This is a genomic window from Stenotrophomonas sp. SMYL41 (assembly GCF_036319965.1).
GTDB lineage: Bacteria > Pseudomonadota > Gammaproteobacteria > Xanthomonadales > Xanthomonadaceae > Stenotrophomonas > Stenotrophomonas maltophilia_R.
This window is the reverse complement of sequence record NZ_JAWIRX010000017.1, coordinates 55,964-111,721: the sequence shown is the minus strand read 5'-3', so window position 1 is coordinate 111,721 and position 55,758 is coordinate 55,964. Positions and strand designations below refer to the sequence as shown.

Sequence of the window (55,758 nt, the reverse complement as noted above, 5' to 3'; positions counted from 1 at the left end):
TCGGCGTGCACTGGCCCGGCAATGACGAGCTCGGCGACCTGGTGCAGGCACACCGCGAACTGGGCGATGTGCTGCGTGCACAGCGGCAGGGCCTGGTGCAACGCGAACTGCTTCTGGACACGATGGTGCAGAACACGCCGGTGGCGATGCTGCTGATCGCCTCGGGTGGTGATGGCATCGCCCGCGTAGTGTTCTCCAATCTGGCTGCGCGCAAGCTGCTGCACGGGGGCTGGAAGCTGGAGGGCCAGCGCTTGGAGGATGTCCTCGAACAGGTGCCGGTGGAGCTGCGCGACGCGATCGCCCGCGGCGGTGACAGCCTGTTCGCGGTGCATGCCGAAGGCGAAGACGGCGATGAGGATGACGAACAGGTCTACCACCTCTCGCGCCGCGCCTTCCAGCTCAATGGTCGTCCGCACGATCTGCTGCTGGTGCGCCTGCTGACCGCCGAGCTGCGCCGCCAGGAAGTACAGACCTGGAAGAAGGTGATCCGGGTGATCAGCCACGAACTGAACAATTCGCTGGCGCCGATTGCCTCGCTGGCCCACTCCGGCGGTGTACTGGTGCAGCGTGAACGCTTTGACCGGCTGCCGGAGATCTTCACCACCATCGAGGATCGCGCACGCCACCTGGAAGGCTTCATCCGTGGCTATGCACGCTTCGCCAAGCTGCCGCAGCCGCAACTGCAGACCGTGCACTGGGCGCCGTTCCTGTCCAGCCTCCGCCAGCAGATCCCGTTCACCATGGAGCGCGAGCCGGACGAGGAACTGAGCAGCCGCATCGACATCGCGCAGTTCGGGCAGGCACTGTTGAACCTGTTGAAGAACGCCCATGAAGCCTGCGCCGAAGCCGATCCACCCAACGATGACGTGCAGGTACAGCTGACGCGGTTGCCGCAGTGGCTGCGCCTGGATGTACTGGACCGCGGCAAGGGCATGAACGAACAGGTGCTGCAGAACGCGCTGATGCCGTTCTATTCGACCAAGCGCAACGGCACCGGGCTGGGGCTGGCGCTGACCCGCGAGATCGTGGAGGCACATGGCGGGCGCGTGTCGCTGCAGAACCGCGGTGATGGCGGGCTGTGCGTGTCGATCCTGTTGCCGGTGGGTTGAGTAGGTCGATCAGGTAGATCCACGCCATGCGTGGATGTGCCGATCAAGGTTGGCACCTGCCAAAGCTGCGGCATCGGCATCCTGCGCTCCAGGGGAACGGGAGCATCAAGAGCAAATGCAACGAGATCCACGCGTAGTTTGAATCGACTGGGTGCAGCTGTGGCTCTGGATGTTGGTTCCGCCTTGAGCGAGCCGAGCATCGCAGGGGAATCCGGGGCGCAGAGGCGCCGATGTTTGAGCACAGCGAGTTCGGCGCCGTCCCCTGATTCACCGAGAAGCGCAGGGCACCGATGCGCAGCATCGGCTCGCGACCGGCGGAGCGTTTCTTTTGGTTACTTTTCTTTGCGCACAAAGAAAAGTAACGCCCATGACCGGTGGCCGACCTTCAGCCACCCAGCGAAGAGATGGATCGCCGCATCGCGACCCGCAGGTGCATCGGAAACCCGAGCGCAGCCTCTTCGGCCATGACTGCGTGCAGGCCCTCGCCCCACTCTGCCTCCGGCACTTCAACGAAGCCCTCGCTGGCATAGAAGGCCGCATTCCACGGCACATCGCTCAACGTGGTCAGCACCGCTGCAGCGAAGCCGGCGGCCCTGGCCTGTGCCAAGGCATGGCGCAGCAATGCACGGCCATGGCCGCGACGCGCATGCGCCGGGTCCACATCCATCTGCAGGACATGGAACTCGCCGCACAACTCGCCACCCAGCAGGTAGCCCGCAATACCGCCTTCGGCGGCATCGACCACCCACAACTGGCCACGCCGAAGGCCGTCCTGCAGCGTCTGCAGGTCCCGGCCGTGCCCGGCAAACACCGGGTAGGCCTGGTGACCCTTCAGCAGTTCACCGGCGCGTTGTTCGATCGCCGGCAGCACGCCGAGCTCGTCGGCGTGCGGAAGGCGTGGCTCAGGATTTCTTGACCGGGCGCTTCCAGCCATCGATGGTTTCCTGTCGTGCACGTGCCAGTGTCAGCTTGCCGTCCGGGGCGGTGCGGGTGATGACCGAGCCTGCGGCGATGGTCGCGCCCTCGCCGATCGTCAGCGGCGCCACCAGTGAGCTGTTGGAGCCGATGAACGCGTTGTCGCCGATGGTGGTGGTCGACTTGTTCACGCCGTCGTAGTTGCAGGTGATGGTGCCGGCACCGATGTTCACCCTGCTGCCGATCACTGCATCCCCCAGATAGGTGAGGTGATTGGCCTTGCTGCCGACGCCAAGGGTGACCTTCTTGGTTTCGACGAAATTACCGACGTGCACGCCATCGGCCAGCACGGTACCCGGGCGCAGGCGCGCGAACGGACCGACCTGTGCCGCGCCTTCGGTGACGACGCCTTCCAGGTCGCAATGCGCGCGCACTTCGGTACCCGGACCGAGCGTGACGTCCTTCAGCCGATTGAACGGGCCAACGGTGACGCCGTCGCCGAGCACGATGCTGCCTTCGAGAACGACATCCACATCGATCAGCACGTCCCGGCCCACGGTGACGCTGCCACGAATGTCGAGCCGTGCCGGATCGCGCACGCGTGCGCCCTGCGCACAAAGCGCCCGCACCGCGCGGCGCTGCCAGGCGCGCTCCAGCTGCGAAAGCTGCCAGGGATCGTTCGCCCCCTCGGCCTCCTGCGCATCGGCCACCAGCGCCATCTCGGCCGGCGTGTATTCATGCGCGGCGAACGCGAACACGTCGGTCAGGTAGTACTCACCCTGCGCATTGCTGTTGGACAGCTGCGACAGCCAGCGACGCAGCGCGGTCGACTCGGCAGCGATGATGCCGGTGTTGATCGTGCGCACGCGCAGCTGGTCGTCCGTGGCGTCCTTCTGCTCGACGATCGAACCCACTTTGCCTTCTGCATCGCGAAGTACGCGGCCGTAGCCGGTCGGGTCATCGACCTCGGCGACCAGCACCGCCAACCGCCCCGGCTGCGCGAGCAGGTCGCGCAGGGTCTGCGCGCGGATCAGTGGTACATCGCCGTACAGCACCAGCACCTGCACGGCATCCGGCACCTGCGGCATCGCCTGCGCCACTGCGTGGCCAGTACCCAGCTGCTGTGCCTGTTCAGCCCACTGCAGGTCGGGCTGGCCGGCGAAATGCTGCCGCACCGCCTCACCGCCATGGCCGTAGACCACATGGATGGCCGCCGGCTGCAGTTCGCGGGCCGCATCGATCACGTGCGCCAGCATTGGTTGGCCGGCGATCGGCTGCAGCACCTTCGGCAGCACCGACTTCATGCGCTTGCCAGCGCCGGCGGCGAGGATGATGACGTGCAGGGCTTGGGTCATGGGAACGGCAGTCCGAGGTTCGTTGCCGGTGATTCTAGAGCGTGAGCCGTTAACATGGGCATCCTTCCTCCTTCACCATGCCGATGAGCCTCGTCCGCCAGGGAAGCGCCTACCTCCTCATCGGGCTCGTGCAGCTGCTCGTCGATTGGCTGGTCTTCGTGGTCGCCACCGCGCTGGGCATGGCGGTGGCACCGGCCAACGTCGCCGGACGCCTGGCGGGCATGCTCCTGGGCTTCTGGCTCAATGGCCGCTACACCTTTGCCGAGGCCGGCGCCCACAAGCTGGGCTGGAGGCGTTTCGCACGCTTTTTCGCGCTATGGCTGCTGCTGACCGCGGCAAGCACGTTGCTGGTGAGCGTGGTCGACCACGCGCTTGGCCTGCAGTACGCCTGGCTGGCCAAGCCGCTGGTGGAAGGCGGGCTGGCGTGCGTGTCGTTCCTGTTGATGCGCTACCTTGTGTACCGCTGATCGGGGTCAGCGATCACCGTCGCCGCGCAGGCGCGCGCCCACTCCCTCACGCCACAGCTGCAGCGCGCTGTAGCGCAACCGCACCTGATGCTGCCCGGCCGGCACGCACAACGCATGGAAGAGGCCATTACCGCGCAGCAGCGGCAGCACCTGGCCATCCTCGAGCTGCGCCTGCCAGCCACGGCCGGTGGTTTCGTTGATCACCACCCACGCCGCACGGTCGGCCACCACCGTCAGCTCGATGCGTCCGGGCAGGTACTGCAGCACCTGCACCGTGGCCTCACCAGCATCCTGTTCGGCGCAGAGGCTGCTGGCGGCGGCGGGCAGCCACAGCTGCCGTTTGAAATCGGTCTGGTTGAACAGCGGTGCAGGCGGTAGACGCTCGTCATGGCGGCGCACCTGCCGCGGATTCAGTACGCGTGGCAGCACACTGCCGCGCCGCGCAAGTTCCACCTGGTCGCCCTGCGCACTGGAGCCCGGGAATGGCTCCTGGGCCAGCAGCCAACGCACGCCCAGCAGGTCGTACAGGGGAGCAGCGGTGTCTGGCATCCAGGCAGTGGGAGCTTTCTGCTGGAAGGTATCGACCGGTTCGCCCGGCATCCCGGTCATCTGCAGATAGTCGCTTGCCAGCAGCGGGTTGTAGCCATTTGCCAGCGCAATGGCATGCACCGCCGCACCATTGGTGAGTCCACCGATGCCGAAGACCACCGCGCGCTCGGGTATGCCGATATGCCGCTCTGCCGCCAGCAACGCATAGGCGCGCTGCGCAGGACCCGCACGATCGGCGGTGAGCACCGATTTGGTGCCGCTGCCCGCGTTGAAGCTGGTGCCGACGTTGAACAACAGCAGGTCCAGCAGCACCAGTGCCAGCACCCAGCGCGCAGGCGCCGGGTGGCGGCGCAGCACCTGCACTGCGGCCACGCCCAGCGCGGCGCTGACGGCAAGCCAGGCGAAGGCGAGCGGATGGCCATGATCGATCGCCAGCCATGCGGCACACGCAGCCAGCATCGCGACGGCCGCCACAGACACCCAGTGCAATCGCAACGGTTGCCGCTGCAGGGCAACCTGCAGCGCATTGGCACCCAACCACGCCGCCGCGGGCACGGTAAGGAACAGCGCATCGGATGGGCGCCGGAACAGGTCCAGCCCCGGAAGCCAGCCAAACAGCCAGGGGAACAGCGGCGTCGCGCCACCCACCGCGACCAGGATCGCCAGCGTCAGCGCACACAGCGCGATGCGGGCCGCCGCCGGCCTGCGCCGCAGCACCTCACCGCCCCAGAGCAGCCACAGCGCCAGCGGCACTGCCCCCAGATAGAGGTAGTCGGCGCTGATGTCACCGAAGGCCCAGCTATCGCCGCGCCCCTGCGAGAACACGTTGCCCGACAGCAGTGTCACCAGTGTCTGCCAGTGAATGGCACCGGGCAGCGCGGCTTCCAGCGACAAGCCATTGCGATTGGTCTGGTCCAGCCAGGCCAGCGTGGACAGCCACTGCGGCGCACTCACAGCGCCGGCGAGAATGGCCACCACGCCCAGCTGCCACAGCAGGCGCACGCGCTGCCCCTGTGCCAGCAGGACAGCACCCACGGCGTAGATCGCGCACGCGAGGATGATGAAATAGGTGACCTGGGTCAGTTGCAGCGCACACAGGCCGCCGGCCACACCGGCCAGCAGGATGTCGCGCATCCGTCCCCGCCGGCGGACCTGCTCCAGGCCCAGCCACAGCCAGGGCAGCAGGCAGTAACTGATGATCATCGGCGTGTGCTGCAGGCGCGAAGCGGCCACGCCCCCGAACATCAACGTGAGTGCGAACAGCAGCTGCGCGGGCGGCGCCATGCCCTGCAGGCGACCCAGCCGCAGCGCACCCAGGCCGCCTGCCAGCACATGCAGCAGCACCACCACCGTAAACAGGTGCAGGGAGCTGGGTGCCAGCAGCATCGGCAGCAGCATCGTCGGCTGCAGCGTCATCATCTGCGGGTCGGCCACCTGCGGGTAGCCACCGTAGAGATAGGGATTCCACCAGGGGGCCTGCAGATGACGCAGCTGCTCGGCACTGAAGCTGACAGCCGGGAAGAACTGCTGCACGGCGTCGAAGGGAATGGTCTTGATGCCACTGAGCCATGGCAGGCACAGGACGATCCAGGCAACCAGGAATGCGCCCGCCGGTGTGCGCCACTGCCGCTGCCAGCTGCCGCCCTCTATCGTTGTCGAATACTGCTGCATTCCCTGCTCCTGTGGAGAACAAACAAAAACGCCGGCATGCAAGCCGGCGTTTCTGCTTGATGACGCGCGAACCTCAGTGCTTGAGGGTCTTGCGCAGGCGCTCCAGCGCCTGCAGCTGGACGACGGCTTCGGCCAGCTTCTGCTGGGCTTCAGCCACTTCCATCGCTTCGCCGCGGTTGGCCAGGATGCGCTCCGCTTCTTCCTTGGCCTTGCGGACCGAGGCTTCGTCGATGTCCTGTGCGCGGATCGCGGTGTCGGCCAGCACGGTCACCACCTGCGGCTGCACTTCCAGGATGCCGCCGGAAATGGCGAAATCCAGCTGCTCGCCGTTCGGCGTGGTCACCACCACCTTGCCCGGCTTCAGGCGGGTGATCAGCGGCGCGTGCTTGGGCGCGATGCCCAGTTCGCCCAGCTCACCGGTGGCCACGACCAGGGTCGCTTCGCCACGGAAGATTTCCTGCTCGGCGCTGACGATGTCGCAACGGATCGTGCTCATGCAAATCTCTTCGCTGTTCGCGGCGGCGCAATGCCACCGTGGGGGTCCACCGGCGCGGGCGGTTGCCCGGCGCCGGCGTCAGGTCGGGCAGGATCGCTCCCGCCCGTCCCGGATCAGGCCTTCTCGGCCATCTTCTTGGCCTTCTCGACCGCTTCTTCGATGCCGCCGACCATGTAGAACGCCTGCTCCGGCAGGTGGTCGTACTCGCCATCGACGATGGCCTTGAAGCCACGGATGGTGTCCTTCAGCGGCACGTACTTGCCCGGCGAACCGGTGAACACTTCGGCCACGTGGAACGGCTGGCTGAAGAAGCGCTCGATCTTACGGGCGCGCGACACGGCCTGCTTGTCCTCTTCGGACAGCTCGTCCATGCCCAGGATCGCGATGATGTCCTTCAGTTCCTTGTACTTCTGCAGGGTCTGCTGGACGCGCTGGGCGGTGTCGTAGTGCTCGTGGCCGATGACCAGCGGGTCCATCTGGCGGCTGGTGGAGTCCAGCGGATCGACGGCCGGGTAGATACCCAGCGAGGCGATCGAACGCGACAGGGTCACGGTCGAGTCCAGGTGGGCGAAGGTGGTCGCCGGCGACGGGTCGGTCAGGTCGTCCGCGGGAACGTAGACGGCCTGGATCGAGGTGATCGAACCGTTCTTGGTCGAGGTGATGCGCTCCTGCAGGACGCCCATTTCCTCGGCCAGGGTCGGCTGGTAACCCACGGCGGACGGCATGCGGCCCAGCAGTGCCGACACTTCGGTACCGGCCAGGGTGTAGCGGTAGATGTTGTCGACGAACAGCAGGACGTCCTTGCCCTTGCCGTTTTCGTCCTTCTCGTCGCGGAAGTACTCGGCCATGGTCAGGCCGGTCAGGGCGACGCGCAGACGGTTGCCCGGCGGCTCGTTCATCTGGCCGTACACCATCGCCACCTTGTCCAGGACGTTGGAGTCCTTCATTTCGTGGTAGAAGTCGTTGCCCTCACGGGTACGCTCACCCACGCCGGCGAACACGGACAGGCCGCTGTGCGCCTTGGCGATGTTGTTGATCAGTTCCATCATGTTGACGGTCTTGCCGACGCCGGCGCCGCCGAACAGGCCGACCTTGCCGCCCTTGGCGAACGGGCACATCAGGTCGATGACCTTGATGCCGGTTTCCAGCAGCTCGGTGGCCGGGGACTGGTCTTCGTACGACGGAGCCGCACGGTGGATTTCCCAGCTGTCGCTGGCGGCCACCGGGCCGGCTTCGTCGATCGGGCGGCCCAGCACGTCCATGATGCGGCCCAGGGTGCCAGCACCGACCGGCACGGAGATGCCGCGGTTGGTGTTGGTGGCAACCAGGTTGCGCTTCAGGCCGTCGGTGGAACCGAGGGCGATGGTACGCACCACGCCGTCGCCCAGCTGCTGCTGGACTTCAAGGGTGATTTCGGTGTTGTCGACCTTCAGTGCGTCGTACACCTTCGGCACCGACTCACGCGGGAATTCGACGTCGACGACCGCGCCGATGATCTGAACGATCTTGCCCTGACTCATTGCTGCATCCTCTAAATGTGTGCTTTGAACGAACGCGGTCAGACTGCTGCCGCGCCGCCGACGATTTCGGAGATTTCCTGGGTGATCGCTGCCTGGCGCGCCTTGTTGTAGACGAGCTGCAGGGTGCCGATCAGCTTGTTGGCGTTGTCGCTCGCCGCCTTCATCGCAACCATGCGTGCCGCATGCTCGGAGGCGACGTTTTCCAGCAGTGCCTGGTACACCAGCGACTCGATGTAACGCGTCATCACGTGCTCGAGCACGGTCGCGGCATCGGGTTCGTACAGGTAGTCCCAGTCGTGGTGAGCGACCTGCTTCTCAGCCGGCGGCAGCGGCAGCAGCTGATCGAAGCTGGCCTTCTGCACCATGGTGTTCACGAAGCGGTTGTAGACCAGGTACACGCGGTCGATCTTGCCCTCGGTGAAGGCGTCGAGCATCACCTTGATCACACCGATCAGCGACTCCAGCTTCGGCACGTCGCCGATGTGGGTCACGCTGCCGACCATGTTGACCTTCACGCGGCGGAAGAAGGTCGACGCCTTCTGGCCGATGGTCACCAGGTCCACTTCCGCACCCTTGTCCTGCCATGCCTTGGCTTCGCCCAGCATCTTGCGGAACAGGTTGTTGTTCAGGCCACCGGCCAGGCCGCGATCGGAGGAGATCACGATGAAGCCGACCCGCTTGACCTGCTCGCGCTCGACCAGGAACGGATGCTGGTAATCGGTACTGGCCTGGGCCAGGTGCCCAATCACCTGCTTCATCGCCTGCGCGTACGGACGCGAGGTCTTCATCCGATCCTGCGCCTTGCGGATCTTGGAGGCCGAGACCATTTCCAGGGCGCGCGTCACCTTGCGGGTGTTCTGCACACTCTTGATCTTGGTTTTGATTTCGCGTCCGCTTGCCATCTCTTGTTTCCCGTGGCGCGGGGCAGATGCCCCGCGTTGTTCAACCGTTTGTCATCTGGTCCAGCGGAGCCAGCGGCTCCGCTCTACAGGACCGCGATTACCAGCTGCCGGTGGTCTTGAACTCGGCGATGCCCTTCTTGAAGGCACCTTCGATGTCGTTGTCCCAACCGCCGGTGGCGTTGACCTTGCTGACCAGCTCGCCCTGGGTGTTGGCGAAGTGGGCGTGCAGGCCCTCTTCGAACGCCAGCAGCTTGTTGACCGGCACGTCGTCGAGGTAGCCCTCGTTGACGGCGTAGATCGACAGCGCCTGGTTGGCGATCGACATCGGCGCGTACTGCTTCTGCTTCATCAGCTCGGTGACGCGCTGGCCACGCTCCAGCTGCTTGCGGGTCGCTTCGTCCAGATCCGAGGCGAACTGCGCGAACGCAGCCAGCTCACGGTACTGGGCCAGCGAGATGCGGATGCCGCCCGACAGCTTCTTGATGATCTTGGTCTGGGCCGAGCCACCGACGCGCGACACCGAGATACCGGCGTTCACGGCCGGGCGGATGCCGGCGTTGAACAGGTCGGTTTCCAGGAAGATCTGGCCGTCGGTGATCGAGATCACGTTGGTCGGAACGAAGGCGGACACGTCGCCAGCCTGGGTTTCGATGATCGGCAGCGCGGTCAGCGAGCCGGTCTTGCCGGTGACCTTGCCTTCGGTGAACTTCTCGACGTATTCCTCGGACACGCGCGCAGCGCGTTCCAGCAGGCGCGAGTGCAGGTAGAACACGTCACCCGGGTAGGCTTCGCGGCCCGGCGGGCGCTTCAGCAGCAGCGAGATCTGGCGGTAGGCGACGGCCTGCTTGGACAGATCGTCGTACACGATCAGCGCGTCTTCGCCGCGGTCCATGAAGTACTCACCCATGGTGCAGCCCGAGTAGGCGCTGATGTACTGCATGGCAGCCGATTCGGAAGCAGTCGCGGCCACCACGATGGTGTGGGCCAGCGCGCCGTTCTCTTCCAGCTTGCGCACGATGTTGGCGATGGTCGAAGCCTTCTGGCCGATCGCAACGTACACGCACTTGATGCCGGTGCCCTTCTGGTTGATCACCGCATCGATCGCCATGGCGGTCTTGCCGGTCTGGCGGTCGCCGATGATCAGCTCGCGCTGGCCACGGCCGATCGGGATCATCGAGTCGACCGACTTGTAACCGGTCTGCACCGGCTGGTCGACCGACTTGCGCCAGATCACGCCCGGAGCAACGCGCTCCACCGGAGCGGTCAGGTCGGTGCCCAGCGGGCCCTTGCCGTCGATCGGCTCGCCCAGCGCGTTCACGACGCGGCCCAGCAGTTCCGGACCGACCGGCACTTCCAGGATGCGGCCGGTGGTCTTGGCGACATCGCCTTCGCGCAGGTGCTCGTAGTCACCCAGGACCACGGCGCCGACCGAGTCGCGCTCCAGGTTCAGGGCCAGTGCGAAGGTGTTGTTCGGCAGTTCGATCATTTCGCCCTGCATCACGTCGGCCAGACCGAAGATGCGCACGATGCCGTCGGACACGCTGGTCACGGTGCCTTCGTTGCGCGATTCCGCGGCCAGCTTGACCTTCTCGATGCGGTTCTTGATCAGTTCGCTGATTTCGGAGGGGTTGAGCGTGGTTGCCATCGTCAAGTCCTAGTGCCGGCAGCGGGGCCGGACGTTAAATGAATTCAGTTAGCGAGCGCGGTCTGCAGACGGGCCAGCTTGCCCTTCAGCGAACCATCGATGACCACGTCGCCGGCGTCGATCACGGCGCCGCCGATCAGCGAGGCATCGACCGCGGTGGTCACTTCGACCTCGCGGTTGAAGCGCTTGCGCAGCGCAGCCTTGATCGCGTCCAGTTCACCGGCCGACAGATCGGCCGCCGAGGTCACCGTGGCCTTGACCACGTGCTCGGCTTCGGCGCGCAGGGCGTCGAACATGCCGGAGATTTCCGGCAGCAGCGGCAGACGATGCGATTCGGCCAGGATGGCCAGGAAGCGCGAGTAGGTCTCGCCGTGGGACACCGGCGCCAGCAGGGCGACGGCGTCGTCACGACCCAGCTCCGGGTTGGCGAGCAGGGCCGCCACGCGCGGGTCGGCGGCGACGTGGGCGGAGAACGCCAGGGCGTCCGACCACGGCGCGAACGCGCCTTCGTCGCGCGCGGTCGCGAACGCGGCGCGGGCGTACGGGCGGGCAAGCGTGAGGGCCTGGCTCATCCTTAGATCTCCGAGGCCAGCTCGTCGAGCAGCGCCTTGTGGGCGTTGGCGTCGATTTCGCGCTTGAGCAGCTTTTCGGCACCGGTCACGGCCAGCGCGGACACCTGCTTGCGCAGATCTTCACGGGCACGGTTGGCGGCGGCGTCGATTTCAGCCTGGGCCAGTTCCTTCTGACGGGTGGCTTCGGTGATCGCTTCGTTACGGGCAGCATCAACGATCTGGTTGGCACGCGCGTGGGCCTGATCGATGATCTCGTTGGCCTTGGTGCGGGCTTCCTTCAGCGCTTCGTTGACCTTCTCCTGCGCCTGGGCCAGATCTTTCTGGCTGCGGTCGGCAGCAGCGAGGCCTTCAGCAATCTTCTGCTGGCGCTCTTCGATCGCGTTCATCAGCGGCGGCCAGATCTTGGTCGCGATGATCCAGATCAGACCAGCGAAGGCCAGCGCCTGCGCAAGAAGGGTGAAATTGATATTCATGGTTAGCTCGATCGCTGGTTTCGGGGTGGACGCGCCGCCGTAGCGGCGCATCCGGCCTTCATCCGAAACCGGGTGCAGCAGCACCCGGTCGTCTCAAACCGCTGTATCAGCCGGCCAGAGCCTTGGTGACGGCGCCAGCAAAGGCAGCCGACAGCGGGTTGGCGAAGGCCAGCAGCAGGCCAACGGCGACCGAGATGATGAACGCGGCGTCGATCAGGCCGGCGGTGATGAACATGCGGACCTGCAGGACCGGGATCAGTTCCGGCTGGCGGGCGGCCGACTCCAGGAACTTACCAGCCATGATGGCCAGACCCAGACCGGCGCCCAGCGCGGCCAGGCCGATCATGATGCCGACGGCAAGGGCGGTGGAGCTCTGAATCTGCGCGAAGTTGGTCAGGACGGCGAAGTACATGGTTATCTCCAGGAACTTAAGTTGCTAAGGGTGATGAAACGGATGAAGGTTGAAACGCGTTGAAGCTTGAAACTCAGTGAGCGTCTTCCGACAGGCTCAGGTACACGATCGACAGCATCATGAAGATGAAGGCCTGCAGCGGGATCACCAGCAGGTGGAACAGCATCCAGCCAAGGCCGAACGCACCACCGGCAATGGCACCGAAGAAACCGGCACCACCCAGCACCCAGATCAGCAGGAACACGATTTCGCCGCCGAACATGTTGCCGAACAGTCGCATCGCCAGCGAGATCGGCTTGCTCAGCCACTCGACGATGTTGAGGATCAGGTTGAACGGCATCATCCACTTGCCGAACGGCGCCGTCAGGAATTCCTTGATGAAGCCAAGCAGGCCCTTGGACTTCAGCGCGAAGAACAGCATCAGGAAGAACACGCTGATGGCCATGCCGAGGGTGGCATTGACGTCAGCGGTCGGCACCGGCTTCCAGTAGTGGATGCCCGCCCATTCCAGCGGCTTGGCGATGAAGTCGGCCGGGATCATCTTGATCAGGTTCATCATCAGGATCCAGAAGAAGATCGTGATGGCGATCGGCGTGACCAGCTTGCTCTTGCCGTGATAGGTGTCCTTGGCCTGGCGGTCGACGAACTCCAGGCAGATCTCGACGAAGGCCTGCCACTTGCCCGGCACGCCGGCAGTGGCCTTGCGGGTCCCCAGCCAGAACGCGACAACGATCACCAGGCCCATCAGGACCGCGGTGAGGAAGGTATCGACGTGGATATGCCAGAACATACCCTCACCCTTGCCGACCGGTGCGGTCAGGTTGTGCAGGTGATGCTGGATGTAGCTGGTAGGGGTTAGAGCCTCGCCCGCCATGTGTCCGGAACCTTCAGTTAATTGAATTCTGTCAACGCCTGGCCATGGCCAGGACCTGGAACATCAAGCCGACGGCGATACCGGCCAACAGCGCCAATGCAGGCAGCTTGAAGACCAGGAACCCCACCAGCAGGACGCCGAAAACCACCACCCACTTGGCCACGATCGCAATGATCAGGCGCGCCATCGCCGATCCTGCGGCCACCGCCCCTCCGCCCAGTGCCATCCGTGCCGCCACCCAGCCACCGGCCGAAATGGCCACACCGGACGCCAGCGCGCCGAGGGCATATTTCGGACCCACCAGCAGGAAGGCCAGGGCCAGGACAGCCACTGCGGCCAGCGGGTAGACCGCGGCGCGCAGCATCAGTCGCCGACCCGCATCAACGGAGTTCAGCACAGGACGTCCCGCGTGGTTGCAAGTGGAGGGCTGAGGCGGCTACAGCAGGGGGGCCTCATCGAGCCGCCAAATTATAGCAATGGGACAATTTGCGAGACAACCGCTCCCTGTTCATCCCGGGAGGCCGCAAGTTGCGGTAACGGTTACATTTTTGCGTGCCACCCAAGGGACAATGACGTCCGCATGATGCTGCACTGCAGTATTGAACTTTGGTCGCAGGCCGCGGAACTTTCGCCGCAGGCGCCGGTCCGATCTTTCGACCTGCCTGCAGCAACCTCGTCGACGCTCCGCCCCGCAGGTCCCACGATGGCCCCGAAGCCCGGCTCCGGGGCCATCTCTTTGCATCATCGCGACAGCGCTGAACCGTGCACACCCTGTGGACCATACGTTCACGGATGGTGGACGGGCCTGTCCTGCACAGTGATCTTCATTCTGATGAACCACTGCAAGGACTCTTCGATGCGCTCCGTACCCACCCTGCTCGCCCTCTCCCTGCTCGCCGCCGGGGCCTCGTTCGCCACTGCCGCCCATGCCGCCGAAGGCGATGACCGCTTCGCCCTGCGCCTGGGTGCAATGAACATCGACTCGGACAATACCCTCCGCGGCAAGACCAACGTGGCCGGCCAGGACATCGGCTTCTCCGAGGACTTCAAGCTGGGTGGCAAGGAATGGGAGCCGCGCATCGACGGCATGTTCCGCATCAGCAACCGCCAGCGCCTGCTGTTCAACTACTTCAAGTACGACAAGGACCGCCGCGAGACCCTCGGCCAGGACATCTCCTTCGGTGACGTCAACGTGCCGTCGGGCAGCTTCGTGAAGGGCGAGCTGAAGTACCAGGTCGCCAGCCTGGTCTATGACTACTCGGTGGTGGACACCGATACCTTCGACCTCGGCCTGCAGCTGGGCGCCGAGTACGCCAAGGTCAGCACCAAGGCCTACGCCGATCTGGGTACCGTCTACGAAGGCCAGTTCCTCAACGAGAAGACCGATGGCGTGGCGCCGGTGGTCGGTGCGCGGCTGAGCTTCACCCCGTCGGAGAAGTGGATGATCACGCTGCAGGGCCAGTACCTCAACACGCGCTGGGGCAGCTTCGATGACTACAAGGGCGACCTGAGCCGCGCCAACGCCATCGTCGATTACCGCTTCACCAAGAACTTCGGCGTGTTCGCCGGCTACGACTGGTTCAAGCTCGACGCGGACAAGAAGGGCAGCGACGGCACCATCGGCCTGAAGCAGGAATTCAAGGGCCCGGTGGCCGGCGTCAGCTTCGTGTTCTGATCCCCCCCCCTTCCACGGCACTCTCTCCTGGCGCGGCCTCCGGAACATCGGGGCCGCGCTTTTTTGTGCTGTTTTTCCCTGCGTGCAGGCGCAAGAGCAGCTGGGTCGAGCGCTGGAGGGAGCGGGGGCTGCGGGTGGCAGGCGTTTGGACAAAGTAAAGGCGGAGGCGACCGCCGCAGGCGGACGGCGGGGGACATTTGTCCAAACGCCTGCCACCCGCGCAGCGGCCCAGACCCTCGCGATGTGCTGCCGAAGGTATCCCCGCAGCCAACAAAAAACCCCGGCAGAGGCCGGGGCTTTTTGTACGGAAAGGCGCGTGCGCCTTACTTCTTCTTCGGCATGTACAGATCGGTGATCGTGCCGTCGTAGATTTCCGAGGCCATCGCCACCGATTCGCTCAGCGTCGGGTGCGCATGGATGGTGTGGCCGATGTCCTCGGCTTCCGCACCCATCTCGATCGCCAGGCCGATCTCGGCCAGCAGGTCACCGGCATGCACGCCAACGATGGCACCACCGATGATGCGGTGCGTCTCTTCGTCGAAGATCAGCTTGGTGAAGCCCTCGGTGCGGCCGATGCCGATCGCGCGGCCACTGGCGGCCCACGGGAACTTGGCCACGCCCACCTTCAGGCCCTTGGCCTTGGCTTCGGTTTCGGTGACGCCAACCCAGGCGATTTCCGGGTTGGTATAGGCCACCGACGGAATCACGCGGGCCACCCATTCCTTCTTGTGGCCGGCTGCCACTTCAGCGGCCAGCTTGCCTTCGTGCGTGGCCTTGTGGGCCAGCATCGGGTTGCCGACGATGTCGCCGATGGCAAAGATGTGCGGCACGTTGGTGCGCATCTGGCGATCGACCGGGATGAAGCCACGGTCGGTGACCTGCACGCCGGCCTTTTCGGCATCGATCTTCTTTCCGTTCGGCGAGCGACCCACGGCCACCAGCACGCGGTCGAAGGTGCCCTGCGCCAGCGCAGGCGCCTGGCCTTCCTCGGCGGCGTCGAAGCTCACGGTGATGCCCTTGGCATCGGCGGTGACGCCCGAGGCCTTGGTCTTCAGGTGGACTTCGATGCCCTGCTTCTTCAGGCGGTCGGCCAGCGGCTTGACCAGGTCCTTGTCGGCGCCCGGCATCAGCTGGTCCATGAACTCGACCACGGTGACCTTGCTGCCCAGTGCGCTGTACACGGTGGCCATTTCCAGGCCGATGATGCCGCCGCCGACGACCAGCAGCGAGCCCGGCACTTCGGCCAGCTCCAGCGCGTCGGTGGAGTCCATCACGCGCTTGTCGTCCCACGGGAAGTTCGGCAACTTCACTGCCTGCGAACCCGCGGCGATGATGCACTTCTGGAAACGCAGCAGCTGGGTACTGCCGTCCGCGGCGGTGATTTCCAGCTCGTTGGCCGACAGGAACTTGCCGACGCCCTGCACATTGCGGACCTTGCGCTGCTTGGCCATGCCGGCCAGGCCCTTGGTCAGCTGGTTGACGACTTTTTCCTTGTACTCGCGCAGCTTGTCCAGGGTGATGGTCGGCTTGCCGAACGCGACGCCGAAATCACCGGCGTGGGCCACTTCGTCGATCACCGCAGCAGCATGCAGCAGCGCCTTGGACGGAATGCAGCCCACGTTGAGGCAGACGCCGCCGAGGCTGGCGTAGCGCTCGACCAGCACCGTATCCAGGCCGACGTCGGCGGCGCGGAAAGCGGCGGTGTAGCCACCCGGGCCCGAGCCCAGCACGACCATTTCGCATTCGATGTCGGCCGGCTTGCCGCTGGACAGCGCCGGCTTCGGCGCAGCCGGTTCGGCCGGGGCACGATGCGACGGGGTCACCGGCGGCTTGCTGGCTGGGGCGGCCGCAGCGGGAGCCGGCGCGGCGGCCTTGGCCGGCGCTTCGGCGGCGCCTTCAGCGTCCAGCACCACGACCACGGCGCCTTCGGACAGGGTGTCGCCCAGCTTGACCTTGATTTCCTTGACCACGCCGGCGGCCGAGGACGGCACTTCCAGGGTGGCCTTGTCCGACTCCAGGGTCACCAGACCCTGATCCTTCTTCACCGTGTCGCCGACGGCGACCAACACTTCGATCACCGGCACATCGCTGTAATCGCCGATGTCGGGAACCTTGACTTCAATCGTGGCCATGGTGGGGTTTCCTCGTGCCCGCCCGGCGGCGCCGGCGGGCTATCACTGCATCTGTTCACGCGGCCGCGCCAGGGGCGGCGGCCGCACGGTGGGGGCGAAGCGGTGCCTTACAGCAGCACGCGGCGCATGTCGGCCAGTACCTGCGACAGGTACGTGGTGAAGCGTGCGGCCAGTGCGCCGTCGATGACGCGGTGGTCGTAGCTCAGCGACAGCGGCAGCATCAGCTTCGGTGCGAATTCCTTGCCGTTCCAGACCGGCTGGATGGACGACTTGGAAACGCCGAGGATGGCCACTTCCGGTGCATTGACGATCGGGGTGAACGCGGTGCCGCCGATGCCACCCAGCGAGCTGATCGAGAAGCAGCCGCCGCTCATGTCGGCCGGGCCCAGCTTGCCGTCACGTGCCTTCTTGGCCAGTTCGCCGGTTTCCTGCGCGATCTGCACCACGCCCTTCTTGTCCACGTCGCGGATGACCGGCACGACCAGGCCGTTCGGCGTGTCGGCGGCGAAGCCGATGTGGAAGTACTTCTTCAGGGTCAGGTTTTCACCGCTGGCATCGAGCGAGGCGTTGAATTCCGGGAACTTCTTCAGCGCCGCGGCACTGGCCTTGATCAGGAAGGCGAGCATGGTCAGCTTGATGCCGGCCTTCTCGTTTTCCTTGTTCAGCGCCACGCGCAGGCCTTCCAGGTCGGTGATGTCGGCCTGTTCGAACTGGGTGACGTGCGGGATCATGGCCCAGTTGCGCGCCAGGTTCGCACCCGAGATCTTCTTGATGCGCGACAGCGGCTGGACTTCGGTCTCGCCGAACTTGCTGAAGTCGACCTTCGGCCACGGCAGCAGGTTCAGGCCACCACCGACAGCGACAGTAGCACCGCCGGCAGCCGGCACGCCGCCGCTGAGCGCGGCCTTGACGAACTTCTGCACATCACCCTTGGTAATGCGGCCACCCTTCTCGGTGCCGTTGATCTGCAGCAGGTCCACGCCCAGTTCGCGGGCGAACACGCGCACCGCCGGGGTGGCATACGGCACCTTGGCCGGCAGCACGCCATCGGCGTTGAACTGCACCGGCGGGCTGGACGGGGTACCGGCCGAGGCGATCTCGCGGGCCGCCAGCTTGTCCGGCTGCGCCGGCACGGCGACCGGCTCGACCTTGGTGGCGGTCTCGGCGGCAGCCGGAGCGGCAGCAGCGGCAGCCTTGGTCGGCTCCGGCGCGGCAGCGCCCTCGGCTTCGATGATGGCGACCACATTGCCCTGCGACAGAGTGTCGCCGACCTTGACCTTCAGTTCCTTCACCACGCCAGCCACCGACGACGGCACTTCCATGGTCGCCTTGTCGCTTTCCAGCGTGACCAGGCCCTGGTCCTTCTTGACCGTGTCACCGACGGCGACCAGCACTTCGATGACCGGAATGCCGGAATAGTCGCCGATATCCGGCACCAGCGCTTCAACCGCACCACCGCTGGCAGCCGGAGCGGCCGGCGCAGCCGCGGCCGGGGCCGGCGCGCTCTGGGTGGCGGCAGCCGGAGCTGCGGCCTTGGCCGGTGCCGGCGCGGCAGCGGCCGGCTTGGCGGCTTCGGCTTCGCCTTCGGCCACTTCGATCAGCGCCACGACCTTGCCTTCGGACAGGCTGTCGCCCACCTTGACCTTGAGTTCCTTGACCACGCCGGCCACCGAGGACGGCACTTCCATGGTCGCCTTGTCGCTTTCCAGCGTCACCAGGCCCTGGTCCTTCTTGACCGTGTCGCCGACGGCGACAAGCACCTCGATTACCGGGATATCGCTGTAGTCACCGATATCGGGGACAAGTGCTTCCTTGATTTCGGCCATGGGGATAACTCCGGCAATCTGGTGTAGGGAAACGTCTATTGTGCGGCCAGCGGGGGCCAGCGCCAACCGTTACAGGTGTTTTCAGTACGCACGCAGCCGGGACACGCTGTTGCTCATGGGCTGCGGCCGCGACCAGTCGGTAGCGTATTGTCCGGACGATGTCCGCTTGATGTCGCCAGTACGTCGGCTACCGGCTGCCAGGCCTGGCGCAGGCGCGGCAGCGACCACCCTGCATTGGCCGGGCTGGTCGATGGCAGTGCGACCACCTTTGGCGGGGCCTCCAGCAGTGGCAGCACCCAACGCTGGAATGCCTGCAGCGAGGCACCGCCATTGCAGCCGATCAGCTTCAGCTCAGGCAGCGTGGCGATCAGTTCCGGCAGCGCATTGGCCACTTCCGTGCCACGCACGATGCCCGCATCCAGGCTGCCACGACGCTCGCAGCGACCGATCACATCCCACAGGCCGATGCCCGCAGCGCCCAACGCCTGCAGCCGCTGCGGGTAGGCCAGACCTGGATCGAAACCGCAGATGTCCGCCATCAGCGGCCAGAAACGATTGCGCGGATGCGCGTAGTAGCGCTGCTCCTGCAGGGACGCCACGCCTGGCATCGAGCCCAGCAGCAGCACCCGGCACTCCGCGTTCACCTGCGCTTGCAAACCCACGCACATCGTTGCCTCGCTCACATCTCCTCCAACTGCATGAATGTCGCCGAAGGCCGAAAGGCCCATGAAAACAGGCTTTCCGCTCCGGTCGCTGAACAAGGAAAACTATTTTTTAACGTGCGTCGGATTCGATTCATGTTGGGGCGACTACGGTGTGCTCGCCCCGCAACCGGGGGCCCAAAACAAGAAACATTAGGAGATACCCCCATGCGCTCCATCCGTATCCTGAGTCTCGCCCTGCTGACCTCCGCCGCCTTCGCGCCGGCCGCTTTCGCCCAGGACAGCAGCACCACCGATACCGCTTCGGGCAAGCATTTTGCCGTTGTTGGCGGCATCTCGCTGCTGGAACCGAAGAACGACCCGATCACCGGCGTGAAGAAGACCGACGGTGGCCCGGCGCCGACCGTCAGCTTCAGCTACTACATCAACGACAACTGGGCCGTTGAGCTGTGGGGCGCTGCCGACAAGTTCGACAACAAGTTCAAGGGCCCGAACAACGCCCGCCTGGGCTCGGTCGAGCAGCAGCCGGTCGCGCTGAGCGGCCAGTACCACTTCGGCCAGGCTGACAACGTGTTCCGCCCGTTCGTGGGCGTCGGCTACTACCAGTCCAGCTTCAGCAACGAGAAGCTGGGCAACGGCGCTGACAGCGACATCCGCTTCAAGGATGCCAAGGGCGTGATCGGCACCGTCGGCGTTGACATGAACATCAACTCCACCTGGTTCGCCCGTGCTGACGCCCGCTACATGCGCGCCCGCCCGGACATCAAGGTCGGCGGCGAGAAGATCGGCGAAGCCAAGATGGACCCGTGGACCGTCGGCTTCGGCATCGGCGCCCGCTTCTGATCCAGGCAACGCTGCTTCACTGATGTAACGCGACGGGCCCTTCGGGGCCCGTCGTCGTTTCCGTCACCGCAGGCCCGTGTAGAGTCGGCTGTGGCTCGGCTCTACCGGCGGATGCGAGGGGCCCCATGCACGAAATCGACCTGCTGGTGATCGGTGGCGGCATCAACGGCGCCGGCATTGCCCGTGACGCCAGTGGCCGCGGCCTGCGCGTGCTGCTGTGCGAACAGCACGACCTGGCCGCGCACACCTCCAGTGCCAGCAGCAAACTGATCCATGGCGGCCTGCGCTACCTGGAACAGGGCCAGTTCGGGCTGGTGCGCAAGGCGCTCGGCGAACGTGAGGTGGTGCGCCGGCAGGCGCCCCATCTGGTCCATCCGCTGCGCTTCGTACTGCCCTGGGAGCCACACCTGCGCCCGCGATGGATGCTGCGCATGGGGCTGTGGCTGTACGACCATCTGGGCCGGCGCGGCCCCGCCTTCCCCGCGTCACGCGCGCTGGACCTGCAACGCGACCCGCTTGGCCACTGGCTCTCCCCGACGCTGCGGCAGGCCTTCAGCTACGCCGATGCGCAGGTCGATGACGCGCGATTGGTACTGCTCATCGCCCTGGATGCCGCGCAGCGAGGCGCACAGGTGCGGGTGCGCAGTCGCTGCATCGACCTGTGCCCCACGCAGGGCCGATGGCAGGCTGTTCTGGAGTCCGCCGATGGCCAGTCGCACCATGTGAATGCGCGCGCCGTGGTCAATGCGGCAGGGCCGTGGGCCGGGGGCCTGCTGGAACGGATGCAGACGCGCAGCGGCGGCCCCGCACTGCGCCTGGTGCAAGGCAGCCACATCGTGCTGCGCCGGCCCTGGCCCGATGACAGCGCCTGCCTGCTGCAGCAACCCGACGGACGCGTGGTGTTCCTGCTGCCCTTCGCGCACGACCACCTGCTGGTTGGCACGACCGACACCGACTATCGCGGTGACCCGGCGCGCTGCAGCGTGCTGCCTTCCGAGGTGGCCTACCTGTGCGAAGCGGCCAATCGCTACCTGCGCGAACCCATCGCACCGGAGGAGGTGGTCTGGGCGTTCGCCGGCGTCCGTCCGCTGCTGGCTGACCCGGATCCGCGCGCAGCAAAACTCAGCCGCGACTACCGCCTGCAGTTGCAGGCGGACCCGGCACCGGCGCTGCATGTGCTGGGTGGCAAGCTGACCACCTATCGGGTGCTGGCCGAGGAGGCAGTGGACCTGCTGCGCCCTGCCCTGCCACAGATGGGACCGGCGTGGACGGCACGCGGAGACCCGCTGCCGGGCAGCGACTGGGGTGACGCCGCACAGGCAGGCTCGCGCTTGCTGGCGCTGGCACCGTGGTTGCCCGCAGGTATCGCGCGACGCTGGGCCGGGGCCTATGGCAGTCGCAGCGCGGAACTGCTGCAGGGTGTACAGGGCGTGCACGATCTTGGCGAGGAGTTTGGCGACGGCCTGCATGCGCGCGAAGTGGACTTCCTGCGCGAACACGAGTGGGCATACAGCACCGACGATATCCTGTGGCGGCGGAGCAAGCTGGGGTTGCGGCTGGATGCTGCGCAGGTGGCACGGCTGCAGGCGTGGATGTCGCAACGGTAGCGCCGGGCCATGCCCGGCGGACATCATGCAACGCAGCCGAGCATGGCCCGGCTGTACAGAGAGCAAGGTAAATTACCCTGACCGCTCTACCGGAGACGCTGCATGACGCCCCGCTACGTGCTGGCCATCGACCAGGGCACCACCAGTTCGCGCGCGATCCTGTTCGACCGTGCCGGCAACATCGTCGGCAGCGCGCAGCGCGAGTTCGCGCAGATCTTCCCGCAGCCCGGCTGGGTCGAGCATGACCCGCGCGAGATCCTTACCAGCGTCTATGCCACGCTGACCGAGCTGCTCAGCCGCGGGCAGATCGACCCGCGCCATATCGCCGCACTGGGCATCACCAACCAGCGCGAAACCACCGTGGTCTGGGACCGCGCCACCGGCCAGCCGATCCACAACGCCATCGTCTGGCAATCGCGGCAGAGCCACGCCATCTGCGAGCGGCTCAAATCCGAGGGGCATGAAGCGCTGATCCGCGAGCGGACCGGCCTGCTGATCGATGCCTATTTCTCCGCCACCAAGGTGCGCTGGATCCTCGACCACGTGGAGGGCGCGCAGCAGCGCGCCGAACGTGGCGAGCTGCTGTTCGGCACCATCGACAGCTGGCTGGTGTGGAACCTGAGCGGTGGCCAGGCGCATGTGACCGACTACAGCAACGCCGCGCGCACCCTGCTGTTCAACATCCACACCCTGGACTGGGATGACGACCTGCTGGCGCTGCTCGACATCCCGCGCGCGATGCTGCCGCAGGTGCGCGACTCCAGCGCAGTCTACGCACATACCCGGCCGCAGTTCTTCTTCGACCACCCGATCCCGATCGCCGGCATCGCCGGTGACCAGCAGGCGGCGCTGTTCGGCCAGGCCTGCTTCCGGCCGGGCATGGTCAAGAACACCTATGGCACCGGCTGTTTCATGCTGATGCATACCGGTGCGCAGGCGGTGCGCTCGCGCAACGGCCTGCTGACCACCATCGCCTGGGGCCTGGACGGGCGCGTGGAATACGCGCTGGAAGGCTCGATCTTCATCGCCGGCTCGGTGGTGCAGTGGCTGCGCGACGGCCTGCGGATGATCGAACGTGCCAGCGACAGCCAGGCACTGGCCGCGCAGGTGCCCGACAGTGGCGGCGCTTACCTGGTGCCCGCGTTCGTCGGCCTCGGCGCGCCCTATTGGCGCAGCGATGTACGCGGTGCGATGTTCGGGTTGACCCGTGGCACCCGCAAGGCGCACTTCGTGCGCGCCGCGCTGGAAGCGATGGCCTACCAGACCCGCGATGTGCTCGATGCGATGCAGTCCGACGCGGGCATCGCGCTGACCGAGCTGCGCGCCGACGGCGGTGCGATCGGCAACGACTTCCTGGCCGGGTTCCAGGCCGACATCCTCGGCGTGCCGCTGCTGCGGCCTCGGCTGACCGAGACCACCGCACTGGGTGCGGCCTACCTGGCGGGCCTGGCGGTGGGGTTCTGGACCAGCCGCGAACAGATCGCCGCGCAGTGGGGCCTGGACCGGCGCTTCGAGCCGCAGATGGAGGTGGCCCGGCGCGAGAAACTGTATGCCGGATGGCAGCAGGCCGTTGCCGCTACCCTCGCCTTCCACGTGGATTAAGGCGGTGTCGACCAAGGTCGACACCCACCACAGGCATCGTCAGCGGATCAGCGCGGTCAGAACGCCGGCAGCACCGCGCCCTTGTACTTGGTGTCGATGAAGGCCTTCACCTGCGGGCTGGTCAGCGCCTTGGCGAGCTTCTGCACGCGGGCGTCGTCCTTGTTGTCCGGGCGCGCGACCAGGAAATTCACGTACGGCGAGTCCTTGCTCTCGATCGCCAGCGCATCCTGGGTCGGGTTGAGGCCGGCGTCCAGCGCGTAGTTGGTATTGATCAGGGCCAGATCGACCTGGTCCAGAACGCGCGGCAGCATCGCCGAGTCCAGCTCGCGGAACTTCAGGTTCTTCGGATTGGCGCTGATGTCGCGCTGGGTCGACAGCGCGTTGGTCGGGTCCTTCAGCTCGATCACGCCAGCCTTGTGCAGCAGGATCAGCGCACGGCTGTTGTTGCTCGGGTCGTTCGGGATCACCACGTCGGCGCCTTCACGCAGCTCGGCCAGCGACTTGACCTTGCGCGAGTACGCACCGAACGGCTCGATGTGGACGCCGATCACTTTCACCAGGTCGGTCTTGCGGTCGCGGTTGTAGGCATCCAGGTACGGCTCGGTCTGGAAGTAGTTGGCGTCCACCTGCTTCTGCACCAGCTGGTCGTTGGGCTGCACGTAGTCATTGAACACGCGCACGTCCAGGTCCACGCCTTCCTGCTTGAGGATCGGCTTGACCACCTCGAGGATCTCGGCATGCGGCACGGCCGTGGCGGCCACCACCAGCTTCTGCGAGGGCTCGCCAGACGAGCCGCAGGCGGTCAGGGCCAGCGCAGCGGCGAGCAGGGGCAGCAACAGGGTCTTCTTCATGGGGGATTGGGTTCTCGGGGGGAGTGTCAGGATTTTTCGTAGTTGCTCAGGGCCAGCTCAAGCAACGCCTTGGCCTGCTCGCGCAGCATCATCGGCTCGACGATCTCGGCATCCGAGCCGTAATGCAGCACATCCATCAGCAGCTCGCGCGAGACGCTGTACGGCACCTTCAGCTCATAGCGGCCGTCGGCCAGGAAGCGGCCCTGCTGCTTGGAATGCCAGTGCTCGTCGGCCACCCAGCGCGCGGCCTTGGCGCTGAACAGGATGGTCGCCCAACCCTTCGGCGCGCCGGAGAAGATGCCGTAGCTGGCACCAAGCTGCTCATCCAGCTCGCTGTCGGCGACATCGCGCGCGGTGCTGTCGACCACCCGCGCCTTGTGGATGCGGTCCACCGCAAAACTGCGCAGGGCTTCGCGGTCATGGTCCCAGGCATCCAGGTACCAGTTGTCGCGATAGTGGGTCAGGCGCTGCGGCGAGACGGTGCGCTTGGTCGGCTCGTCGGTGGAGCGGGCGCGGTACTCGAACGCCAGCTGACGGCGCTCCAGCACGGCCGAAGCGACGCTGCGGAAGCTGCCCTCGTCGAACTTGCGGCCACGGTGCGGGATCACCCGCACGCGGTCGACCGGCCAGCTGGATACGCCGGCCTGGGCCGCCAGCAGGCTTTCGATGCGTTGCTGCAGCGGCGCCAGCACCGACGACAGCACACCACCGCCGGTACGCGCCAGCAGGTGCTGCGAGGCCAGCAGGGCGTGCAGCTCCTCCGAGCTGAGCCACAGGCCTGGCAGCTCGAAACGGTCGCTCTCGTCAGCCTGGTAGCGGAAGCCCGCCTCGCCGTCGCCCTCGATCGGTGCCATCAGCGCATCGCGCAGGAAGGCCAGGTCGCGGTAGACGGTGGCGCGGGAACAACCGAGCTTGTCCTGCAGGGTCGCCACCGTCACCGGATAGCGCGCGGACTTGAGCAGACGATGCAGGGCGGTGATGCGTTCGTATCGGTCCATACCCCCGATTATGTCCGAGTCGCGGGTCTTGTGTGGGACGTTTGGGCTATCGTGGTCGCCCCCACCCCCATGGAATGCCCGATGCGCCGGTTGCCCGCCCTGTCCCTGCTGGCCTGCCTGCTGCTGGCCGCCTGTGATCGCGCGCCAGCGCCGGCCGCCACCAACGCCCCGGTGCCCGTCGCCGATCCGGCGCAGGCGGTGCTGGGCGCCAGCCAGCGTTTCGCGGCCCTGCGCAGCTTCCACGCCGAACTGGAGGTGCTGGGCGCACCGCAGCCGGTGCGCAGCGCCATGGACTTCGTGGCGCCCGATCGTTTCCGGGTGGATACGCCGGCGGGTCCGCAGACCATCATCGGCGACACCCTGTTCCTGCAGGGTGACGGCGCGATCCGCCAGGTGCCAACCCCGCCCGGCCTGCTCGAGCAGTGGCGCAACCCGCTGCCGGCCGATGCCCTGCCCGCCGACCTGAAGGCTGAAGACCTTGGCAGCCAGGCGCTGGACGGGGTCCAGACCCGGCACTACCGGCTGCGCGGTGCCCAGCCCGGCGAACGCCTGGAATACTGGGTGGATGCCCAGGGCCTGCCACGCCAGATCGTGCGCAGTGGCAGCAGCAATGGCCGCAGCTTCCAGCTGCGCCTGCGCTATTCGCGCTTCAACGACCCCGCATTGCGTATCGATCTGCCCTGAATAGGCGATCGTGGCAACGTTCGCTGAAGCACGCATTGGATCGATTCGGACCGCCATCACGCTTCCAGTATCATCACCGGCTGTTAACCGTTTCGGAGAAGCCTCGATGTCCCTGCGCGTGTCCCTGCTGATCCCCCTGCTGCTGTGCGCACCGCTCGCGCATGCGCAGGATGCCTCCGAACTGGCGGCGATGTCCTCGCCGTGGAGCGGCAGCGGCGGCGAGCTCGGCTTCGCGTCGGCACGCGGCAACAGCAGCACCGAAAGCTTCAACGGCCGCCTGCGCCTGCGTTACACCGATGGCGACTGGGTGCACAGCATGGACCTGGCCGGCCTGCGTTCCAGCTCCAAGGTGATCGAGACCCGCGACGACGGCTCCACCAGCCGCCGCAACAACACCACCGCCAACCGCTACACCGGCAGTGCCGGCAGCGCGCTGCAGCTGGGCGAGCACCGCCAGCTGACGGCCACGGTGCGTACCGAGCGCGATGACTTCGCCACCTACGACCGCCAGAGTTCGTTCGGTCTGGGTTACGGCACCCGGCTGTGGAACACCGAGCGCTTCTCGTTCGACGCGCAGATCGGCCCGGGTGTGCGCCGCACCCACAGCACCGAGGACGACCGCACCCGCACCGGCATGATCGGCCGCGGCCTGTTCGACATGAAGTACTCGCTGACCGACAACACCGACCTGGTCAACACGCTGCTGGTCGAATCGGGTTCCTACAATACCTTCGGCCAGAACGACTTCGGCGTTTCGGTGAGCATGAACGAGCACCTGGCACTGAAGGCCGGCTGGCAGGCGCGTTACAACAGTGACGTGGCCGAGGACAAGCGCAAGACCGATACGCTGACCACGATGAACGTGGTCTACAAGTTCAAATAAACAGAACGGGCGCCAAGGCGCCCGTTCTGCTTCTGGGTAGTGCCGGCCGCTGGCCGGCAGCACCTGCTGCAATGCTCAGACGTTCAGCAGTTCACCGGCACCGGCATCCAGCAGCATCGTCGCCACGCGCTGGCCCAGCGCTTCCGGATCACTGGCGGGGCCGACTGCCTCGGCACGTACCGCACGGCCATCGCTGGCGCTGCCAACCAGGCCCTGCAGGTGCAGGTCGTCACCCTGCCACTGCGCGATCGCGGCCACCGGCACGTGGCAGCTGCCATGCAACGCACGGTTCATCGCCCGCTCGGCCTCCACGCAGGCACGCGTGGCCGCGTCATCAAGCTCGGCGAACAATGCCATCAGGCCCGCATTGCCGCCATCGCACTCCACCGCCACCGCGCCCTGCGCCGGTGCCGGCAGCCACTGCGGCGGTTGCAGGCGCGCGACGATGCGCTCGCCCAGGCCGAGGCGCTCCAGGCCGGCCACGGCCAACACGATGGCGTCGTAGCCACCGTTGTCGAGCTTGGCCAGGCGGGTGTTGACGTTGCCGCGCAGGTCCAGCAGCTCCAGGTCCGGGCGCAGCGCGCGCAGCTGGGCCTGACGACGCAGCGACGACGTACCGACCCGCGCGCCGATCGGCAGCGCGTCCAGCGAGGCATACAGGTTGGAGACGAAGCCATCGGCCGGATCGTGGCGGGTCAGCATCGCGGGCAGTGCGAAGGGTTCGTCCAGTTCCATCGGCACATCCTTCAGCGAGTGCACGGCGCAGTCGGCCTCGCCTCGCAGCATGGCCAGCTCCAGCTCCTTCAGGAACAGGCCCTTGCCACCGATGGCGGCGAGCGAGCGGTCCAGCACCTCGTCGCCGCGGGTGCTCATCGGCACCAGTTCCACATGCAGGCCGGGATGGGCCTGGCGCAGGCGGTCGGCGACGTGTTCGCTCTGCCAGAGGGCGAGCGGGCTCTTGCGGGTGGCGATGCGGACGGTTTCCATCCGGTCATTATCGCGCCTTCGGCGCGGATACGGCCAACGGCGGAGCCCCTCGTGGCTGGCTGGGGGATCGTGAAAGCAACAGCCGCGCTTGGCCGGGCGGTGTGGACCACGCAGGGGCCGCTGCAAGTACGTCCATGTAGGCTCGGTCGCCGCATCCATGCGGCTCACGCCCCTGCGCAGCCCACCCCGCCCGGCCTCTGACAGTTTCCGTGTGCGCCAGCCACGGAAGATCAAAAGAAAAAAGCAGAAGCAAAAGCAACAGCCCACGGCTTCCGGGGTCAGATCCCTTTTTCCCCACCCGATAACAACAATGCCTTTGCCGTCCGACGCGGGAAAAACGAGAGGGTTGGGCCGAGGTGGGGTGGCGGGACCGTTGGCGCCATGGGCCCGAGGCATGCCTCGGGCGGGTTGGGCAGGACGCCCAACCCCGGTCTTGCCGTGTGCGCAGGACGCGCATACGAGCAAGGCGCCATCGAGCTTACAGGGATGTACTTGCAGCGTGTCCCGCCACCCCACCTCGGCCCGACCCAGTACGCAGCACCAACGAGCCGGCCAACCCGCCGTTGCTGTTGCTGTTGCTGTTGCTGTTGCTGTTGCTGTTGCTGTTGATCTTGATGTTGATCTGTAAGCAGTCGCGGCCGCAGGCCGCGCGGAACACTCACAGATGCCGCAGTTCCTGCTTCAGCGTCGCCACGCAGCGGCGGCTGACTTCCAGCGGCTGCCGGCCATGCCGCAGCACTGCCTGCACCTGCCCGCCCGAGCCACGGCGCAGTTCCACCAGTTCATGGCGTGCCACCAGGCAGTTGCGATGGATGCGGATGAAACGGCTGGCGAACTCTTCTTCCAGCGACTTCAGCGATTCCTCGATCAGGTCCTCGCCACGCGCGTGGTGTACCACTACGTACTTCTCTTCGGCCTGCAGGTAGTGGATATCGTCCAGCGGAATCAGCCGCAGGCTGCCACGCAGGCGTGCGCACAGCACGCTGCGCGCCTGCTGCCCGCCGTGCGCCTGCGGCTGGCCATCGCGGCCAGCCAGGAACGTGCGGGCACGTGCAATCGCCGCGGCCAGGCGCTCTGCGCGTACCGGCTTCATCAGGTAGTCGATCGCTGCGGCCTCGAACGCCGACAGCGCATGTGCATCGTAGGCAGTGCAGAAGACCACCGCCGGCCGCGGTTCGAAGCTGGCCAGGTGGCGGGCTGCTTCCAGGCCATCCAGCCCGGGCATCGCGATATCCAGCAGGACCAGGTCCGGCTGCAGCTCCGCGCATGCGTGCAGGGCCTGCTCGCCGTTACCGGCCTCGGCCACCACGTCCACGCCGTCCTGCGCCGCCAGCAGGCTGCGCAGGCGCTCGCGCGCCAGCGGTTCGTCATCGGCGATGACTACCCTCACGATCGTTCCCTCACTGGATCGGCACTGTCACCTGGCAGGCATAGTAGCCCTCGCTCCAGCCAGCCGTCATCCGCGCGGCGCTGCCGAAGCGCCAGGCCAGCCGATGGCCGATGCTGTGCTGGGCATGGCCAGCCCCCCGCGCCAAGGCCAGCCCGGGCGCCTGCGGATCAGGCGCGGGATTGCGCACGCGGATCTGCAGCTCGTTGCCTTCGCGCAGCAGGTGCAGCTCGATGATGCCGCCGTCTGGCAGGCGCGAGATGCCGTGCAGCACGGCATTTTCCACCAGCGGCTGCAGTACCAGCCTCGGCAATGGCAGGTCCCACGGCAGCGGCTCGTCGCGCTGCCAGCGCACCTGCAGGCGTTCGCCCAGGCGCAGCGATTCGATTGACAGGTAGCGCTCGGCCAGTTCGCATTCGTCGCGCAGGGTGGAATCGCCCTCGCCTGCACCGAGCGCGGCACGGAACAGGTCGGACAGATCGAGTACCGCACGTTCGGCCACAGAAGGATCACGATGCAGCAGGCTGGCGATCAGGTTCATGCTGTTGAACAGGAAATGCGGGCGGATCCGCGCCTGCAGCGCATCGGCCTGGGCCCGTGCATTGGCCTGCACCTGTGCGGCCCAGCGGTCGCTGACATAGAAGTAACGCAGTGCCAGCGCGGTGATCAGCGCCGTGGTTGCTGCACTGCCGAGCGTGAAGCGCCAGAAGCTGATGCCACTGGCGAAGCTGTCACCCAGGACCGCGTACAACGCGTGCACGATGCCGGCACAGACCACCGCGATCAGGGTCGCCAGTGCAATCGCAGCAACCGCCCCCAGCACCTGCGGCAGCCTGGACAGCGCCCGCCGCAGCAGGCACAGGCTGGCGGTCACCGCCAGCGCCAGCCACAAGGCGAAGCCACTGGCCGACAGCAGCTCGCCGAGGGTCCAGTGGCGGCTACCATCCGGGGCCAGGGCCAGCACCACCACCACCAGCTCGGCCAGGCCCAGCATCGCCGCCAGCCGCGGCAGGCGGCACAGTTCCGGCATCCATGGCGGTGTACTGGCCGGGGACATGGCTCAGCCCGCGCCCAGGCGTTCCTGCAGCCAGTCACCCAGTGCCTGGATCTCTTCGGCACAGACCTGATGGGCCATCGGGTAGCTGTGCCATTCCACCTCCAGGCCCAGCGCCTGCAGCGCCTGCGCGCTGTGTACGGCTACCGCCTGCGGAATCACCGGGTCGCCGCTGCCATGGGCCATGAACACCGGCACCTGCACGGCACCGTCAACACGCTTGGCGCTTTCAGCTTCGGGCAGGTAGGTGGACAGCGCGACCAGGCCGGCCAGCGGCGCGGTACGCGACAGCGCGGCGCTCAGGATGATCGCGCCACCCTGCGAGAAGCCGGCCAGGAAGATGTTCTGCGCAGGAATGCCACGCTCGATCTCACGCGCGATCAGTGCATCCAGCTGCACCACTGATTCCTGCACGCCGGCCATGTCGGCGCGTGAACGGAAGTCCATGCCGACGATGTCGTACCAGCCGCGCATCGGCACGCCGTTGTTGATCGTGATCGGCCGCACCGGTGCGTGCGGGAACACGAAGCGCAGCGCCGGCCAATGCGGCCGCACCAGCTCCGGCACGATCGGTGCGAAATCATGGCCGTCGGCGCCGAGGCCGTGCAGCCAGATCACCGACCACTGCGGCGACGCGCCGGTTTCCTGTTCCACCGTTTGCAGCATGATGCGGCTCCTTCAAGTTCGAGCCGCATTATGCCGCTGGCGCGGGGCAATCAGTACAGCGGCGGCTGCTCGGCCGCTTCCCGCCGCAGCTGCGCGGCACGCACCAGCACTGGCGGCGGGATGTTCTCCTCGGGGATATCGAGCAGGCCAAGACGGTGCAGGAAGGCGCCCGGGCCACGCGAGGACGTCAGCGCCACCACCGGCACCGCCAACACCATGCCGATCACCACCGGCGCCATCCACGCGGCCAGCGACGGCGACACCGCCCAGGCCAGCACGCCCATGAAGGCACCGAAGACGCCCAGGCCGCCATAGCCACGGATCAGCGCCAGCCAGGAGATGCCACCGTCGTCACGCTGCTGCGCGTCCCAGCCGGAATCGCGGCCGGACAACACTTCGGCCACGCCGCGCGACTGCACGTACATCACCACCGGCGCCATCAGCGCGGCCAGCACGGTTTCCACCAGCATCGAGACGAACGCACGGATCGCACCGCCACAGCCACGGCGGTCGACCGGATCCAGCAGCATCGCCAGGTAGCCGAGCACCTTGGGCAGCAGCAGTACCGCCATGGTGGCGGCGAACAGGCGCACCACCTGCTCTTCGTCCTGGGCGCGCCAGTAAACGCTGGGCGACAGGTGCAGCAGGGCATTGAAATCGATACCTTCCTGGAACAGCGGGATGGCGATGCCGATCAGCATCAGCATTGCCCACATCGGTGCGGTGAAATAGTGGCCGATGCCGATCAGCATGTGGGTGCGGCTGATCCAGTGCAGCCCGCGGCTGCCGACCACCTTGCCGTGCTGCAGGTTGCCCTGGCACCAGCGGCGGTCGCGCACCAGCAGGTCGGTCAGCGTTGGCGGGCCCTCTTCATAGCTGCCGCCCAGGTAGGGGACCATGTGCGCGGCCCAGCCGCCACGCCGCATCAACGCCGCTTCGACGAAATCATGGCTGAGCACGTGGCCGCCGAACGGCTTGCGCCCCGGCAGCGCCGGCAGGCCGGCGTGGTCGGCGAAGGCGCGGGTACGGATGATCGCGTTGTGGCCCCAGTAATTGCTCTCGGCGCCATGCCACCAGGCCACGCCACGGGCAATTACCGGCCCATACACGCGACCACCGAACTGCTGCATGCGCGCGAACAGGGTGCGGCCGCCGATCACCGACGGCAGGGTCTGGATCAGGCCGACGTCGGCGTTGTGCTCCATGCCGGCCACCAGGCGCACGATGCTGTCGCCGGTCATCAGGCTGTCGGCGTCGAGGATCAGCATCTGCGGGTAGGCACCGCCAAAGCGGCGGACCCAGTCGGCAATGTTGCCGGCCTTGCGCCCGCTGTTGTCGCCACGGCGACGGTAGAACAGGCGCACCCGGCCGTCCGGCACACGCTCGCGCAGCTCGGCGAACACCTGTTCCTCGGCGCGCGCGATGTCCTCGCGGCGGGTGTCGCTGAGCACGAAGAAGTCGAAGCGCTCCAGCTGGCCGGTCGCTGCTACCGACTCGTAGATGGCCTGCAGGCCCGCCAGCAGGCGGCGCGGGTCTTCGTTGTAGGTCGGCATCAGCAGCGCGGTACGGCTGTGCACGGCCGGCAACGGCTTGTCCGGATCGATGCCGAGGCGATAGCCACGGTCGAACACCGCGGTCAGGAAGCCGGCCAGTGCGCTGGCGAAAGACAGGGCGATCCAGGCAAACAGGCCGACGAACAGGACCAGCAGGCAGGCTTCGAGCACGCTGATGCCATTGGCCGACAGCACCCGCCACATCATCCGCGTGGCCACGGCGGTCATGCCGAGCGTGCCACCGAAGATATACAGCCGGCGCAGGCCGATCAGGCGCGGCGACGTGCGATGCCGCCGGACCTTCAGTGCGCCTTCGCGCAGGGTCTGCTCGGGCATCTGCAAGGGTGATTCAGTGGGCAACAGCGCCCAGCCGGCATCGAGCCGGGGCGTTTCTGCTTCCGCATGGATGGTCTGCACCCCCATCGTCGCCTACTCCGCGCCGCCGGCACGGCCGGCCATCCCGGCCGGGCTGCATGCACCAAGGTTCCCGGCGCGCTTTCCCGGCGCCCGCACTTGTCCTGGCTGTGTCGGCTTCAGGCCGCACAGTCGATGTCTGTCACTACCGGAACCCACACGATCTCCAACGGGGCGGAATCGAAAATGCGGCCCAGTCTAGGGCGCTGAATGTAAGCCGCGCGCGAAGGTCTACGCCGGGATTTATCCCCATTCAGCAAATAGCGGGCGATCACGCCGGGGAATGGCCAGATGTCACTGTATCGCCCCCGGCACTGGATCGTAACAAACGCGAACGGTTATCATTTCATTAACCAGGCAGGTCTCCGTTCTCGCACGGCCGCGACCCACCCAGCTGCGCCGGCCCACGCCGCGCGCCCGACGACCCACGGAAGGGTGGCTGCCTGCTGTCTGCCTGCGCCTGCTGCTTCCACAGGGTCTCCCCACCTCCCATGGAAGCCGTCATGTCCCTGTCGTCCCGTTACCGTTCCGCGCGCCTGCCGCGCACCCGCCTGGCTCATGCCCTGGCCACCGCCTGCGTGCTGGCCCTGCCCAGCCTGGCCGCCGCAGAGGCCAGCGCCGATGCCTCCACCAAGGACCTGGATACCGTGGTGGTCACCGCCTCGGGCAACCAGCAGTGGATCAAGGATGCGCCGGCCAGCATCAGCGTGATCAGCCGTGAGGACATCGAGCGCCAGCCGGTGCCCGACCTGGCCACCCTGCTCAGCCGCGTGCCGGGCGTGACCGGTGGCCTCAGCGCGGTCGGCGAACAGTCCAAGATCAAGCTGCGCGGCATGCCCTCCAACTACACGCTGGTGCTGGTGGACGGCAAGCGCATGGGCAGCTCGGCGGCGACCAACTATCGCCCCGACCTCGGCCGCCAGGACCTGAACTGGATCTCGCCCGACCAGATCGAACGCATCGAAGTAGTGCGCGGACCGATGTCCTCGCTGTACGGCTCCGATGCGATGGGCGGGGTGATCAACATCATCACCAAGCGCATCGGCGACGACTGGAACGGCAGCGCCACCCACAGCTATACCCGTCCCGGTGATGGCAAGCGTGGCGACACCCAGCAGATCGGCGCGACCTTCTCCGGCCCGCTGGGCGAACGCTTCGGCCTGCGCATCGGAGCCAACAGCATGCGCCGCGATTCGGACCAGTCCAATGGCGGGGTCTATGGCAATGCCTATGCCGGCGAGAAGGACCGCAATATCGATGCGCTGCTGCAGTGGAAGCTGAGCGACGCCCAGCAACTGTCATTGGAAGCCGGCCATGGCGTGCAGCAGGCCTTCATCGATGCCGCGCTGGAAAAGCAGGACGAAGGCGCCTGGGGCGCCAGTGAGCTCAAGCGCAGCTCGTTGGCGCTCAACCACGAAGGCCAGTGGAGCTTCGGCACCTCCAGGCTCAGTGCGTACTGGACCGAATACAAGAACGATATCGGCGCCACCGGCCGTTCCGAGGCCACCGATACGATCATCGAAGGCAGCCTGACCACACCGTTCACGCTGGGCGTTGAACACCAGTTCGCCGTGGGTGGGCAGTGGAAGCGGCAGCAGCTGACCAACACCGACACCATCGGCCGCGCGCCCATCGACTACGCCGGCAACGCGGTCAGCGGCTCCAGTCTGGAAGTGGATACGTGGGCGCTGTTCGTGGAAGACGAACTGAAGCTGCATCGCACCCTGGCCCTGACCGTGGGCGCGCGCCTGGACCACCATGAGAAGTTCGGCGGCCACGTCAGCCCGCGTGCGTACCTGGTCTGGCATCCAGCCGAGCAGTGGACGATCCGCGGCGGCGTCTCCAAGGGCTTCCGCGCCCCCAGCCTGACCGAGAATTCGGCCACCGCTGCCACCCAGTCCGGCGGCCGCGGCTGCACCTCGCTGATCCCGCTGGGCTATACCCGCGGCGGCTGCTACATGGCCGGCAACCCGGACCTGGATCCGGAAACCAGCACCAACCGCGAGATCGGTATCAGCTTCGACAATGACCTGATCGATGTCGGCGTGACCTACTTCCATACCGACTTCCGGAACAAGATCGAATACGCACCGCTGGGCAGGTTCAATGGCATCTGGTGGACGCGCATGAGCAACGTGCAGCGCGCGCGCACCAGCGGCATGGAAGGCAACTTCAATGTCCGCTTCGGCGAGCAGTGGCGCTGGCGCACCTCGGCCACCTGGATGAAGGAAGCCAGGAACCTGACCACCGGCCGCAACCTGATCGATACGCCGGAATTCTCCGGCTACTCGTCGCTGGACTGGACACCGGACACGGTGTTCTCCAGCAGCCTGTCGGCGCAGTACACCGGCAAGCAGACCGGCACCGCCACGACCTTCCTCAAGGCCTACACCCTGTATGACCTGACCGCGGCATGGAACGTCAACGAGGTGCTGACCCTGCGCGGCGGCGTCAGCAACCTGGCCGACAAGAAGCTGTATGCCGAAGGCTCCACCGACTATTTCGTGGCCGGGCGCAGCTACTTCCTCAGCATGACCGCGCGGTTCTGACCGGCGGCGCGCGCCATGATCGCGCTGGCGGCAGGCCAGCGCGATCGTCGGTGTTGCGGATTACTCGCTTTCCAGCGCGGCCGGCGCCGCATCCCGCGTGGCGGCCGTGCGTGCACGGTCCATCGCCACCGCCAGTTGCTGGCGCGCGAGCAGTTGTTGTGCCTGCACCACTTCAGGTGTCGGCAGGAGCACCGGTCCCGGTGCGTTTTCCGGTGTAGCAGGTGTGGTCATGCAACCTCCATGGACATCCCGCCGACGTCCGGGTCCAACCGGGACGACAGCGGAACTGCGCACCCTATCCTAAAAACAAGGCGGGCGGGTGACGGTGCGGCATCCGGCCACAGCATCCGGAACAAGGTAGGCGTCACATTTTTGACGGTGGAGCATGGATCCTGAATGGGACTTGTCCTATCATGAAAACGTTTTCTCACAGGGATGTTTCCCCAATGAATACTACTGACCTGTCCCAATTCAGCCCGAAGTGGCAGTTCCGCTTCAATTTCTTCCGCCAGCACGGCGCCCCCAAGAATCCCGGCTTCAAGCAGGCCTGGAAGGCGCTGTCCTTTGGTGACCGCCTGAAGATCAACCTGAACTTCTTCGCGTTGTTCTTCGGCGCCATCTACCTGTTGATCCTCGGCATGTGGCGCAAAGCCCTGGTGGTGATCGGCATCAACATCGTGCTGGCCATCGTCACCATGTTCCTTCCGGACATCGTCGGGCGCATGCTGTTCATCGCCATGAACCTCCTTGTCGCCTCCAGCACCAACTACAGCTACTACCTGGAGAAGGTGGAAGGACGCACCAGCTGGAACCCGTTTGAAGGAATGTTCTGAGCCAACCGACCTGCGCCGGATGCGCGGCGAGGATGCACCCGACGCCCGGCCCCCGCCGGGCGTCTTCGTTTCCGGGATCACGCCGCGCGGCGGGCCGTGGCCTCCGGCTCGGCCTGCAGGCGGAAGCGCGACACCGCCACCGCCAGCTGCTCGGCCTGCTCCTCCATCGCGCGGGCGGCGGCGCTGGCTTCCTCCACCAGTGCGGCGTTCTGCTGGGTGGTTTCGTCCATCTGCACCACGGTCTGGTTGACCTGCTCGATGCCGGCCGACTGCTCGCGCGAGGCCGCTGAGATCTCGGCCATGATCTCGTTGACCCGGCCAACCTGACCTACGATTTCCTGCATGGTGCGGCCCGCGCCGTGCACCAGCTGTGCACCGGCACCGACCTGCGCCACCGAGGCGTCGATCAGCGCCTTGATCTCCTTGGCCGCACCGGCCGAGCGCTGTGCCAGCGCGCGCACTTCACTGGCGACCACGGCGAAACCGCGGCCCTGCTCACCGGCGCGTGCCGCTTCCACTGCCGCGTTCAGCGCCAGGATGTTGGTCTGGAAGGCAATACCATCGATCACCGAGATGATCTCGGCGATACGCTGCGACGACGCCTCGATCTGTTCCATGGTGTGCACCACCTGGCCGACCACCTCGCCGCCTTCGCTGGCCACGCCCGCTGCGGAACCGGCCAGCGCGTTGGCCTGCAGCGCATGGTCGGCATTCTGGCGCACGGTGGATGTCAGTTCTTCCATCGACGCGGCCGTTTCTTCCAGGTTGGCGGCCTGCTGTTCGGTGCGCCGCGACAGGTCACTGTTGCCCGCAGCGATCTCGCCAGCGGCTAGGCGGATGCTGGCCGCCGACTGCTGGATCTGGCCGACGATCCGGGTCAGCTGCTGCACGGTGCTGTTGGCATCGTCGCGCATCACCGCGAACACGCCGTGGAAGTCGCCCTGCATGCGGGCAGTGAGGTCACCGGCGGCGATCGCGCGCAGCAGCGTCGACAGCGCAGCCAGGTTGTGGTCGCTGACCTGCATCATCGTGTTCAGGGTCTCCACCATGCGGCGGAAATCATGGTCGAAGCGCAGTGCATCACCGCGCACGGCGAAGTCACCGGCGGCGGCAGCGGCGGCCAGCTGCTGGATCTGCTCGTTGATCGCAGCCAGGTTGCGCTTGGTGGTCGCCATCGCAGCGGTGAACTCCGCCTTCTCGCCCGGCAGTGCTTCCATGTCCACGCTGAGGTCGCCCACGGCATAACGCTGCATCACTTCAACCAGGCGCTGGGTGACCGCGTTGCTGGAGGCCACCAGCTGGTTGCTGTCGGCCACCATGCGGCCGTACTCGCCCGGGAACGCCGCGGCATCCATGCGGTAGCTGAGTTCACCGGCATCGTGGCGGCGCGCCATTTCGGCCTGCGCGGCCATCACCGCTTGCAGCTGGCCACGCATGCCCTGCATTGCATCCAGCAGGCGCCCTACTTCGTCGTTGCTGCGCGCCGGCAGCGTACTGTCCAGCTTGCCGGCGGCGACGTCGCCGGCCACTCGCACCGCTTCGGCGAGCGGGCGGATCGCCAGGCGGCGCAGCAGTACATAGACACCGGCGCTGAGGGTCAGCGCCGCGATCACGCCGACCAGCAGGGTCAGCCACAGCAGCTGGCGCGCTTCGGCCACGATCACCGCATGCGGCATCACCACGCCCAGCGCAAAGCGCTGCGGGGCGTTGCCCACGCGCAGCGGCACGTACACGCGCACGTTGCCGGCCGCATCGGGGCTGAAGGCCTCGAACGGACGATCGGCGGCGATGTCGGCCAGCATGCTGCGGGTCAGTGCATCGTTGCGCGGCTTGCCGATCTCGGTGGCATTGGCCGAGGCCAGCACCACGCCCTTCGGCGACAGCAGTTCCACCCGGCCGGCCCCCATCGGCTTCAGCGTGGCCAGGTGCTTCTGCAGTGCCGCCAGCGAGAAGTCCACGGTGAACACGCCCAGGAACCTGCCGTTCTCGACGATCGGCGTGCTCAACGTACTCATCAGCACCTGCCGCCCGGCGATGTCATAGGCGTACGGTTCGCTGACCTTCGGCAGCCTGTCGCGGCTGGGCGCCATGTACCAGTCACCGGAACCGCTGGCAGTCTCGGTGTAGTCGGTCATCACCGACTGCTGTGGCTTGCCGTCATGCCATGCCCAGTAGCTCATGTAGCGGCCGGTGGCATCGTGCGCTTCGGTGTTGACGAAATCGGCATCCTTGCCATCGAAGGCATCGGCCTCCCACATGGTGCTCTTGCCCAGCCATTCCGGATGGGCGCGCAGCTGCTCACCCAGCACGGCGGCCAGGCTGGCGCGATCGGGGACATCACCACGGGCGCGCTGGGCCAATACGCTTTCGACCATGGCATCGTTGCTGGCGAAGGCCGTACCAAGATCGGCCGCTACCCGGCGTGCTTCGGCGGTGGCCTCGCTGGTCATGGTCTGGCGCGATGCGCTGATCAGGCTGGCGCTGGCCTGTCGGTAGATCAGGAACGCGGTCAGGCCGAAGCACAGCAGCGCGATCGCGGCGGTGCCCAGCATCAGCTTGTGGGCGATGCTGCCCGGGCGGCGGGCAGCGGCGGAACGGGAAGAAGGCATGGGAGGGTCCGCAAGGCAGTTCAGGACGACCGGCGCCACCAGGGCACCGCGCAGGCCACCGGCCGCCGGGACGGGCCCGGCGCTGGAAGCGCACCGGGTTAGCGGCCGCCCGCCAACGAGGTTGAGGCAACCAGCCTGCACATTCCTGAATCCGCTCAGGGTCGGGGCAGCTACCCATCCTTTGCGTCGCCCTCACTCGGCCACGCGGTCCTTGATCCACTGCGCGCGCGGCAGTACCTCGATGCTGCCGACGGCGTACTGCTGCAGCACGTCGTCCGGCCCGAAGCACGGCTGCCAGCCCAGCTCGCTGCGCAGGCGGGCACTGTCGTAGACACGGTCGATGCTCAATGGCAGCGGCCAGCCACGGCGTTCGAATTCGGCCAGCAGTTGCGGCGCGCGACGGGCCAGTACGCTGCGCGGGTGGGTGGCCAGCTCCAGGCAGTCCTCTCGCCGGAACGGCGTCGGTGCGCAGGCGAGGTAGCGGGCGAATCGGGCGCCTTCGTCGAGCAGCAGTGCAGCATGTGCGCTGGCCACATCGCGGGCATCGATGCCGCGGTGCAGGCGGAACATCGCCATCCGTTCGGGCGGTTCCGGGAAGCACCGGCCCATGCGCAGCACGCGAACGCTGAAGCCCGGCGTGGCGGCAGCTTCAGCCAGGGTCTCGGCCTGCAGCTTGGTGCGATGGTAGATCGTGCGCGGCAGCGGCTCGGTGTCTTCGTCGATCCAACGGCAGCCACCGGCTACCACGGCATGACCGTACAGCGCCGTGGTGCTGGTCAGCACGAAACGCCGTGCGCCGGCTTCGCGCGCGGCCTGCAGCAGGTGCGCGGTTGCCTCCACGTTGATCTGCTGGAACACCGCGTCCGGCACCAGCCCGACATGCGGGGCATGCAGGGCCGCGGTATGGATGACCGCGTCGACGCCCTGCACCGCACGCGTGACCGCCTGGCGATCGGTGACATCGGCAATGATGCGCGTGGTGGCGAACGGACTGCGATCCAGCCCCACCACTTCGTGGGCGGCCGCCAGCGCACCGAAGATCGCGCGCCCGATGCGCCCGGAACTGCCGGTCAACAGAATCTTCATTGAGTCCATTCACTCGAAGCGCCCGGGAACTACCGGGATGCTTCGATTCTAGGCATGCAATCGCGCATCTGCGATAGGACAGCCATGCAATCGTGCGTTCATCTTGACGACTTCGCAGGCGCCAGCAGTTGCCGCGCGATGAACAGCGGATCGTCGCCACCGGCCACATCAGGCCTCACGCCGGTACGTTCCCAGTTGCCGCCGGTGCGCAGGTTGATCGGTTGCCGATCGGGAATACTGATCTGATAGCCATCGGGCAGCAGCACAGGATCGCCGAACATATGCGCTGCGCCGCCGCTGCGCGTGCCGACAATGCGCGCGCGCCCCAAGGCCTGCAGCGAGTAGGCGACGAACTCGGCCGCCGAGCCGGTGCGGCGGTCGATCAGCACCACCAGCGGTTTCAGGTAGGCGGGCAGGTTCGCCGGTGGCAGCGGTACCGGCGTGCGCCGGCCGCGCTGGTCCAGCTGCTGCACTGTGTCGATCTTCGCGTCCAGCAGCGTGCGTACCAACAGATCGGCACTTGCATCATCACCTCCCCCGTTCTGGCGCAGGTCCAGCACCAGGCCATCAGTGTCGGCCAGCAGCATGAAGGCCGCCGCCAGCTTCGGCCGTGCCAGATCCAGCGGATAGAAGGTACTCAGCCGCAGGTAGCCAACGTTGCCCTCCAGCACCCGCACCTCGCGCACGCCGGCGCCATTGCTGCGGGCATCGGCGCGCCAGGCCATCAACCAGTCGTCCTGGCCGGCCGCCACGTCTACGCGTTCAACGTGGAAGTGGCCATCGAACGTGTCCAGGTCCTGGTTCAGGCGTGCGCTGAACGCAACAGAATCTGCACAACTGCCCGCATAGCGCTGCTGCGTCGACCAGCTGCGCAGGGCGTCGGCGATGCGGGCGCCCTCCGCCTCGTCCAGGTACTGCGCCTGCACGGCGCTGGCCGCCGCCTGCAGGACCCCGTCCTGCGCGGGGCAGGCTGCCGCCAGCAGCACGCCGAGCATCCAGGAGACCGCCATCATCCACCCCCGCATTGAAGATATATAAGTGCTTATATATCATTCTGGTCATGGATCTCCAACACGCCACGGTGGGCACCCTGCTGCGCGCCCTGCTCGACCAGCTGGACCCGGCTGTGGAGCAGGCCTACCAGGATCTGCAACTGGACTACCGGCCCCGCTACACGCCAGTACTGCGCACGCTGATGGCGCAGGGCCCCTGCCGGATCAAGGACCTGGCGCTGGCCTGCGGGCTCAGCCACTCGGCGCTCAGCCAGACAGTGGCGGCGATGATGCGCGCTGGCTGGCTGCTCGCAGCCAGCGGCGATGACGGGCGCGAACGCATCCTGCACTTGAGCCCACGCGCGCGACGGGCGTTGCCTGCGCTGCAGGCACAGTGGCAGGCCACCGCACAGGCAGCGCGCAGCCTCGATGCGGATCTCGGCCAGTCGCTGGAGCAGGTACTGCGCGAAGCACTGGTGGTGCTCGAACAGCGGCCCTTCGCACAGCGCCTGCAGGACGCCCGTCGGCGCTGAGGCGTTGCTGCTCAGCGGCCATCTCGACTTCGCTGAGGAAGATCCAGCTGCCATCTGCCACGCGCAGCTGCAGCGTGTGGCACTGCACAGCCCAGCAGTGCGAGCCACCCGAATGTGCTCATGCTGTTCTGTCCTCTCTGCGTGGCCATCGCGCATGACGGCCCATGCTCGCCAAGCCGCGCAATCCGCGCAGCAGCGTAGCTGCGCCGTGAATGCCAGTGCGGTGGGGCGTGAAGGCAGCGATGCCGGTGCGGACACTTCCTTAGCCGGGCTCCGGCAAGGATGAGCGTCCCTTCCATGCAACGGGAGCCTTCACATGGCTGACCAGCATCACGGCACCTCCCCTCGTGGCTTCGCTTCGATGGACCAGGACAAGCAGCGCGCGATCGCTGCAAAGGGCGGACGCGCCGCCCATGCGTCCGGCAATGCACATGAGTTCAGCCCGGCCGAGGCACGCGTGGCGGGACGCAAGGGCGGCGAGGCAATCAGCCGCAATCGCCAGCACATGGCGGCGATCGGCCGCGAAGGCGGGCACGCGCGCCACGCCAATGCACGGCAGCAGCAACAGCAGCACGTGGCCAAACCTTCGCCAACCACGGAGGAGGGGCCGCAACGCCAGCAGGGCTGACTGCAGCGCACTCAAGCGCGCTGGCGCTGGCGGTACAGGCCCAGCGCTGCCAGCAGGGCCAGCACGCCGGCGACGGCCATCGCCCAGCCGAAACCGCTGGCGATTGCGCCGCGGTACCAGGCCAGCGTCTGCGCCCCTGGCAGCAATGCCGACGGCTGCAGGATCAGCGCGCGCGCCTGTGCGGCCACTGCGGGTTGCCCTGCCGCCTGCGCGGTCGCAGCGAACTGCCGCACCGCGCGCAGGCCCATCAGGCTGCCCAGCAGCGCGATGCCCAGGCTCATGCCCGCCTGGCGCAGCGCGTTCATCGTGGCCGACGCAATGCCAGCCCGCTCCACGGGGACACAGGCCATCACCGCCATACCGGTCGCCGGCACCGCCAGGCCCATGCCAACGCCCAGCAGCGTCAGCAGGGCGCTGGCGTGGCCACGCCCCGTGCCCGGCGCAAACGTGGCGATCGCACACAGGGCCACGCCGGTCAGTGCATACCCCGACACCAGCGCGGTATGCAGCCCGATGCGTGCCACCAGGCGGCCGAACAACAATGACACCACGCCCATCAGCAGGAACTGCGGTACCAGCTGCGAACCCGCCTGCGCCGCATCGTGGCCCTGCGCCTGCTGGAAGAACAACGACAGGAAGAACAGGCTGGCATAGGCGGTGAATCCAAGGACGAACGAGGCCAGGTTGAGCATGCCAAAGCCAGGCATCGCCAACAGGTCCACCGGCAGCAGCGGCCGCGCCACGCGACGCTCGACCCACGCAAACAGCGCCAGGCCGAATGCCGCGATGCCGAGTGCCAGCAGCGTTGCAAGTGCCAGCGGGCCGTGCTCGCCGATCGCGATCAGGCCGTAGCTCAGCGCACCCAGCGCAACAATGCTGAGCAGCTGCCCGACCGGGTCCAGCGCGGCCTGCTGCGGATGCCGCCGCTCCGGAATGCCCCAGGCCCCCAACGCCAGGGCAAGCAGGCCCAGCGGCAGGTTGATCAGGAAGATGCTGGGCCAACCGGCGCGCTGCACCAGTTCACCGCCCAGCAGCGGCCCCAGCACCAGCGCCAGCGCGCTGAACGCCGACCAGCCACCGATCGCGCGTGCACGCGGGCGTGCTTCGGGAAACGCATGGCTGAGGATCGGCATCGCACTGGGAATCAGCAGGGCACCGGCCACGCCCTGCACCGCCCGCCCCGCCACCAGTGCCGGCAGGCTGCCAGCGCAGGCACACAGCAGCGAGCCCACGGTGAAGATCGCCACGCTGAGCAGCCACATGCGGCGGTGGCCGTAGCGGTCACCCAGCGGTCCCGCCGACAGCATCACCGCCGACAGGGCGATGGCATAGGCATTGATCACCCACTGCAGCCCCGCCATGTCGGTGTGCAGTGCCTGCTGCAGTGTCGGCAGCGCGACGTTGACGATGCTGATGTCCAGCGAGGCAAGGAAGGTGCCCAGATAAGCCGCCAGCACCAAAGCCGGCCGTCGGAAGCGTTGCATGTACGGATCCCGGGGGGAGGATGTGGGCGCATCGTAGTTGACTGACTGACCGTCGGTCAATGACTGGCGGTCAGTCAATGCGGGAGGACGGCTAGAATGAGCACCGTCGCACCCGGACCCCGCCCCATGCAGATCCCCGCTGCCGCTAGGCCCCGTACCAAACCCGCTGAAACCCGCCAGGAAGAGCTGATGGACGCCGCGCAGGCGCTGTTCCTGTCACAGGGCGTGGAAGCGACCACCATCAGCGACATCGTGGCCGCCGCCGACGTGGCCAAGGGCACGTTCTATACCTACTTCGCCTCGCGCACCGAGATCCTGCAGGCGCTGGCACAGCGCTACACGCAGCAGTTCATGGCCGAGGTCGACCACGCCGTGCAGCAGCAGCCTGCCCACGATGACGTGGCGCGCCTGCGCGCCTGGATCCGCGCCAACATCGAGATCTATGTACGCACGCACGCGCTGCACGACGTCGTCTACGCCAACCATCACCACCACCAGCGCGGCAATGCCGAGCGCAACGCCATCCAGCAGCAGCTGCTCAACATCCTCGAGGCGGGCACCCGTGCAGGCCTGTGGCAGCTGCCGGCACCGCAGGTCACGGCCTCGCTGATCTATGCCGGCGTGCACGGCGCCACCGACGATCTGATCGCGGCACCGGCACAGGACGCCGAGACCTTCATTGCGGCGGTGGTGGCCGATTGCCTGCGCATGGTCGGCGTGTCGCCGGCCCCGAAACGTGGCGGCACGCGGCGCTGAAGCGCTCGCCGTCGCTCAGGCGTGGGCGAGGATGTTCAACAACCGACCGAACGGGTCGCGGACGAAGAAGCGCCGCACGCCCCAGGGCTCGTCGGCCGGGCCATATTCCAGCGCGATGCCCGCCGCGCGCATGCGCTCCAGCACCTCCTGCAGGTTGTCCACTTCGATCGACAGGTCCGGCACCGGTGTGCCGGAACCCCCTTCGCTGGCGAAGCTGACCTGTGCCAGCGCACTGCCCTGCCCGCCATGGGTGACGATCCAGCCATGGTCCATCACCACCGGCATGCCGAGCAGTTCGCCGTAGAACGCTGCGGCACACGCGGGGTCGGGGGTGGCGATGTTGGCGACGACACGCTTGACGGCCATGGACCACTCCAGCAGGAAGAATGCGTCGAGACTGCCCGACCCTGCGCACAAACAGAAGAGCCCCGTCACAGACGGGGCCCGCCCTCAGCCGTTCACGGCAGGGGTTACACCGCGCCGCAGCGCTCCATGACACATCGATCGTATTCGTACTGGCATTCCATGGCATCACCACCGCCGGATACACACGCCTGGTAGGCCTTCCAGCAGGGCAGATCGCAGGGCGGAATCGGCCCGGCCACGGCCACCGAGCCACTGCAGGCCAACGCGAACACGGCACCGGCGATCACTTTCCTGAAAGTACGCATCGACATCGCTCCTTGATAAGCCTGGTGAGCCCAGGCCCGGCCACGGTAAAGGGGCCAAGGGGAAACCAGGTGAACGTGTGCGTCACACATAATTAACGCGTTCATAAAATTCCCTTCACATCACTGGGGGATACCGCCGCGCCTTGGCGTTAACGGCCTTGTTGTCCGTCAACCAAGGAAGTTGTCTGATGAATCACCCGCTGTACGGCCGTTCGTCCCGCTCCCTGTCGCACCGCCCGCTGGCGCTTGCCGTCGCCAGTTCGCTGCTGCTGGCCACCGCGCTGCCCGCCATGGCTGGCGAATCACTTGATGCCTGGCAGCAGCAGCGCCAGTTGCAGGCTGCATGGGCGCAGCCCGCTGCCAACACGCCGCCCGCAGCCACGGCTATTGCGCCTGCCGCCGGCAGCACCGCCGTCCTCGGCAGCCCAGGCGATCCGGCCAGCTGGCGCAGCGATGAATTCAACGCCGATTGGGGCCTGGGTGCGATGGGCGCAGACTACGCCTATGCACGCGGCCTGACCGGCAAGGGTGTGCGCCTGGCGCTGTTCGACTCAGGCTCCGCGCTGGCGCATGCGGAATTTGCAGGACGCAACACATCCAGCATCACCATTGGCGCCGACTGCGCGACGCCGGGTGTCGTCGCAGGTACCGGCGCCTGCGGGCAGACCCGCGGCGAACAGCCAGGCTTCAACTACTACGGACTCGGCGCCGGCGTTCCGGCCTCACTGGCGGCACGTCTGATCGCGGCTGGCCTGCCCTATGGCTTCAGCTATGCCGATCATGGCACCCACGTACTGGGCACCATCGGCGCCAACCGTGATGGCACGGGAATGCACGGCGTAGCCTTTGGTGCGGACCTCACCGCCGCCCGCGTGTTCGGCGACACGTACTACGAATGGCGCCTCGACCCGGATGGCTACTACCGCCCGCGCGCGGTGTACCGCACCGATCCGGATGATGCCGCTACGCTGGACATGTATGCGCAGATCCAGGCGCAGGGTGTACGCGCCATCAACCACAGCTGGGGCATTTCCACCCGCAACATGACCGCCGCCGCGCTGGACCAGCAGTACGCCAGCATCGGTGCCGACTACGGCGTGTACGGCAGCATCTACGCCAGCAACGACGATACCCCCGGTTCCACCCTCATCCAGGTGTGGTCGGCCGGCAACGGCAGCGGTGCGGTCGCCGGCATCACCGCCTCGATGCCGCGCTGGAAGCCCGAACTGGAACCGTACTGGCTGGCGGTCGCCAATGTCCGCCGGCCCAATGCCGCCGCAGGTGAAACCGACTACGTGATCGATGGCAGTTCCAGCATCTGTGGCGTTGCCGCCACCTGGTGCATCTCGGCCCCCGGTACCGACATCGTCAGCACCATCGTCTCGGGCGATATCCAAGGCCGCATCGAGAACACCTCCGCCTACGTGCGGCTGATCATCGACAGCGAGAACACCAACTACGTCTACGGCACCAAGACCGGCACGTCGATGGCGGCGCCGCACATCACGGGCGCTCTCGGCCTGCTGATGGAGCGCTTCCCGTATCTGGACAACGCCCAGGTCCGCGACGTGCTGCTGACCACCGCACGCGATCTCGGCGCACCGGGTATCGACGCAATCTACGGCTGGGGCATGGTCGACCTGCGCAAGGCCATCGAAGGCTACGGTTCGCTGCGCGTGGATACCAACGTGGTGATGAACCAGAAGGCCGGCGGCCTGAAGGTCTGGGAAGGCGATGCCTGGGACAACTGGACCAACGACATCGGCGGCCCCGGCAAGTTGACCAAATCCGGTATCGGCTGGCTGCGCTTGAGCGGCAACAACAGCTTCAACGGCGCGGTCGTGCAGGACGGCACGCTCGAGTTGAACGGTGCGAACACGCTCACCTCGGCGGTCGAGGTCCAGGGCGGCCGGTTCCTGCTCAACGGCGGCCTGGTCTCCACCGCCTTGACCACCACCGGTGGCGTCAGCACGGTCAGTGCCAGCGGCGTGCTGAACAACAGCAACCTGGTGGTCAACGGCGGCGTGGTGTCCTTCAACGGCACGCAGACCGGTGGCACCACCACGGTCGGCGCCAATGGCCTGCTGAAGGGCGTCGGCACGCTCGGCAACACCCGCGTGGACGGCATCATCGCGCCGGGCAACTCGATCGGCACGCTGACCATCAACGGCAACTACGTGCAGGGCGCTACCGGCGTCTATGCGGCGGAGCTGGCACCGGGTGGCCGCAGTGACCAGCTGCACGTGACTGGCACCGCCACTCTCGGCGGCACCCTGGTCGCACTGCCGGAACCGGGCGTGTACTACCTCGGCGAACAGTTCAACTTCCTGCGTGCCGACGGAGGCATCAGCGGCCAGTTCGCCAAGACCGACTTCAGCGCGTTCTCGCCCTTCCTGCAGTTCAGCCTGGCCTACGGCGCCAATGGCACGCGCATCGATGTCGCCCGTGGCACCTCGCTGACCACGGCTGCCAGCACCCCCAACCAGCGCGCAGTGGCGGCGGCGGCCGACCTGCTGCCGATCGCCCAGGGCCTGCCCAAGCCGCTGACGCAGCTGTTCCCGCAGCAGGTCGGCGGCGTGCTCGACGGTCTCAGCGGCGAGCTGCATCCGGCCACGGCCATCGCCCTGGTCGAGGGCAGCCGCTACGTGCGCGATGCCGCACTGTCACGCCGTGCCGGCGCTGCGGCACCCGGCACCGACGCGGGTGATGCGACGGGTGCATGGGTGCAGGCCATCGGTGGCAACAGCAAGCTGGATGGTGATCTCAACACCGCCCGTACCGAAGCCAACAGCAACGGCCTGCTGGTCGGCATCGACCGCGAGTTGTCCGGCTGGCAGGTCGGCGTGCTGGCCGGCACCGGCCGTACCGACGTCAAGCAGCAGGACCGCCGCGCCAAGTCGAAGATCGACAACACGCACTTCGGCGCCTATGCCAGCCACACCTGGGGCGGCTTCGGCCTGCGCGGTGGCGTGGCGTGGAGCAAGCACGAGGTGAAGAGTACACGTGACGTCGCCTTCGCAGGTTTCAGCGACAGCCTGAGCGCGCGCTACGACGCCCGTACCCGCCAGGCCTTCATCGAAGCCGGTTACCGCTTCGGTGGCCCGGAAGCGGGGCTGGAACCGTACGTGCAGGTGGCGCGCGTGGAAGTGGACCTCAAGCGCATCAACGAACGCGGTGGAGCAGCGGCGCTGCAGGGCAAGGTGGACGACACCGGAACCACGATCGCCACCGCCGGCGTGCGCTTCGACAAGGGGTTGAAGGCTTCGTTCCAGCAGGAAAGCTGGCTGCACCTGCGCGGTGGCGTCGGCTATCGCCGTGCCTCGGGGGATCGCAGCCAGGTCGCCAACCTTGCCTTCGCCAACGGCAGCACCACATTCGCGGTCAACGGCGCACCGATTGCCGACAACGCGGTGGTGGCCGAACTGGGCCTGTCGGCCTGGCTGACCCCGCGACAGCAGCTGGAGCTGGGCTACAGCGGCCAGTTCGGCAGCGAGAGTCGTGACCATGGTGCGAATGCACGCTGGTCAGTACGTTTCTGATTCCAAAGCAGCATGTGCTTGACGGATTGGGGCGGCCTCGCGGCTGCCCCTTTTTTACGTGTGTCCACAACGAGCGCAGAAGATGGCCGGGGCAGCATACTGCCCCGGCCGTGGCGCCCCGGGGAGAAGGTCGCCTTGAACCGTCAGGCCGCCTTCATCGCATGCTTGCGCGCACGCATCACGTTGTGACACTCCTGCACTTCCGGCAGCAGCTGGGTCACTTCCTGGCGCACGGCGGGCGGCAGCTCGTTGTCCTTCAGCACATCCTTGAACGCGCCCAGCAGGCGGTCTTCGGATTCTTCAAGTTCAGCCACGTAGCCATAGTTGGTGTCACCGAAGGCTGCACGGACCTTGCCGTAAAACTGCTGCATGGAACCAACCACAGTGCCGTGCTCGGCCGGCTTGCCGCCGCTGGCGGCCACCGAGCCGCTCAGCGCCGCCACGATGCGGCCCTTGACGCCGGCAATGCGGGTGAACAGCGCCGACAGCTCGGCGTCCTTTACCTTGGTCGCTGCCTCTTCATAGAACGACTTGCCATCACGGGCGATCTCGATCAGGTCGTTGAGGCGATGTTCGATGGTGGACTGGGTGCTCATGGCGTCGCTCCTGTTTGCTCGGAATTCTGCGGGGAATGGCAGCGCGGGTGCGTTGCCTTCGACACCACTGTGGAGGTTCGAATGTGCCTGTCGGGTGAGTACGAATTGATTCGCGCATCACCCTGCAGAACACGTGCTGACTTCTTCATCGCCAGCACCACCGGCCTTCACGGCATCTGAGCGTGCAGTGCGAACGTCACCAGGGCGCGATGACGATGATCAGGCTGACCAGCAGCGCAATCGCCAGGATCACCAGCAGCACGTGCCATTGCTTCCAGCTGGGTTTCGGCTTGCCAGGCGTGTTCATCGGCGGCCTCCTGTGTGTGCCGGGAAAGGAGCTGCCAGACTGAAGCGTAAGCGCATCGCACAACGTGGACGGCACGTGCACTCCCCGTGTAGGGCGGTCGCCGCAGGCACGCGAAGACGCCGCATTCACAGACAGCGCCGTCGCGGGAGGTGGAGCATCACACCGGTTCGGCCTCACTCACAACCGTCGCACGCTTGGCGCTGTACTCGGCGAATACCACACCGGACACTGCGAGCACGCCGCCGGCCAATACCCAGCCACTGAGCGATTCGCCCAGCAGCAGCACGGCTAGTGCAGCGGTCACGATCGGCACCAGGTTGAAGAAGCCGGATACACGTGCGGCTCCCAGCCGCGAAAGCCCCGTCATCCAGGTCAACGGCGCCAGGATCGATGCGCACACCGCGGCAAAACCGATACAGCCCACCGCGGTCAGGTTGTTCACCCCGGTGCCGGCCATCAGCTGTACTGGCAGCAGGATCAGCGACGCCGCCGTGGCCTGCAGGAACAGCGACTCCAGCATCGACAGCGGAATCTTCCAGCGCTGCATCAGCACGTTGTAGGCGGCAAAGGCCAATGCACCGATCAGCATGATCGCATCGCCGCGGTTCAGGCCCTGCGCCGCCAGCCGTGCCAGGTCGCCCTGCGATACCACCGCCACCACGCCGGCCGTGGAGATCAACGCACCGACGATAGCGGCGCCACGCACCGGGTGGCCCATGAACACGCGTGACAGCGCCAGCGCGATCAGCGGAATCAGGGCCTGGATCACCCCCATGTTGGTGGCCGAGGTGAAATGCGCCGCGTAATAGGCCAGGCACTGGTACATCACACCGCCCAGGCAGCCCAGCACCAGGAAGCGCCCGAGGTTGGCACGCACGGTCTGCAGGTTATGACGCAGTTTCGGCAGCGCGAACGGCAACAGGACAACGGCAGCAACCAGCCAGCGGAAGAAGCCGATGTCGATGGGGCCGACCGAGCCCGAGGCAAGCTTGGTGACGATGGTGTTCGCGCCCCACAACAGGCAGGCGAGGATCGGAAAAAGATAGTTCACGGAATGTGGGTGTACGTGGGAGGTTGCCCAGCGTAGGCTTGGCGCATATCAAGGACATCCCGAAAATGCGCCACTCCGACCCGGGCTTGCGGCAACCGATGGAACCCATCCCCACCTTCCGCCAGCTGCCCGGCCCGATCTACTTCCGGCAAGGCGCAATGGAACCCAACGACTGGGGTACGCACAGCCATCCCTGGGGGCAGTTCAACTTCGTTGCGCAGGGCGTGATGGAAATGAAGATCGAGGGCGAGTGGATGGTGTCGCCACCGCACTACGCGCTGTGGATTCCACCCGGCGTGGCCCATTACTCGCGCAACCGCTCGGTGCTGGCCTATCGATCGGCCTATCTGTCACCAGCATTGTCACGCCGCTTGCCCGCGCGGTGCCGGGCGCTGGAGGTCACGCCCCTTCTGCGCGAACTGCTGCACGAACTGGCGCGCCAGGGCGTGACTGATCCGCAATCACCGGCACAACGCCGCATGGCGGCCGTAGTGATCGACCAGATCGTCAACGCCGCCGTACTGCCCAGCTTCCTGCCGATCGCCAGCAGCGACGCATTGAAGCAGGTGATGACATACATGGAAAAGCATCTGCACGCCGCCGAAACGGTCGCCGACATCGCGCAACGGCACCACATGAGCGTGCGCAAACTGGAGCGCCTGGCGCGCAGCGAGCTGGGCATGTCGTTGGGTGACTGGCGCGGGCGAATGCGCTTCGTCAGGGCCACCGAAGCGTTGTGCACGCGACGGCCGATCAGCCGCATCGCCGAGGAGCTGGGCTACTCAGGGGTCAGCGCCTTCGCCGAGATGTTCAAGCGGCATGCGCAGTGCACGCCCGACCAGTATCGGAAGCTGCATCGAGCGGGGTGAGGAAGGCCTAGAGAGCGACCAGCAGGTCCACGAGCAGCTTCGGCAGCAACAACGCTGCCGCAACGCCCGCCAACAGGATCAGTAGCACCTTCGCCGTCAATGGGCGACGGCGCGGATTGCCGAAGTACAGACGCAGGTCGCGCAGTTCACTTTCCAGCCCCTGCCGCACGCCAGCGCTCTGTGCACCGGGCTCGAGCAGCTGCCGTTCAAGCGCTTGCAGGCGTTTCATCAGTTCGCGTGGCGGTGTAGCCCGCATGATCTGCTGATGGAGTTCCTGCAGGCGGCGCGCCTGCGGCATCAGCGCCGCCACGAGGTCATCCGGCGGAAGCTGCGACACCAGCCGCAGAGCGTCCGCATCCATTTCAGCCTGGAGCACATCGCGTTGCTGCTGCAGTTCGGCCAGGGAGGCGCGGCGCTGCCACATGGGGAGGTATAGGGTTGACAGGTAATGGACAGTGTATCGCCCGGTGGCCCGGGAAGGCTGTCGATTTCCCGCCCCGTCGTTCGTCGAAAGGGAAAAGGCGGGCCCTTCGGCCTGCAGGAGTATCCCGATGTGCCCGATCCTTACCGCATTCGCCACTTCCCCGGACCGCGGCCAGGGCCTGGCCCGTGACATGCGCGTACGCTGGGCGCTGGAGGAGCTGGACGCGCCCTATGACGTGCAGTTGCTCACCTTCGCCGAGCTGAAGCAGCCTGCACACCTGGCGCGCAATCCCTTCGGGCAGATTCCCACCTGGCAGGACGGCGGCCAGATCCTGTTCGAATCCGGCGCGATCGTCCTGCACCTGGCCGAGCAGCATGCCGGCCTGCTTCCTGCTGATCCGGATGCACGCATGCGCGCGATCATGTGGGTGTTCGCTGCATTGAATACGGTGGAGCCACCCATCGTCGAGCGCTCGATGGCCTGGGTGCTGGAGCGCGAGCAGCCCTGGTATGCACAGCGCCTGCCGATGCTCGAAGAGCGTGTGCGTATGCGGCTGTCACAACTGTCCGCCTGGTTGGGCTCGGCGTCGTGGCTGGATGGTGAATTCAGCGCCGGCGACCTGATGATGGTTTCGGTACTGCTGCGCCTGAAGAGCAGTGGCCTGCTCGACGAACACCCGCAGGTGGTCGCCTATGTGGGCCGTGCAACACAGCGCCCCGCCTACCAGCGCGCCTTCGCTGCGCAGCTGGCCGTGTTCCAGAACGCCTGATGCTACGCCCTGTGGGCAGGCCTCAGCGTAGACCACGCCGGCAGGCGGCCTGCACCAGCATCAGCTGTGCCACCAGGATCAGCATCGCGCAGCCTGACAGCAACCACGGATCGATGTACCACTGCGTGTTGAAGCTGAAGTCGCCGGCGGAAATGCGCTTCCAGCCGTTGAAGTGCTGCATCGCCGCGACCACGAACGCGAACCCACCTGCGGTGTAGGACAACCAGGGCACGATGAGACCGCCCGGGCGCGCGAACAGCGTCAGCAGGCCCAGCACGCCGATGCCCGTGCGCTGCACGCGGCAGTACGGGCAGACATAAGCCATCCCGCTCCATTCCACCACCCAGGCCAGCAAGCTGACCAGCACCGCGGCGCCTGCTGCGATATAGAGCATTCTGGTCGGGATTGTCATGCTGCCATCGTGTGCCACGCAGCGCTCCTTCGTTCAAAGACCCAGCCAGGGTAGCAACGCGGCAGGGTCAATCCTTCTTGAATACCGTGCGCTTGCCGATCGGGCTGCTCTTGCGCGCCGTCGGCCGTGCCAGCCCGGGAATCAGGAAGTCGGTAACCTTGTGGCCCTTCTGCACCTTGGACGCCAGCCAGCGCGGCATGCGCCCACGGCCGGACCAGGTCAGTCGCTTGTACTCCGGGTCGCGGTACTTGGCCGCCACCTTGCCGGCCCTGCGCCGTGCGGGTTTGCGGCTGGGTGCGGCCGCTTCGATGGCCTCTGCGCCAAAGAGTTCTTCAAGGGTGTAGCCAGCTTCGGCCGCAGCGGCTTTCAGCATCCGCCGCACGGCGCTGGCCGGACGCCGGCTTGAAATGAGCTGTTTCCGCTGTTCAGCGGCAACCACCAAGGCGCTCAGCTCCCGAAGGCTGAGCGATTCAATATCGATCGTCATGCGGGAAAGGTCTACTGCCGCGCGGCGCCTGTCAAGGCGCCTTGCCTTCCGCGTAGACACGGGCTTCACTGCCGGTGGGCTCCGATCGCCTTCGTCTGCCATCCCCGAGGACATCCCTGTGAGCACCTCATCGCATTCGCTCGCCTACCTGCTTGCACGCCTCCTGCTGATGGCGCTGTTCCTGGTGTCCGGGCTGGGCAAGCTCGGCGATCTCAGCGGCACCCAGGGCTACATGGAAGCGATGGGCATGCCCGGCATCCTGTTGTGGCCGACCATCGCCTTCGAAATCGGCAGCGGCCTGTGCCTCCTGCTCGGCTTCCAGACCCGGCTGGTGTCGGTCTTACTGGCCGGCTTCAGCCTGGTCACCGCGTTCATCTTCCATCACAACTTCGCCGACCAGACCCAGCAGATCATGTTCCTGAAGAACCTGGGGCTGGCCGGTGGGTTCCTGCTGCTGGCCTGCACCGGGGCGGGGCGCTACAGCATTGATGGGCGTGGGCGGCGCGGGTAAGCCTCGATCCGTGGTGCGTACGCGCTAGCGGCGAAGTCCGGCCTCCGGCGCCAGCGTGTGGATCACCCTTCCCTGCGCATCCAGGAACTCGATGGCGCCGTAACCCTCGGCCGTGATGGTCAGGCGCAGGCGCGTGCGGTCGGCCGTGTCATTCAACGCGATGGCCGGCGTGCCGTCAGAGCCGACCACCAGGCCGATTCGGGTCGGTGCCTGCACGCCGGGAATCAGCTTGTTGCCCAGCGCAGGCTCGCGGATCAGCTTCGGCGCCTGGTTGATCGAAAAGCTCACCGCGCCGTCCGGCGATACCCGCCAGCCGATCGCATCCATCGCCGGGTGATCCAGCGCCAGCACCGCCATGCCACCGTCAACATCGGCAGTACCGAAACCACCACGCTCGCTGCCCGTGTCGTCATACAGCACCATGCCGGCCACGTTGAAGGCGCGCTTGTACTGCAGGCCATCGATGATCGGCGCCGGCGTCTTGCCGGACAGCGTCATGCGGATCACGCCCGTGTCATCGACGATATCGATACGCCGTGCAGTGATGCGCTCGTGGTCGGGTGTTTCCACGCGCGTCTGTGGTGCCCTGTCGACGATCAGGCGTTGCAGGGTTTCAACGGACGGGCGCTTGGGTGAGTCGGGTGGCTCTGCTGCAGCGGCAGGCAATGCCGCAAGAGCAGTCAGGACGACGAACGTGCAGGCAATGCGCTTCATGCGGGCTCCTTGTCGTACGGATCGGCGGATGTCGCATCTTGCCACCTTCTGCACAACCACCGTCTGCACAGGAGCCCATCGGGCGTATCCGCCGCGCGTCTCCTGGAGCGGATCGTACCCGGCCTCATGCTGCACTGATCGCTCCACCCATTCTGGATGTCCACTCCAATAGAACCTGGAATGCACCCGCTTTCGGCGTATCGCCATCGCGCTCGCTGGACGCGCCCGATGCTTGCATGCAGTCAATCACGCTTGGCAAACATCCAAGCGGACGGGGCCATTGTTGCCTCTGATTGCGTCAATCGCATCAATGGCCCCGATGCGCTAGTGCCGGCACATCCCGCCACCCACCACGGCCTGTATCGGCGGATTCGGCGGATTCGAGTACACGAACACGTGGCGCCAATCCTGCGGTTGAACCCAGTCTTTCATGTACGCATACAGGAAATGGCCCGTGATCAGCTTGGCATCTGCGCGCAGGTCACAATACATGGGCAGGCTGCTGCTGTTGACGATCACGCATCGCGCTTGAACGGGTGTGTAGGTGCAGCTCATGTTGACCTGGAACCACACTGGCCCGGGCTGGGCTCGGGTAGGAGTGACGAGCAACAGCAGCACGGCTACAGCAATCACTAAACGAAGCATAGATCCCCCTGGACTCTATTCGTTTGGAAAGGCTGGAACGCAATGTCGGGTTGCGGAAGTCCCGCGGGCAGATAATCGCGCACTTCAGCCGGGTACGGAATCCCTGAGTCACCTGCGCCGGTGCCCCCCAGCAGTTCCATCGAGAATGTCCGCGTGAACCTTGAGGCGGCCGGCCCTTCCCTTTAGCGCTCACCCTGCACCTGCCATGCCGGCTCAGGAGGCCCATCGACATCCACCGCGGGAGAGAGAAGGGCATCTTCCCGCCCAAGCACAAGGTTGGAGGCGTTGGATTCGCGCACCCAGGAGCGCTTCGCAGTGAACGCCCCAGGACGCAGGGGCAGCCCGCGACCAACGGCAACGGTAGCGGGGCGTGGACGCTCACCGAGCGGTCATCGGGCCGCGTCGGTTTGACGAAGGAGGCACTGCGGATGATCCAAAGTGCCTGATTCGATGGTGGGCCCACCAGGATTCGAACCTGGAACCAAGGGATTATGAGTCCCCTGCTCTAA

At 66.5% G+C, this 55,758-nt stretch carries 53 protein-coding genes and 1 tRNA gene (2 of these 54 only partly in view); 17 read left to right on the top strand and 37 right to left on the bottom strand.

The features are described from left to right. Positions 1-1,109, top strand: the 3' portion of a protein-coding gene (locus V3B30_RS18075; protein WP_100473985.1) for a HAMP domain-containing sensor histidine kinase. It extends 244 nt beyond the left edge of the window; only the last 1,109 of its 1,353 coding nucleotides appear in the window; its start codon lies beyond the left edge, outside the window; it ends in the stop codon at positions 1,107-1,109. Between the two features lie 385 nt (positions 1,110-1,494). On the opposite strand, the gene V3B30_RS18070 is transcribed toward V3B30_RS18075, so the two are convergent. Next, the gene (locus tag V3B30_RS18070; RefSeq protein WP_262083505.1) at positions 1,495-2,043 is read right to left on the bottom strand and encodes a GNAT family N-acetyltransferase; all 549 of its coding nucleotides are present in this window, start codon (positions 2,041-2,043) and stop codon (positions 1,495-1,497) included. Then, positions 2,012-3,379: a bifunctional UDP-N-acetylglucosamine diphosphorylase/glucosamine-1-phosphate N-acetyltransferase GlmU gene (glmU, locus tag V3B30_RS18065; RefSeq protein WP_262083506.1), complete on the bottom strand. Its 1,368-nt coding sequence runs from the start codon at positions 3,377-3,379 to the stop codon at positions 2,012-2,014. The genes V3B30_RS18070 and glmU overlap by 32 nt, the downstream gene beginning before the upstream one ends. An 83-nt stretch (positions 3,380-3,462) precedes the next feature. Between glmU and V3B30_RS18060 the strand changes: the two genes are divergently transcribed. Continuing rightward, positions 3,463-3,846, top strand: coding sequence for a GtrA family protein (locus V3B30_RS18060; RefSeq protein ID WP_100473988.1), 384 nt, complete (start codon positions 3,463-3,465; stop codon positions 3,844-3,846). Positions 3,847-3,852: 6 nt separating this feature from the next. On the opposite strand, the gene V3B30_RS18055 is transcribed toward V3B30_RS18060, so the two are convergent. The 10 genes from V3B30_RS18055 to V3B30_RS18010 form a co-directional block, all read right to left on the bottom strand. After that, on the bottom strand, positions 3,853-6,066 hold the full coding sequence (locus V3B30_RS18055) for a hypothetical protein (protein WP_262083507.1): 2,214 nt from the start codon (positions 6,064-6,066) through the stop codon (positions 3,853-3,855). Between the two features lie 73 nt (positions 6,067-6,139). Further along, the gene (locus V3B30_RS18050) at positions 6,140-6,562 is read right to left on the bottom strand and encodes a F0F1 ATP synthase subunit epsilon (RefSeq protein WP_005411127.1); all 423 of its coding nucleotides are present in this window, start codon (positions 6,560-6,562) and stop codon (positions 6,140-6,142) included. Between the two features lie 113 nt (positions 6,563-6,675). Beyond that, on the bottom strand, positions 6,676-8,082 hold the full coding sequence (gene atpD / locus V3B30_RS18045) for a F0F1 ATP synthase subunit beta (RefSeq protein ID WP_010481327.1): 1,407 nt from the start codon (positions 8,080-8,082) through the stop codon (positions 6,676-6,678). Between the two features lie 38 nt (positions 8,083-8,120). Further along, complete coding sequence (gene atpG / locus V3B30_RS18040; RefSeq protein ID WP_005411129.1) at positions 8,121-8,984, bottom strand: F0F1 ATP synthase subunit gamma; 864 nt, start codon at positions 8,982-8,984, stop codon at positions 8,121-8,123. 97 nt (positions 8,985-9,081) lie between these two features. Next, the gene (gene atpA, locus V3B30_RS18035; RefSeq protein WP_005411130.1) at positions 9,082-10,629 is read right to left on the bottom strand and encodes a F0F1 ATP synthase subunit alpha; all 1,548 of its coding nucleotides are present in this window, start codon (positions 10,627-10,629) and stop codon (positions 9,082-9,084) included. 44 nt (positions 10,630-10,673) lie between these two features. Then, positions 10,674-11,201: a F0F1 ATP synthase subunit delta gene (locus V3B30_RS18030; RefSeq protein ID WP_100473991.1), complete on the bottom strand. Its 528-nt coding sequence runs from the start codon at positions 11,199-11,201 to the stop codon at positions 10,674-10,676. A gap of 2 nt (positions 11,202-11,203) precedes the next feature. After that, complete coding sequence (locus V3B30_RS18025; RefSeq protein WP_005419512.1) at positions 11,204-11,674, bottom strand: F0F1 ATP synthase subunit B; 471 nt, start codon at positions 11,672-11,674, stop codon at positions 11,204-11,206. A gap of 106 nt (positions 11,675-11,780) precedes the next feature. Next, positions 11,781-12,086, bottom strand: a complete 306-nt coding sequence (gene atpE, locus V3B30_RS18020) for a F0F1 ATP synthase subunit C (RefSeq protein WP_005411133.1) — start codon at positions 12,084-12,086, stop codon at positions 11,781-11,783. A 73-nt stretch (positions 12,087-12,159) separates the two neighbouring features. Then, on the bottom strand, positions 12,160-12,960 hold the full coding sequence (atpB, locus tag V3B30_RS18015; protein WP_049466592.1) for a F0F1 ATP synthase subunit A: 801 nt from the start codon (positions 12,958-12,960) through the stop codon (positions 12,160-12,162). A 31-nt stretch (positions 12,961-12,991) separates the two neighbouring features. Continuing rightward, positions 12,992-13,357, bottom strand: coding sequence for a hypothetical protein (locus tag V3B30_RS18010; protein WP_014648497.1), 366 nt, complete (start codon positions 13,355-13,357; stop codon positions 12,992-12,994). 459 nt (positions 13,358-13,816) lie between these two features. On the opposite strand from V3B30_RS18010, the gene V3B30_RS18005 reads away from it, so the two are divergent. Further along, positions 13,817-14,635, top strand: coding sequence for a hypothetical protein (locus V3B30_RS18005; RefSeq protein ID WP_049429263.1), 819 nt, complete (start codon positions 13,817-13,819; stop codon positions 14,633-14,635). 323 nt (positions 14,636-14,958) lie between these two features. Here V3B30_RS18005 and lpdA read toward each other — a convergent pair whose 3' ends face one another. From lpdA to V3B30_RS17990, 3 genes are all read right to left on the bottom strand, one after another. Beyond that, on the bottom strand, positions 14,959-16,767 hold the full coding sequence (lpdA, locus tag V3B30_RS18000; RefSeq protein ID WP_262083508.1) for a dihydrolipoyl dehydrogenase: 1,809 nt from the start codon (positions 16,765-16,767) through the stop codon (positions 14,959-14,961). A 107-nt stretch (positions 16,768-16,874) separates the two neighbouring features. Beyond that, the gene (aceF, locus tag V3B30_RS17995; protein WP_262083509.1) at positions 16,875-18,593 is read right to left on the bottom strand and encodes a dihydrolipoyllysine-residue acetyltransferase; all 1,719 of its coding nucleotides are present in this window, start codon (positions 18,591-18,593) and stop codon (positions 16,875-16,877) included. Positions 18,594-18,706: 113 nt separating this feature from the next. Continuing rightward, positions 18,707-19,276: a DNA-deoxyinosine glycosylase gene (locus tag V3B30_RS17990; RefSeq protein WP_262083510.1), complete on the bottom strand. Its 570-nt coding sequence runs from the start codon at positions 19,274-19,276 to the stop codon at positions 18,707-18,709. 186 nt (positions 19,277-19,462) lie between these two features. Between V3B30_RS17990 and V3B30_RS17985 the strand changes: the two genes are divergently transcribed. From V3B30_RS17985 to glpK, 3 genes are all read left to right on the top strand, one after another. Continuing rightward, on the top strand, positions 19,463-20,098 hold the full coding sequence (locus V3B30_RS17985) for an OmpW family outer membrane protein (protein WP_100473995.1): 636 nt from the start codon (positions 19,463-19,465) through the stop codon (positions 20,096-20,098). Between the two features lie 125 nt (positions 20,099-20,223). Then, positions 20,224-21,705, top strand: a complete 1,482-nt coding sequence (glpD, locus tag V3B30_RS17980) for a glycerol-3-phosphate dehydrogenase (protein ID WP_100473996.1) — start codon at positions 20,224-20,226, stop codon at positions 21,703-21,705. 102 nt (positions 21,706-21,807) lie between these two features. Next, positions 21,808-23,307 (top strand): glycerol kinase GlpK, encoded by a 1,500-nt coding sequence (gene glpK, locus V3B30_RS17975; RefSeq protein WP_262083511.1) that lies wholly within the window; start codon positions 21,808-21,810, stop codon positions 23,305-23,307. Between the two features lie 56 nt (positions 23,308-23,363). Here glpK and V3B30_RS17970 read toward each other — a convergent pair whose 3' ends face one another. After that, the gene (locus V3B30_RS17970) at positions 23,364-24,158 is read right to left on the bottom strand and encodes a MetQ/NlpA family ABC transporter substrate-binding protein (RefSeq protein WP_262083512.1); all 795 of its coding nucleotides are present in this window, start codon (positions 24,156-24,158) and stop codon (positions 23,364-23,366) included. Between the two features lie 26 nt (positions 24,159-24,184). After that, entirely contained in the window at positions 24,185-25,156 is a 972-nt protein-coding gene (locus tag V3B30_RS17965) for a YafY family protein (protein ID WP_100473999.1), read from the bottom strand. 81 nt (positions 25,157-25,237) lie between these two features. Here V3B30_RS17965 and V3B30_RS17960 point away from each other — a divergent pair, with 81 nt between their 5' ends. Together V3B30_RS17960 and V3B30_RS17955 are read left to right on the top strand one after the other, a co-directional pair. Further along, positions 25,238-25,840, top strand: coding sequence for a hypothetical protein (locus V3B30_RS17960; RefSeq protein WP_100474000.1), 603 nt, complete (start codon positions 25,238-25,240; stop codon positions 25,838-25,840). A gap of 106 nt (positions 25,841-25,946) precedes the next feature. Beyond that, positions 25,947-26,723, top strand: coding sequence for a DUF481 domain-containing protein (locus tag V3B30_RS17955; RefSeq protein WP_100474001.1), 777 nt, complete (start codon positions 25,947-25,949; stop codon positions 26,721-26,723). 75 nt (positions 26,724-26,798) lie between these two features. Here V3B30_RS17955 and hemC read toward each other — a convergent pair whose 3' ends face one another. The 5 genes from hemC to mdoH form a co-directional block, all read right to left on the bottom strand. Next, positions 26,799-27,710: a hydroxymethylbilane synthase gene (hemC, locus tag V3B30_RS17950; RefSeq protein ID WP_262083513.1), complete on the bottom strand. Its 912-nt coding sequence runs from the start codon at positions 27,708-27,710 to the stop codon at positions 26,799-26,801. 658 nt (positions 27,711-28,368) lie between these two features. Then, entirely contained in the window at positions 28,369-29,100 is a 732-nt protein-coding gene (locus tag V3B30_RS17945) for a LytTR family DNA-binding domain-containing protein (RefSeq protein ID WP_100474003.1), read from the bottom strand. Positions 29,101-29,110: 10 nt separating this feature from the next. Continuing rightward, entirely contained in the window at positions 29,111-30,154 is a 1,044-nt protein-coding gene (locus V3B30_RS17940; protein ID WP_202908130.1) for a sensor histidine kinase, read from the bottom strand. Positions 30,155-30,157: 3 nt separating this feature from the next. Further along, a complete protein-coding gene (locus V3B30_RS17935; protein ID WP_100474004.1) occupies positions 30,158-30,817 on the bottom strand; it encodes an alpha/beta hydrolase in 660 nt (219 codons plus the stop codon). 50 nt (positions 30,818-30,867) lie between these two features. Further along, positions 30,868-32,793, bottom strand: coding sequence for a glucans biosynthesis glucosyltransferase MdoH (gene mdoH / locus V3B30_RS17930; RefSeq protein ID WP_100474005.1), 1,926 nt, complete (start codon positions 32,791-32,793; stop codon positions 30,868-30,870). Positions 32,794-33,287: 494 nt separating this feature from the next. Here mdoH and V3B30_RS17925 point away from each other — a divergent pair, with 494 nt between their 5' ends. Continuing rightward, complete coding sequence (locus tag V3B30_RS17925; RefSeq protein ID WP_262083514.1) at positions 33,288-35,333, top strand: TonB-dependent receptor; 2,046 nt, start codon at positions 33,288-33,290, stop codon at positions 35,331-35,333. A 60-nt stretch (positions 35,334-35,393) separates the two neighbouring features. On the opposite strand, the gene V3B30_RS17920 is transcribed toward V3B30_RS17925, so the two are convergent. Then, on the bottom strand, positions 35,394-35,564 hold the full coding sequence (locus V3B30_RS17920; protein ID WP_005419553.1) for a hypothetical protein: 171 nt from the start codon (positions 35,562-35,564) through the stop codon (positions 35,394-35,396). 215 nt (positions 35,565-35,779) lie between these two features. On the opposite strand from V3B30_RS17920, the gene V3B30_RS17915 reads away from it, so the two are divergent. Then, on the top strand, positions 35,780-36,166 hold the full coding sequence (locus tag V3B30_RS17915; protein WP_100474008.1) for a DUF2628 domain-containing protein: 387 nt from the start codon (positions 35,780-35,782) through the stop codon (positions 36,164-36,166). A gap of 77 nt (positions 36,167-36,243) precedes the next feature. Here V3B30_RS17915 and V3B30_RS17910 read toward each other — a convergent pair whose 3' ends face one another. The 3 genes from V3B30_RS17910 to V3B30_RS17900 all read right to left on the bottom strand — a co-directional run bounded on the left by V3B30_RS17910 (position 36,244) and on the right by V3B30_RS17900 (position 40,871). Next, positions 36,244-38,775, bottom strand: coding sequence for a methyl-accepting chemotaxis protein (locus tag V3B30_RS17910; protein WP_315973629.1), 2,532 nt, complete (start codon positions 38,773-38,775; stop codon positions 36,244-36,246). A gap of 192 nt (positions 38,776-38,967) precedes the next feature. Continuing rightward, positions 38,968-39,861, bottom strand: coding sequence for an NAD(P)-dependent oxidoreductase (locus V3B30_RS17905; protein WP_014648518.1), 894 nt, complete (start codon positions 39,859-39,861; stop codon positions 38,968-38,970). Positions 39,862-39,959: 98 nt separating this feature from the next. After that, positions 39,960-40,871 carry a S41 family peptidase gene (locus V3B30_RS17900; protein WP_100475255.1) on the bottom strand — a complete coding sequence of 304 codons (912 nt, stop codon included), beginning with the start codon at positions 40,869-40,871 and terminating at the stop codon, positions 39,960-39,962. A gap of 50 nt (positions 40,872-40,921) precedes the next feature. Here V3B30_RS17900 and V3B30_RS17895 point away from each other — a divergent pair, with 50 nt between their 5' ends. Both V3B30_RS17895 and V3B30_RS17890 read left to right on the top strand, forming a co-directional pair. Beyond that, positions 40,922-41,386, top strand: coding sequence for a MarR family transcriptional regulator (locus tag V3B30_RS17895; RefSeq protein WP_262083515.1), 465 nt, complete (start codon positions 40,922-40,924; stop codon positions 41,384-41,386). A 316-nt stretch (positions 41,387-41,702) separates the two neighbouring features. Beyond that, positions 41,703-42,014: a KGG domain-containing protein gene (locus V3B30_RS17890; protein ID WP_262083516.1), complete on the top strand. Its 312-nt coding sequence runs from the start codon at positions 41,703-41,705 to the stop codon at positions 42,012-42,014. A gap of 11 nt (positions 42,015-42,025) precedes the next feature. On the opposite strand, the gene V3B30_RS17885 is transcribed toward V3B30_RS17890, so the two are convergent. Beyond that, complete coding sequence (locus V3B30_RS17885; protein WP_262083517.1) at positions 42,026-43,498, bottom strand: MFS transporter; 1,473 nt, start codon at positions 43,496-43,498, stop codon at positions 42,026-42,028. A gap of 126 nt (positions 43,499-43,624) precedes the next feature. Between V3B30_RS17885 and V3B30_RS17880 the strand changes: the two genes are divergently transcribed. After that, positions 43,625-44,254 carry a TetR/AcrR family transcriptional regulator gene (locus V3B30_RS17880; RefSeq protein WP_262083518.1) on the top strand — a complete coding sequence of 210 codons (630 nt, stop codon included), beginning with the start codon at positions 43,625-43,627 and terminating at the stop codon, positions 44,252-44,254. A 15-nt stretch (positions 44,255-44,269) separates the two neighbouring features. On the opposite strand, the gene V3B30_RS17875 is transcribed toward V3B30_RS17880, so the two are convergent. Beyond that, complete coding sequence (locus V3B30_RS17875; RefSeq protein ID WP_262083519.1) at positions 44,270-44,620, bottom strand: VOC family protein; 351 nt, start codon at positions 44,618-44,620, stop codon at positions 44,270-44,272. A 104-nt stretch (positions 44,621-44,724) separates the two neighbouring features. After that, a complete protein-coding gene (locus V3B30_RS17870) occupies positions 44,725-44,925 on the bottom strand; it encodes a hypothetical protein (RefSeq protein ID WP_049443328.1) in 201 nt (66 codons plus the stop codon). Positions 44,926-45,113: 188 nt separating this feature from the next. Here V3B30_RS17870 and V3B30_RS17865 point away from each other — a divergent pair, with 188 nt between their 5' ends. Next, positions 45,114-48,464, top strand: a complete 3,351-nt coding sequence (locus V3B30_RS17865) for an autotransporter serine protease (protein ID WP_262083520.1) — start codon at positions 45,114-45,116, stop codon at positions 48,462-48,464. A 143-nt stretch (positions 48,465-48,607) separates the two neighbouring features. Here the strand turns inward: V3B30_RS17865 and V3B30_RS17860 are convergent, their stop codons facing one another. Both V3B30_RS17860 and V3B30_RS17855 read right to left on the bottom strand, forming a co-directional pair. Next, on the bottom strand, positions 48,608-49,060 hold the full coding sequence (locus V3B30_RS17860; protein WP_005419568.1) for a PA2169 family four-helix-bundle protein: 453 nt from the start codon (positions 49,058-49,060) through the stop codon (positions 48,608-48,610). Between the two features lie 464 nt (positions 49,061-49,524). Then, positions 49,525-50,418 carry a DMT family transporter gene (locus V3B30_RS17855; RefSeq protein ID WP_262083521.1) on the bottom strand — a complete coding sequence of 298 codons (894 nt, stop codon included), beginning with the start codon at positions 50,416-50,418 and terminating at the stop codon, positions 49,525-49,527. A gap of 65 nt (positions 50,419-50,483) precedes the next feature. On the opposite strand from V3B30_RS17855, the gene V3B30_RS17850 reads away from it, so the two are divergent. Beyond that, entirely contained in the window at positions 50,484-51,287 is an 804-nt protein-coding gene (locus tag V3B30_RS17850; protein WP_100475256.1) for a helix-turn-helix transcriptional regulator, read from the top strand. 7 nt (positions 51,288-51,294) lie between these two features. Here the strand turns inward: V3B30_RS17850 and V3B30_RS17845 are convergent, their stop codons facing one another. Beyond that, positions 51,295-51,711, bottom strand: coding sequence for a hypothetical protein (locus V3B30_RS17845; protein WP_087923726.1), 417 nt, complete (start codon positions 51,709-51,711; stop codon positions 51,295-51,297). 127 nt (positions 51,712-51,838) lie between these two features. Here V3B30_RS17845 and V3B30_RS17840 point away from each other — a divergent pair, with 127 nt between their 5' ends. Beyond that, complete coding sequence (locus tag V3B30_RS17840) at positions 51,839-52,480, top strand: glutathione S-transferase family protein (RefSeq protein ID WP_262083522.1); 642 nt, start codon at positions 51,839-51,841, stop codon at positions 52,478-52,480. Positions 52,481-52,502: 22 nt separating this feature from the next. On the opposite strand, the gene V3B30_RS17835 is transcribed toward V3B30_RS17840, so the two are convergent. Together V3B30_RS17835 and V3B30_RS17830 are read right to left on the bottom strand one after the other, a co-directional pair. Further along, positions 52,503-52,910 (bottom strand): hypothetical protein, encoded by a 408-nt coding sequence (locus tag V3B30_RS17835; protein ID WP_100474019.1) that lies wholly within the window; start codon positions 52,908-52,910, stop codon positions 52,503-52,505. Positions 52,911-52,959: 49 nt separating this feature from the next. Next, positions 52,960-53,379, bottom strand: coding sequence for an H-NS histone family protein (locus tag V3B30_RS17830; protein WP_262083523.1), 420 nt, complete (start codon positions 53,377-53,379; stop codon positions 52,960-52,962). 118 nt (positions 53,380-53,497) lie between these two features. On the opposite strand from V3B30_RS17830, the gene V3B30_RS17825 reads away from it, so the two are divergent. Continuing rightward, positions 53,498-53,890, top strand: a complete 393-nt coding sequence (locus V3B30_RS17825) for a DoxX family protein (RefSeq protein WP_262083524.1) — start codon at positions 53,498-53,500, stop codon at positions 53,888-53,890. 24 nt (positions 53,891-53,914) lie between these two features. Here V3B30_RS17825 and V3B30_RS17820 read toward each other — a convergent pair whose 3' ends face one another. The 3 genes from V3B30_RS17820 to V3B30_RS17810 form a co-directional block, all read right to left on the bottom strand. Beyond that, a complete protein-coding gene (locus V3B30_RS17820; protein WP_262083525.1) occupies positions 53,915-54,604 on the bottom strand; it encodes a hypothetical protein in 690 nt (229 codons plus the stop codon). A gap of 324 nt (positions 54,605-54,928) precedes the next feature. Further along, a complete protein-coding gene (locus tag V3B30_RS17815) occupies positions 54,929-55,222 on the bottom strand; it encodes a hypothetical protein (protein ID WP_262083526.1) in 294 nt (97 codons plus the stop codon). Between the two features lie 478 nt (positions 55,223-55,700). After that, positions 55,701-55,758 (bottom strand) — tRNA-Ile (locus tag V3B30_RS17810); it runs 18 nt beyond the window's last position.

What these genes read in the sequence shown, in the direction of transcription:
- V3B30_RS18070 (WP_262083505.1), bottom strand. Translation starts at nt 2,043, where the DNA reads ATGGCTGGAAGCGCCCGGTCAAGAAATCCTGAGCCACGCCTTCCGCAC.
- glmU (WP_262083506.1), bottom strand. Translation starts at nt 3,379, where the DNA reads ATGACCCAAGCCCTGCACGTCATCATCCTCGCCGCCGGCGCTGGCAAG.
- V3B30_RS18060 (WP_100473988.1), top strand. Translation starts at nt 3,463, where the DNA reads ATGAGCCTCGTCCGCCAGGGAAGCGCCTACCTCCTCATCGGGCTCGTG.
- V3B30_RS18055 (WP_262083507.1), bottom strand. Translation starts at nt 6,066, where the DNA reads ATGCAGCAGTATTCGACAACGATAGAGGGCGGCAGCTGGCAGCGGCAG.
- V3B30_RS18050 (WP_005411127.1), bottom strand. Translation starts at nt 6,562, where the DNA reads ATGAGCACGATCCGTTGCGACATCGTCAGCGCCGAGCAGGAAATCTTC.
- atpD (WP_010481327.1), bottom strand. Translation starts at nt 8,082, where the DNA reads ATGAGTCAGGGCAAGATCGTTCAGATCATCGGCGCGGTCGTCGACGTC.
- atpG (WP_005411129.1), bottom strand. Translation starts at nt 8,984, where the DNA reads ATGGCAAGCGGACGCGAAATCAAAACCAAGATCAAGAGTGTGCAGAAC.
- atpA (WP_005411130.1), bottom strand. Translation starts at nt 10,629, where the DNA reads ATGGCAACCACGCTCAACCCCTCCGAAATCAGCGAACTGATCAAGAAC.
- V3B30_RS18030 (WP_100473991.1), bottom strand. Translation starts at nt 11,201, where the DNA reads ATGAGCCAGGCCCTCACGCTTGCCCGCCCGTACGCCCGCGCCGCGTTC.
- V3B30_RS18025 (WP_005419512.1), bottom strand. Translation starts at nt 11,674, where the DNA reads ATGAATATCAATTTCACCCTTCTTGCGCAGGCGCTGGCCTTCGCTGGT.
- atpE (WP_005411133.1), bottom strand. Translation starts at nt 12,086, where the DNA reads ATGTACTTCGCCGTCCTGACCAACTTCGCGCAGATTCAGAGCTCCACC.
- atpB (WP_049466592.1), bottom strand. Translation starts at nt 12,960, where the DNA reads ATGGCGGGCGAGGCTCTAACCCCTACCAGCTACATCCAGCATCACCTG.
- V3B30_RS18005 (WP_049429263.1), top strand. Translation starts at nt 13,817, where the DNA reads ATGCGCTCCGTACCCACCCTGCTCGCCCTCTCCCTGCTCGCCGCCGGG.
- lpdA (WP_262083508.1), bottom strand. Translation starts at nt 16,767, where the DNA reads ATGGCCACGATTGAAGTCAAGGTTCCCGACATCGGCGATTACAGCGAT.
- aceF (WP_262083509.1), bottom strand. Translation starts at nt 18,593, where the DNA reads ATGGCCGAAATCAAGGAAGCACTTGTCCCCGATATCGGTGACTACAGC.
- V3B30_RS17985 (WP_100473995.1), top strand. Translation starts at nt 19,463, where the DNA reads ATGCGCTCCATCCGTATCCTGAGTCTCGCCCTGCTGACCTCCGCCGCC.
- glpD (WP_100473996.1), top strand. Translation starts at nt 20,224, where the DNA reads ATGCACGAAATCGACCTGCTGGTGATCGGTGGCGGCATCAACGGCGCC.
- glpK (WP_262083511.1), top strand. Translation starts at nt 21,808, where the DNA reads ATGACGCCCCGCTACGTGCTGGCCATCGACCAGGGCACCACCAGTTCG.
- V3B30_RS17970 (WP_262083512.1), bottom strand. Translation starts at nt 24,158, where the DNA reads ATGAAGAAGACCCTGTTGCTGCCCCTGCTCGCCGCTGCGCTGGCCCTG.
- V3B30_RS17965 (WP_100473999.1), bottom strand. Translation starts at nt 25,156, where the DNA reads ATGGACCGATACGAACGCATCACCGCCCTGCATCGTCTGCTCAAGTCC.
- V3B30_RS17960 (WP_100474000.1), top strand. Translation starts at nt 25,238, where the DNA reads ATGCGCCGGTTGCCCGCCCTGTCCCTGCTGGCCTGCCTGCTGCTGGCC.
- V3B30_RS17955 (WP_100474001.1), top strand. Translation starts at nt 25,947, where the DNA reads ATGTCCCTGCGCGTGTCCCTGCTGATCCCCCTGCTGCTGTGCGCACCG.
- hemC (WP_262083513.1), bottom strand. Translation starts at nt 27,710, where the DNA reads ATGGAAACCGTCCGCATCGCCACCCGCAAGAGCCCGCTCGCCCTCTGG.
- V3B30_RS17940 (WP_202908130.1), bottom strand. Translation starts at nt 30,154, where the DNA reads ATGTCCCCGGCCAGTACACCGCCATGGATGCCGGAACTGTGCCGCCTG.
- V3B30_RS17935 (WP_100474004.1), bottom strand. Translation starts at nt 30,817, where the DNA reads ATGCTGCAAACGGTGGAACAGGAAACCGGCGCGTCGCCGCAGTGGTCG.
- mdoH (WP_100474005.1), bottom strand. Translation starts at nt 32,793, where the DNA reads ATGGGGGTGCAGACCATCCATGCGGAAGCAGAAACGCCCCGGCTCGAT.
- V3B30_RS17925 (WP_262083514.1), top strand. Translation starts at nt 33,288, where the DNA reads ATGTCCCTGTCGTCCCGTTACCGTTCCGCGCGCCTGCCGCGCACCCGC.
- V3B30_RS17920 (WP_005419553.1), bottom strand. Translation starts at nt 35,564, where the DNA reads ATGACCACACCTGCTACACCGGAAAACGCACCGGGACCGGTGCTCCTG.
- V3B30_RS17915 (WP_100474008.1), top strand. Translation starts at nt 35,780, where the DNA reads ATGAATACTACTGACCTGTCCCAATTCAGCCCGAAGTGGCAGTTCCGC.
- V3B30_RS17910 (WP_315973629.1), bottom strand. Translation starts at nt 38,775, where the DNA reads ATGCCTTCTTCCCGTTCCGCCGCTGCCCGCCGCCCGGGCAGCATCGCC.
- V3B30_RS17905 (WP_014648518.1), bottom strand. Translation starts at nt 39,861, where the DNA reads ATGAAGATTCTGTTGACCGGCAGTTCCGGGCGCATCGGGCGCGCGATC.
- V3B30_RS17900 (WP_100475255.1), bottom strand. Translation starts at nt 40,871, where the DNA reads ATGGCGGTCTCCTGGATGCTCGGCGTGCTGCTGGCGGCAGCCTGCCCC.
- V3B30_RS17895 (WP_262083515.1), top strand. Translation starts at nt 40,922, where the DNA reads ATGGATCTCCAACACGCCACGGTGGGCACCCTGCTGCGCGCCCTGCTC.
- V3B30_RS17890 (WP_262083516.1), top strand. Translation starts at nt 41,703, where the DNA reads ATGGCTGACCAGCATCACGGCACCTCCCCTCGTGGCTTCGCTTCGATG.
- V3B30_RS17885 (WP_262083517.1), bottom strand. Translation starts at nt 43,498, where the DNA reads ATGCAACGCTTCCGACGGCCGGCTTTGGTGCTGGCGGCTTATCTGGGC.
- V3B30_RS17880 (WP_262083518.1), top strand. Translation starts at nt 43,625, where the DNA reads ATGCAGATCCCCGCTGCCGCTAGGCCCCGTACCAAACCCGCTGAAACC.
- V3B30_RS17875 (WP_262083519.1), bottom strand. Translation starts at nt 44,620, where the DNA reads ATGGCCGTCAAGCGTGTCGTCGCCAACATCGCCACCCCCGACCCCGCG.
- V3B30_RS17870 (WP_049443328.1), bottom strand. Translation starts at nt 44,925, where the DNA reads ATGCGTACTTTCAGGAAAGTGATCGCCGGTGCCGTGTTCGCGTTGGCC.
- V3B30_RS17865 (WP_262083520.1), top strand. Translation starts at nt 45,114, where the DNA reads ATGAATCACCCGCTGTACGGCCGTTCGTCCCGCTCCCTGTCGCACCGC.
- V3B30_RS17860 (WP_005419568.1), bottom strand. Translation starts at nt 49,060, where the DNA reads ATGAGCACCCAGTCCACCATCGAACATCGCCTCAACGACCTGATCGAG.
- V3B30_RS17850 (WP_100475256.1), top strand. Translation starts at nt 50,484, where the DNA reads ATGCGCCACTCCGACCCGGGCTTGCGGCAACCGATGGAACCCATCCCC.
- V3B30_RS17845 (WP_087923726.1), bottom strand. Translation starts at nt 51,711, where the DNA reads ATGTGGCAGCGCCGCGCCTCCCTGGCCGAACTGCAGCAGCAACGCGAT.
- V3B30_RS17840 (WP_262083522.1), top strand. Translation starts at nt 51,839, where the DNA reads ATGTGCCCGATCCTTACCGCATTCGCCACTTCCCCGGACCGCGGCCAG.
- V3B30_RS17830 (WP_262083523.1), bottom strand. Translation starts at nt 53,379, where the DNA reads ATGACGATCGATATTGAATCGCTCAGCCTTCGGGAGCTGAGCGCCTTG.
- V3B30_RS17820 (WP_262083525.1), bottom strand. Translation starts at nt 54,604, where the DNA reads ATGAAGCGCATTGCCTGCACGTTCGTCGTCCTGACTGCTCTTGCGGCA.